Here is a 57,671-nt window from a genome sequence, read left to right on the forward strand (position 1 = left end):
GTGGGCGACACCTAAACCGCCGAGGTAGCTTGCGACCAGCGATATATAAACCCCCGCAGTGCCGCCTAATTCGCGCAATCGCCAGCGGCGGGGTTTAAAATCGACACTGAACCAATCTTTGAAATCGGCGTGCTGTTTAAGGCGCGGATTGGGGTTGACGGCGGTGGGGTGACCAACAACCTCTAACAGCGGTAGGTCTTCATCGCTGTCGGTATAGAAAAAGGCGTTGTCCAAGCTGCAATTTAGCTGGCTTGCTAATTTCTCGGCGGCCAGCCGTTTACCAAAGCCCCAGCAAACGGGCATGGTAACAGTGCCGGTAAACTGATCTTGATCAACCACATAGTGCGAGCTGGCAATATGGTCGATCTGAAGTTGTTGTGCCACTAAGCTAATCGCTTGCTCCGGTGCCGACGAGGCGATAGCAACAATGTGGCCGCGAGCGCGGTGGGCGGCTATGAGCGCCCGCGCTTCTGGGTAGATCCGCTTGTTGAGCTGGGTCTCGTAGACGTGTTCACACAAGTCGCTAAATTCCTGTACAGGACTGCCTTTTAAGAATGACGCGCCAAGCTCCATAAGGCCGTGATCATCCATCAGCCCTAGCTGATGGTTAATTATCGCAAGTACCACCCGTGCAAAATCGTGCTTGGTGATATCGCCGCGCCGCAATTGCTCGCGCAAGATAAATAGCGAGGAATAACCCGCAATTATGGTGCCGTCAAAATCAAATAGGGCCAACGTGCTTGGCCCTGGTAGTGTATTGTTGATTTCGGCTAGCAAGTCATCAGTGGTCGACACTATGGGTATCCCTCGTGTGTAGATTGCGTTGCTCATCGTTAAGCTATTGCAAATTATATGTTTTTGCGGTGCTGTGAAAACAGATATTCTTTGTTTACTTGGTGCAGGTAAAGTGTTGCGCTAGATAGGTTTCTGCTAGTTTGGTGTTTAGCTATAACCGGATTATGCTTATATTGCAATATTAATTAGTATGCAAAACGATAGCAAGCGTATTGTAAGGTTGCTAAGTCTGTGTCTATAATGACTTTAGTAGCGACGATGCTCTATGTCGTCGGTGATTAGGCCGCAAAAAGTGGTTGCATGTCGGGTGGGCGTTAATGCGCTCGCGTCAAGCTCAGATAACAGTAGAGAGGTGTATTTTGAAAGGCTTATCGGGAAAAATAGCGATTGTAACCGGTGGTGGTAGCGGTATTGGTGAAGCGATTGTGCTTCGTTTAGCGGCAGAAGGTTGTCATGTAGCTTTGTTTGATATCAATCCCGAGGCTTCGGCTGCGGTGGTTGAGAAGTCAAAAGCTGCTGGCGCGAGTGGATCTGTGGTGCCGTACATGACAGATATCACCGATCTTACCGCCGTAGAGGCCTCGGTTGCCAAGGTTGAAGACGAGTTGGGACCAATCTGGATGCTGGTTAACAATGCTGGCTGGGACAAGCCCGCGCCTTTCTTAACTACCGGCCCCGATTTGTGGCAAAAAATTATAAGCCTTAACTTGCTTGGCCCAATCAACCTGCATTCTGCAGTGTGTAAGCGCATGGCTGAGCGCAAAGGCGGCCGTGTGGTGAATGTTGCCTCGGATGCTGGCCGTGTTGGCACGAGCAACGAAGCGGTTTACTCTGCTTGTAAAGGCGGCACTATCGCGTTTACTAAGTCGATGGCCCGCGAGCTAGCCCGCAGCAACGTACTGGTTAACGCAGTGTGCCCTGGTCCCACTGATACTCCAGCCATGGCGGCAGTGGTAGGAACTGGCCCAGAAGCTGAAAAGTGGAAAGAGTCTATGGCCAAGGGCATTCCATTGCGTCGCATGGCACAGCCAGATGACTACCCCGGTATGATCGCCTTTTTAGGCAGCGACGACGCTTCCTATATGACTGGGCAGGCAATCTCGATTTCCGGCGGTTTGACCATGAGCTGACACCACTGCAGACGCCCCTGAAAAGGGGTGTTGTCGGTGAGTTATTATTTACAAGGAATACACTATGTTTGCGACTACACCTTACGAAGACATTATTTACGAAAACCGCAATGGCGCGGCGTGGATCATTATCAACCGTCCCAAGGTCTATAACGCCTTTCGCGGAAGAACCATTGAAGAGTTGATTCATGCATTTTTGACCGCTGCCAGCGACAAAACTGTTGGTGTTGTGGTGTTAACCGGCACTGGCGATAAAGCATTTTGTACCGGTGGTGATCAGTCTAATCACGATGGCGACTACGATGGCCGCGGTGTTGTTGGTTTGCCAATTGATGAGCTGCAATCAGCAATTCGTGATATTCCCAAGCCTGTTATTGCGGCGGTAAATGGCTATGCAATTGGCGGTGGTCATGTACTTGCAACCATTTGCGATCTGACCATTGCTGCAGACACCGCGCAAATGGGTCAAGTTGGACCTAAAGTGGGTTCAGTTGATGCTGGCTGGGGTACCGCTTACCTAGCGCGTATTGTTGGCGAGAAGAAAGCGCGCGAAATTTGGTATATGTGTAAGCGTTATACCGCTCAAGAAATGGCCGATATGGGCCTAGTAAACAAGGTCGTGCCGGCGGCAGAGCTAGAAGCCGAAGTGACCAGCTGGTGCGAGACCATGTTGCAGCACAGCCCAACGGCAATGGCCTTGGCGAAGCGCTCATTCAACTGCGACAGCGAGTCGATTCGCGGCACCAGTATGATGGCGTTGAACGCGGTTAAAATGTACTACGATACTGACGAATCTAAAGAAGGTGTTAACGCCTTTAATGAGAAGCGTAAGCCCGATTTTCGTAAGTTCATTTAAGCCTTGCTAATCATCGGCGGTGTGCTGTGTGTAACAGCTCGCCGTCGATTATTTGCTTAGTATTTGATCGTGTTGGACCGCATTATAATTTGATAAAACCCTGCGGTGTAGCCAAGCAAATTTGCGACGAGGATGCATTGTATGTCCCTCAGCCCAGTCGCGGAGTTTAATTCCCTTAACGCCGCTTACAGTCGTGATGTTCTACGCACTAGCCGCGCAAGCGAGCTGGCACTTTTCCTTTACGATGTGTCTGATGAAGGCCCGTCGATCCGTTTTTTGTATAATACTGGTATAGCGCCGGAGCTGGTTACTGTCTATCGGCAAAGCGTTTTTCGTGATGATCCATTGCTGCCCCACGGCGGCGCTAGCGATAAATTGTTAGGTGTTCGTGAGCTTGGCATGTCGCATTTGCCCGCTAAACAGTTTAGCGCCTCGGGCACTTACTACACCCATGCCTTACGCGGCGCTGGCTATATTGAAACCGCGGCCTTGTCGCGGCAGTTAAGTCGGCGGTTTTACTTGGTGGCGGGAATGCTATTGGGTCAAGGTGCGCGTCAGTCTCGGCATATTTATGCGGAGAGTGCCGTGGACAAAACTCAAAACTGGTTGCTAAGCGCGGCAGATCATATGATCGATAGCGGTATTCTCAGCTCGTGGCGAGAGAGTGAGTCTAGTAAATCGGCTTGCCCGCTGGCTGATATTCCGGAGCGGCATTTACTGGTGTTAACACCAAGAGAAAAAGACGTGCTTGCCGAAATGTTGCGGGGCTTTAGCAATAAACAGATAAGTGCCTGCTTGGGCTTGTCGGAGTACACGATTGAAAATCATCTGCGTCGTATCTACAAAAAATTTGCCGTTCACAGTCGTACGGCCTTGATCGCCACCCTGAGTCACTAAAACGTGGTTGTTAGTTGCTCAGGGTGGTTTGGGGTGCTTACAAGCTATCTAGCGCTTGGGTGTCGTCAATCGCGTGAGTCATGCGGCTGATAAACTCCAAGCTGGTGTCGCGGGGCTGCATATCTGGCACATCGGGATTGGGGCTGAGTACCGGTGTCCACCATGCGAGCGCGCCGAACAGGTTCTGGCGGTAGTAATTCCATGCTTCGCTAAAGGGAGTGTCGGCCCCGCCATTGGCTTTCAATTCTTTTAAGTAATGCTGAATTAAATCTTTTTCCCAAGCGCGACGGTCACCGGTGGGTAAACTGGTCGAGATCACATAGGCTAAATCGCGGCCCCAATGACCAACACACATACATTGCCAATCGCTCAGGCCCATGTGTTTATCGGCGGTGATATACCAGTTTTTAAGGTGAACATCAGAGTGAACCACGGTGTGCGGCAAGCTTTTATGCGCGTTTACACTGGCGAGGGTGGCGGGCCAAATTTGGTCGGCTTTTTTGAATAGGTTGGCTGGAATGACTTCTCTTGCTTCTTGAAAACCAATGTCGGCCTGCGGCCCAAAGCCCGCTTCGTTGGCGGTAATAGTGAAAAAATCAGACCACGTGTTGAGGTACGATAGCTCAGATTTTAACGCCTCGCTTTGATAATATTTGCCGTGGAGTTTAGCGAGAATGCTCAGCTGTTCCTTGGCTAGCTGTTCAGTAATTACAGTGGTGTGGTCACTAAACGTGACGCTGCCGGTCATGTCATCTAGCATCACGATCGAGTTAAGGGTGTCTGGATTAAAATTCGCAAAGCGCGCGGTAGGCGCTTCGATATCAAGCTGTGGCCGAACAATATTGTAAAACTTTACTTCGCCTTCAATCGCGCCATTCATGCCGAGCAGGCAGCGGCTGGGTAGGGCAAATGTGGCCTTACAGAATACGCTGCGGGGCAAGCTGTGTTGCTCTGAACTGTACTGGATTTCAATGCGCCGGCGGCTTGATGTGCCTTCGTCTTCGGGGCCAAGGGTAAAGCCTGTCACCTTTGTGCCATTGGCCTTTGCGCCAAGTACGTCGTCTAACCAGTCGGTGGTAATGTCTTCAAAGGCCATGGGTATTTCGTCGCGACTGCGAACGGGTTTACGCTCGGCGGTTTCCTTGTCAAAGGCGGCTTTTATTTGCTCGAAGTTCATTTTCATGATGAATTCACCTGATGCTTATTGTTTGAATTGACTATTTTGATGTAACTAAGGCTAACAGGCTGGGCGCCGTTCTTCGATAGACGGATTTCCGTCAATATAAAGGCTAGCGAAAGGTTCGCATGTGTAGTATATTTTGAGCCTTATATCGCTGACTGGCAATCGAGCCGCAGTGCCTGACACTCCTTGTGCCTACGAATCAGCACTTCTAACGAGTAGAGGATAGACCAAATTATGTCGGATGCCCCAATTCATTATGCTGTAGATGCCCGTGGCGTAGCGACAGTAACCCTTATTCGGCCAGAAATACACAATGCCTTCGACGACACCGTAGTGGCGGCGTTGAGCGAGGCATTTGCGACAGTAGCGCAAGATGATTCGGTAAGAGCGCTAATATTGGCGTCTACCGGTAAGAGCTTTTGTGCAGGTGGCGACCTAAATTGGATGCGGCGCATGGCGCAGTATGGTTATGAAGAGAATCTGCGCGATTCCGAATTACTGGCTGAAATGTTGCGCCGTTTAAACACCTTGCCAAAATTGACAATCGCCCGAGTACAGGGCGCTGCCTTTGGTGGTGGTGTTGGTTTGGTGAGCTGCTGTGATATTGCGGTGGCATCGCCAGCGGCGGCATTTTGCTTAAGTGAAGTAAAAGTCGGTATGATTCCGGCAACTATCAGCCCCTATGTTATTAACGCCATTGGCGAGCGCGCATCGCGTCGCTATTTCACCACCGCCGAACTTATTGATGCGGCCAAGGCTAGGGAGTTGGGCTTGGTTACCGAGTTGGTCGAGTCTGACGAGCATTTAGACGAGGGCATCGAGCGGATTTTAAAGAGCCTTCTGCGCAATGGTCCGCGAGGCGTTGGCGAAGCAAAGCGCCTCATTATCGACTACGCAAACCGCGAGATTACCCCCGAGCTAATCGCCGACAGCAGTAAACGTATTGCTGAAACCCGCGGCAGCGCTGAAGGCCAAGAGGGTTTAACCGCTTTCCTAGAAAAGCGTAAACCCAGCTGGATAGTGTAAAACCAATTGAATAGTTAAAAAATGTCATCGTTCTGGCGTATGTATGCCAAGGACGGTTTAAGCGAGTAAGCCAAGCACTGCAATTGTGGTGCACCATTTTCTACACGATCTATAGGTACTGACTATGAGTGAAAAAACCGTACTGATCGCCAACGGACAGGGTTTTTGGGGCGACAGTCTCCTAGGACCCAAACGTCTGGTGTCGGAAGGCCCGCTGGATTATCTGACGCTGGATTATTTGGCCGAAGTAACCATGAGCATTATGCAGAAGCAGCGCTTGCGCAACCCTGAACTGGGTTACGCTACCGATTTCGTATCGATGCTGAAAGAGATTCTGCCAACGTGTAAAGAAAAGGGCATTAAAGTTATTGCCAACGCCGGTGGTGTTAATCCACGGGGCTGTTTGAAGGCCATCCAAGAAGTTGTTAAAGAATTGGGCCTTACCGGCATTAAAATCGGTATTGTGGAAGGCGACGATATTCTCGACCAGATTCCCGAGCTGATGAAGTCTGGCGAAACCTTTAAAAACCTCGATACTGGCGAAGGCGTTGAGCAAGTGCTGAGCAGAATGTCGAGCGCCAACGTGTATATTGGTGCTAAGCCGATTGCTGACGCCTTGGCATTGGGCGCCGATATTGTGGTAACTGGCCGCGCTACTGACCCCTCGGTAGTACTTGCGCCGTTAATTTATGAATTTGGCTGGTCGATGGACGATTTCGACAAGCTAGCTGCTGGCACGGTTATGGGTCACATTTTAGAATGTGGCGCCCAGTGTACTGGTGGTAATTATTGCGATTGGAAATCTGTACCCGATTTTGCCCGCATTGGCTACCCAGTTGTAGAAGCCAAAGCTGACGGCACGTTTGTGGTTACTAAGCACGAAGGTACAGGTGGCTTGGTAAATATCGACACCATTTCTTCACAGTTGCTGTACGAACTAGGCGATCCAAAGGGCTACCTTGGACCAGACTGCCAGACCGACTTCACCACGATTCAGCTAGAGCAAGATGGCGAGAATCGTGTACGTGTATCTGGTATTAAGGGCAGCGCGCCAACACCGACCTACAAAGTGTCGATGTCTTATGAAAACGGCTACAAAATTGTTGGCACCCTGACTTATACCGCGCCAGATGCGGTTGCAAAAGCAGAGCTGGCAGCACAAATTTTGTTTGACCGCGTTGCGCTCTACGGCACGCCGATTCCAGAAGAAGATCGCTTTGTAGAAGTGTTTGGCACTAATGTTTGCTACAAAGGCATTGTGAAACAGAGCGAAGAGCCTGCAGAAGTATTGCTTCGGGTCGGCGCGAAGAGCCAGAACAAAGAACTGCTTAATCTGCTGGGCAGAGAAGTTGCGCCACTGATTACTAGCGGCCCAGTGGGTGTTACTGGATTTGCGGCGGGTCGTCCACGGCCAACCGAGATTGTTGGCTATTGGCCAGCCTTGATCGACAAAACCAAAGTCACCACCACCGTTACGGTAGAGGAAGTATAATCATGGCTAAAGTACAGTTGATGGATATTGCCATTGCCCGCAGCGGTGATAAAGGCGACGGTTCCAATGTGGGTATTAAAGCCCGCACCCCAGCGATTTATCAGTTTCTTAAAAAGACCCTGACCACCGAGATGGTAAAAGAGCACTTTAAAGAAATCTGCTTTGGTAAAGTGACGCGCTATGAGTTAGATAACCTCAACGCGCTAAATTTTATCCTTGAAGATTCACTTGGCGGTGGTGGCACTGAAACCTTGATTATGGACGCCCAGGGTAAAGTACATGGCCTAGCGCTCCTGTTCATGGAAATGGACGTGCCGGACGAGCTGCTGGCTTAACTCGCGCTTTTAAGCCCGGCGCAATGTCGGGCTTAATATCGATAATGGCAGATTTTATGATCTGCCATTATTTTTTTCTGCTGTAATTAATTCTGAATACCTTTTTATACAAATCGACGCCATCCAAAATATCCCCCAATTCGGTCGCTAATGTGATCTCTTTCGGCCAAAATACTTGTCTAGGTCGCTGTTTGGCTTAGCTCATAAAGCTATTTTGTATCGTTTTTGCCATCAGCAAAGCGGAGTACTAGTTTCTATTCACTTAGCGGTGAGTATAATCCTTGCTTTAAGATATATTCATAAAATAAATAAGGGGCGTTTGTGAGTAGTTTAGCAAAAGAGAAGCATATTCCAGGCGAAGCCGGAATTTGGGTGTTTGTGTTCGGCGATATGTGTATCTTCGGTTTGTTTTTTGTAACCTTTGCGTATTACCGCAGTTTTGATCTTGACTTATTTCAGCAATCACAATTGCAGCTTAATCAAAATTGGGGCGCATTAAATACGGTATTGCTGCTCACCAGCTCGTGGTTTGTGGTTATGGGTATGAGCGCCGTAAGAAAGGGCCTAAGGAGCTTGGCGCGTAAGTGTCTTTCACTCGCCTGGTTATGCGGCTTGGGTTTTGGAATTGTAAAAGTGTTTGAATACGGTGAAAAAATCGAACATGGTATTACGTTAACCACCAATGATTTTTTCATGTACTACTATATTTTTACCGGTATTCATTTTTTACATTTAATAATTGGTATGGCTGTGCTGGCCTATATGATTTTAAGATTGCGTCACAATAATCCCCTTGCAAATGACCTTGCTTTACTCGAGAGCGGGGCAACCTACTGGCACATGGTGGATCTATTGTGGATCATTCTTTTCTCTCTTCTTTATTTGATTAAATAATATGAAATCAATGTTCCTGCAATCTAATACTGCAATTTGGGCGCTGCTCGCCTTGGCCACTGTTGTCTCTTGGTTTATGGGTGGCGACGCTACTTTAAATATTCCCGCGGTAATGCTGCTGATCGCGTTTTTTAAAACGCGGCTGGTGATAATTCATTTTATGGAGGTTAAGCATGCGCCTTTGGCCCTGCGCTTGGCTGGCGAAGCTTGGGGTATTATTTGCTGCACAGCCTTGATCGTACTGTATTCAATGGCGTAGCCGCTCAAGCCCAGCCCAGTATCGCGTCACTGAACAAATGCGCAATATGATTTGGCATCAAGGAGCGAGCTCTTTGATGCCATCTAGCAACTCTTGCTAGCTCTTCAGTGTAGAGCGAATCGCGTCAAGCTTCCTCGGTAAATCAGCCGGTAAATTCCCGGCCAAAAATACGTCTGGCAATAACCCAAGTTTGAATTTCATTGGCACCTTCGTAAATCTCACCAATTTTAGAATCCCGGTAAATGGCTTCGAGCGGAAACTCCTGGCCAGTGCCCGACAGGGTTTTAACAAAGCCGTAGGCGCCACACACTTGAATTGCATCTCTAGCGATATCGCAGGCAACCCGCGAGCCGGCGAGCTTGGCCATGGCGGCCTCGGTGTCGGCAATCCCCATTTTGTCGTGCAGCAGGGCGGCTTTTTGGTAGAGGTTGCGAGCAGATTCAATTTGCATGGCGTACTCGGCAAATTTGTACTGCCAGTGTTGGAAGCGCGCCAGCTCCTGACCAAACACCTTGCGCTTGGTCATATAGTCGGTAGAAAAATCGAAGGCCCGCTGAGCCATCGCGCAGCCAATGGCACCAATGCCCATCCGGCCTTGCACCAGTGCTTTAATCGCGGTGCGCAGGCCACCGCCTACGGTGCCAACCACGCGGTCGTCTGCGGCAAAGGCGTTAACAAAGCTAACATCAGCAGTTTGCTGAACATGGTTGCCCATTTTTAGATCGGGGGCCGAAACCGTGACACCCTCTTGCTTCATGTCGACCAGCAACATAGTGAGAGCATCGCCGGTTTTGCATAAGGTGAGAATATAGTCGCCAGCGGGGGAGTTGGTGATCCAGCGTTTAACACCGTTTATGCGGTAGCCGCCATCGACTTTCTCGGCAATGGTTTCCATCGACGCCGCCGACAGGTCGGTGCTGGCACCGGGTTCAGAGGTGGCAAAGCAGCCAACGAATTCACCTTTAATCAGCATGGGCAGAAATTTGCTGCGGATCTCGTCTTGGGCGCCGTCTAAGGTTTTACCAACCAGAATGGCTTGGCCGTCGTAAAACGCCGATGCCAAGCTGGCAGAATAGTAACCCAGCTCTTCAAGGGCGGTCATTATTGCTAAGGTGGGAAATTCAAGGCCGCGGCCGCCAACATCTTTAGGGTAGGGAATCTCGTAAAGGCCCGCTTTTGCCATGGCATCAAATTGCTCGCGGGCGAAGCCCTCGGCTGATTCTGGGGTGGTGTTTAATTTATGTGCAACCGGACGAATTACGTCTTCGGCGAACTCCCGAACTTCTTGGCGTATTTTTAGGGTTTCTTCTGGCAGATAAAGGTCGTTAAAAAGTTCGTCTGAGCGGCGTCTAATCGTTGTCATTATACGTTCCCGGGTAGTAGAAAATGCATGAGTTTTATTTAGCCCATATCGCGCGCAGCGCAGCTGTTTTGCGCTATTACTGGGTGTTACGAACAAGCACGCGATTAAAGAGTATGCTTGTCGATATTAGGCTAGCTTATCAGCTAGGGGGCTGGTTCACGCCAATATTCAAGCTATTTAGGCTATGCAATTTAGGCTTGAACCAAAGCATCGTAAAGGTAGCGTGGTTTGCGCTTTAAGAGGCCAGCCTAAAGTTTGGCTTAGTTTTACTGGGCTTTGGTAGTACTGGGCATGCCAAGCGGGAGGAGGGAACGATTTAGTACTGCGGCCTTCTAAACTTTGGCGCCGGAACACGAGTTGCACCGGTAAACGTAACAATAAAATGCGGTAAATGCATGCCTTTATTAGAGATTACACGCTTGCATACTGCGGGCCAAATATCGCTAAAACAGCCTGTTTACGGGCTGTTTCATAGCTTTCGGTTGGCATTGGTTTTCTTGCTGGCCATTGGTGTGAGTTCTGCGCTTATTGCCGCGGAAACAGCGCCTAGCAACTTAAGTGATGATGAAATCACCGTTGTGAGCTATGAGCCAAGCGAGTTTAACGACCCATTAATTGGCTTTAATCGGGCAATGTTTGCCTTTAATGACTTTAGCTATCGCTACGCCCTGATCCCAATTGCCAATACCTACCGTTATATTGCCCCGCAGCCCGTACAAACCGGCGTTAGTAATGTATTTGCCAATATCAAAGCTCCAATTCATATTATTAATCACTTGCTGCAATGGCAGCCCAGTAAGGCGGGCACCACCACGGCCCGTTTTCTGATCAATACCACCATTGGCATTGTTGGTATTTTTGACCCCGCCAAGGCGTGGTTTTCGCTGCCCAAAGAGGAAACTGGATTTTCCGACACTTTGGCTCATTACGGTACCGGCTACGGCACTTACCTTGTTTTGCCGTTTCTTGGCCCAGCCGATTTACGCAGTGGCACGGGCATGGTTGCCGATTACTTGCTAAATCCGATTCCCTATCTTACTGAGCAGCCAGACACCAGCGTGATTATGGCTGCGGATGCGCTGCAGAATTTTGCGCCAACAGCGGAAAAGTATGAAACCCTGCGCGATGAAAGCGACGATCCCTATCTGTTTTTCAGAAATATGTATTTGCAGGGCTTGTTGCGTGACCAGCAATTTAAAGGCTCCGATACAAATCTGCAGCCCGACAGTCAATAACAAGGAATTTATACATGCTCGAGACCTTGTTCTCTCGTCATAAACTCATACTGTTGGTGTTCTTTGTATTAGTGGGGGTATTTGCTTGGCATAGCCGCAGCTTTGAAATTAACGCTTCGGCCGACACCCTTATTTCAGAAGACAATCGCGACTTTATTGAAAGTCAGAAAATAAACCAAAAGTTCTCCCCTGAAGAATTTCTAATTATTGCCTACAAGCCAAAACAAGGGCGTATTTTCTCGGCGCAGAACCTGCATAATATAAGCAGTATTAGTAAGGAAGTGGGGAGTCTGCCACGGGTTAAGGCGGTGCGCTCGGTAATGAATGTGCCACTGCTTTCCAAGGCGGGTAAAGCGCTGAGTGCCGAGATCGATCCCAGCGAATTTAGCCAAGAGCGGCTTCAGCTTAGTGAGCACGAGTTAGCGGATTTATTCAAAGATCATCCAATCTATGACGGCTTGCTGGTAAATCACGAGCAAACCGCCAGTGGCATACAAATTCTTTTTAAGCCAAACCCAAAGTTGCAAAACCTCGACGCCGAGATTCTCGCCATTCAAGCGAAGCGCCTAAAAGGCCCGCTCAGTGATGCAGATAAAGCAGCGTTAAAAGGCGCAAAGTCTAAGCGTGAACCGCTGGAGAGCAGCTTGCGGGAAACCCGCAACCAAGAAATAGAGCAGCTTCGCGGCATTATTAAGAAATATAGCGGCGATGCAGAGCTGTATCTGGGTGGTATGCACGCGCTGGGTTATCAGCTGATTAATATAATTCAGCACGACCTAAAGGTGTTTGGCAGTGCAATTGCCCTAGTTATTTGCTTGCTGATCTACGCGATATTTAGGCGTTTTACTTGGCTGCTTATTACCGTGCTGTGCTGCGCTAGTAATTTGTTTATTACGGTGGGTGCATTCGGCTTACTGGGCTTAAAAGCAACGGTAATTTCGTCTAATTTTATATCGCTGCAACTGATTCTTAGCTTGGCGATAGTGATCCATTTAATTGTTCAGTACCGCGAAGAAGCCGAGAATAACCCTAAATTTTCACAAAAAAAACTGGTTTTAAAGACCTTAAGAGAAAAGATTGCGCCGTGTTTTTTTGCAGGCTTTACTACCTCCCTCGGTTTTGCGTCTTTACTGCTCAGCGATATTGAGCCGGTAAGTACTTTTGGTTTAATGATGATTTTGGCAATGGCGGTGACAATCCTGTGTACGCTGTTGCTGTTTCCCGCCTTATTGCTGTTGTTTCCACGAGAGCATATTAATAAGTCTAGCCGCAGGCTTAGCTCGCCACTGCAAAAATTGCAGAAGCTATGTGTAAAACGCGCTGCTTTGATGATCGCGCTTAGCCTGATAGTGTTTGGCGTGAGTGTTGCCGGTACGCTGCGCTTAGACGTTGAAAACAGCTTTATAAATTATTTTAGTAGCGATACTGACGTTTATAAAGAACTCAGTTTTATCGATAAGGAGTTTGGCGGTTCGACCCCCTTAGATATTGTGTATACCCCGCCAGCGAGCCCCGATAAGAATTTGCTGTTGCGGGCGCGTGATATTCAAACGGTGCAAGGTATTCAGAAGGCGATTGACGAGTTTGATGCCATGGGCACCACGCTCTCGGTTGTGGATTTCACTAAACTGGCCAAGCAGTTAAACAATAACAAACCGCTTACCGAGTATGAACTCACGGCGATTTACTGGACATTAGATAAAAATATTCGCGAAGATCTACTCAGTAGCTATTTTATAGAGCCGCCGGCGCAGCTGCGCATTAGTGCCAGAATTAAAGACAGCACCAAAGACTTAGATCGCGGCGCCTTACTAGATGAGATACATAGCAAAATTCAAGCTTTGGGCGTAGCGCCAGAAAACTATCAGCTCAGCGGGCTATTCGTACTTTACCAATCCATGCTCGATCAGCTTTTTACCTCGCAAATACTTACCCTGGGCGCAGTCTTTATTGCGTTAACAATCGCCTTCCTTGTTATTTTTCGGTCGCTGCGGATTGCACTCATCGCCATCGTTCCCAATATTATTTCGGCCATCGCCGTGCTTGGGGTAATGGGCTGGGCGGCAATTCCCCTCGACTTTATGACCATGACTATAGCGGCCATTGCCATGGGGATCGCAGTGGATGACACCATTCACTATACCCATCGCTATCTTCAGGAGCTTGCCACACACTCGCCAGAGGAGGCCGTTGCCCGCAGTCATCACAGCGTTGGCTACGCCTTGATCTATACCTCGTTAATTATAGCGCTTGGCTTTGCCTTGTTGGCGTTCTCAGATTTTGTGCCGGGAGTGCTATTTGGGCTGCTAACAGGGTTGGCAATTATTATTGCACTGGTGGCTGACCTGACCTTATTGCCAGCGCTTTTGCAGAAGTTTGTGCGAAAATCTAAAAAGGACGAGTCATTAGCGTAGAGGTGAATAGCATTATGCAAAGGCTGGCGGTAATACGAGCAGGTTTTTATGGACTATATTGTAATGAATCTACGTAGTTCGCCATGGATCCCGCGGCCGAGCTAAGAAATTTATCAGCTTAGTGGTGCTTTACATGACTTGAAACAGATTATTCTGTTACAGATCAATTAAAATCGTCTCTTTCACAGCCAAGATGTTGTTTTATGCCAGCAAACACCCCGAATAGTCATAGCTACGACGCAGCGTTAGCTGCGGTTGATCGTCAGCACTTTATTCAGAATGCCCAGCATGAATTGGTGGTGGGGCGGAGCGTTCCGTCCCGTGAGCTAATCGAGCGAAGTTTAGCGCTGTGTCGCCTGCCAGCATCGCCACGCATTCTGCATCTTGGCGCGGGTGTGGGCTATGCTACGGCAGTGTTAGCGGGTATCGGCGGCCATGTGATCGCAATTGAAAAAAACTACCTGCTTGCCGATATTGCCCGTGAAAAGCTTGCAGCGCTGAGTATTCATAACGTCGATTTCCGCGTTGGTGAGGGAAGTGACGGCGCACCTAGCGATGGCCCCTTCGATCTTATTTTAGTTGCTACACCTAATATTGCTAAGCGCGAGCACTTATGGGAGCAGCTCGCGGCTGATGGGCAATTTATTTGTATGGAGCGCGGCGAGGCCTCACTCACGGTTTTGGTTAAGTATCAAAACCAAGGCAACCATAAAATAGTGCGCACCGAGCACGGTTATGTCGATCTGCCCCAGAGCGACGATCAAATTTTTGTTGAGCTAGGCTTGGTCAGCCCCGCGATATTGGCCAAAGCGCGTAAACTCGCAGACGCAAACCACACTCTGATAGTTGATGAAATAAATAAATTTCAGCATCTTGATGAACTGAAACTCTATCGTTCGATGGCAACGCAATATGGCTTGCCGCTGCGGTCGATGGAAGAACTGTCTGGTAGTGCAGACCCCACAATATTCTCGCAGTTTTCCACCGCCTTCCTCGATCATTTACAGGCGATACCGCTCTGTACAGAGGGTGTAAATTTAGTGGTGGCTTGTACGCGTCCTAACACCTCTATGCGGGAGGTTCAGCTGGTCTTTCCTGAGCTAAAAATTGAAAAGGTCTTGGTAACCCCAGTCGACTTTCGGCGCTTGTGGAGTTCTTTAAACCGCAGGTTGAAACAAAGCGGTATTGCTGGTGAAACGAAAGAGGCGAGGCCGGACGGCCAAGATAAAGATCTGCTCGACAGCGAAACCCCAGATGCACGCATGGTTGGGGTGTATGAGGCCTTGCTGCTTGATGCCGTGGCCGATCGCGCGAGCGACATTCATTTGGAAATATACCGCGACCGCGTGCGAGTGCGACTTCGTATAGATGGCGAGCTGCAGGATTTACAACATTACCAGATTAGCCGCACAGACTACCGGGGCCTCGTAAACGTAGTGAAGTTGCGCGCCGAGATGAATATTGCCGAGCGTCGCTTGCCGCAAAGTGGCCGCGCTCAAGTAAGGGTAGGCGATGCCCGCTATGATCTGCGGGTACAGGTGCAGCCGGCATTACATGGCGAACACGTAGTTATTCGCCTATTGGCCCAGAACTCACCACTTATTAGTATCGACAGTCTCGGCATGGCGCCAATGATTGCTAACCAGTACCGCCGTTTATTGAATAATCCGGCAGGCTTAGTGTTAGTGGTTGGTCCCACTGGCTCGGGGAAAAGCACCACCTTAAATGCCGGTTTACAAATACTGGCCGATGACACTAGTCGCAAAGTTATCACCATTGAAGACCCTGTGGAATATTCTATAGACGACATTCAGCAAGTGCGGGTTCGAACAGAGATCGGTTTTAGTTTTGCCGATGCCATGCGCTCGTTTGTGCGCCAAGACCCCGATGTGATTCTGGTGGGTGAAATTCGCGACCACGAGACCGCGCTCGAGGCCATAAGGGCGTCGCAAACGGGGCATATTGTGTTGTCGACCTTGCATAGTAACGACGCAATAGATGCGGTGCAGCGCTTGTTCGACCTTAATGTGCACCCCAACTCCCTTGCAAGCGAGTTGTTGGCGGTCATGGCGCAGCGCCTCGCCAAGCGTATTTGCGAGCACTGCAAGCAAGAGGCCGAGCCAGATCAACTTATTTTAAAAGAGCTATTTCCTCACGATGTTCCTAAACATTTTAGAGTGTTTTACGGCAAAGGGTGCGAGCGCTGCAACGGTACGGGCACTCATGGCCGAGTTGCGGTTATCGAATACCTGCACTTAAACGCCGAGCTTCGCGACAGTATTTCGCGGCGCATCCCCATGGGCCAATTGCGCGCTCAGGCGCTGGACTCGGGTTTGGTGACCATGCGCGACAGCGCCCTAGATCACGTGGTGCAAGGCAATATTCCACTGAGTGAACTGCCGCGTATTTTACCAGAAGAGCGCATGGCCCCTGAAAAACGCGGCGAGTGGCAGCCATAGGTTAACGAGGAGCAGTTATGGTTGAGAAGGCAATACAACGGCTCGCTGCAGAAGACGCGTACCGCGACGAGCTAACAATACTTCGTGAATGGGACACCGCGCCAGCGCCCCCTGGCTGGCTGTTATCGCCGTTTGCGGTAGAACATTTTATTCTCGGCAACGACAAACTCGGTATCGAGAGCAAATTTGTTGCGCCGCGGGAGTTGCTCACGCGGGTGATTATTTCACTGGCAACCAATCGCGGTGTAATGCTCATTGGTGAGCCCGGCACTGCAAAGTCGTTGCTGTCGGAGCTGCTGGCCTGTGCGGTATCTGGTCACTCTCAATTTACTATCCAAGGCGGGGCGGTCTCACATTACAAGCAGTTGCTGTATGGCTGGAATGAAGCGCTATTGCAACGCGATGGCCCGTCTATAGCGGCATTGATTCCCGGCCCGATCTACCGCGGTATGGCCGCAGGCCAATTGGTGCGCTTCGAAGAATTGGCGCGTTGCCCAGCGCCAGTACAAGATGCCATTTTATCGGTTCTCTCTGAACGCAAACTGCACATACCCGAGCTTAGCGATGACGCCGCAACACTTTATGCCCGCGACGGCTTTAATATTATCGCTACCTCCAACTCCCTCGATAAAGGTTTAAATGCTATGAGTGCGGCGCTAAAACGGCGCATGAATTTTGAGACCATCGCCGCCATTAGTGATCTTCAAGACGAGATCGACGTAGTACAGCGCGAGGCCAATAAATTACTACAGCGATCGGGGGTAGCCGTCACACTCGAACCTATGATTATAGAAATGCTGGTAACGGTGTTTCACGAACTGCGCAACGGCCAAACCTTAAGTGGTCGCAGCACCGACCGCTTAGCAGCGGCGGTAATGTCAACCGCCGAGGCGGTTTCTGTAGCCCACGCCATGGGCGTGTATGCGCACTATTATGGCGATGGAAAAATACGGCCCGCGGATATGATTCATTTTTTACTCGGCGCCACCTTAAAAGATAATCTTCAAGACCGTCGTCGTGTAAAACATTATTTCGACACCGAAGTTGTCAACAAACTCGGTAGCCACTGGCGAGAGCTCTACGAGCAAAGCAATATTCTTAAAGCATGATGGATGGTGAGTTGCGAGCCGAACCCCAAAAATGATAGATGTAGGGTCAATGCCTTTGTCTACCGAATGCAGAGACGGGCGCAATACCTTTTGTTGATCTTTATCCTTCAGCGATCATTTTTGGCGGTGTAAATTGATCGCGCCATTTTCCACACTTTAGAGCGATTAAATGAACATTAAATTAACCCATAATTTAAAGACGGCCAACCACCAAGAATTATTGGCGTCTTTAATCGCAAGTTCAGAAGAGTCGGTGCTTTGCTCTGGGTGGATAAAGCCTGAGGGAATATTGGCTCTAGCCCCTGCCATTGAAGAAGCAATTATAAAAAATTCAAAAATAACGATATTTTCGGACCGAGGTCACACCAAGAAAAATTCCGCTGGCATTATTGCTAACTGGCCAGCCGTGACACATCTCATGGCTGGCAAAAGGCACGGAACTCTGCATTCAAAAATTTATTACTTCCAAACTGGCAATGAATACACTGCGGTGATTGGCTCAGCTAATATTACCAACGGCGGCTTATCTGCGAGTCAAGAGCTTAGTGTCCATTTGAATGGCAAAGTTGGTGATGCTTTACAGAAAGAAATCAGGGCGCATTTGAATGAACTGCAATGCCATCTACAAACGTAGTTTTAGAGAGCGAACCCAAGGGGCAGAGTGTGAATAGTAAAGATCAAGAAGGCCTCATCTTGGACCATCGTCCCGAGAGCATTCGTAAACGTTTAGCCCTAGCTCCCAAACGGCAAAATATTTCTGATGCGGTATTGGGTGGAATTGACGGCTGTATAACGACCTTTGCGGTGGTTTCTGGCTCTGTTGGTGCAGGCTTTCCTTCTTCGGTGGCGATAATCCTCGGCTTTGCAAATTTGTTTGCTGATGGTTTTAGCATGGCGGTGAGTAATTACGAGTCAAGCAAGGCTGAACAAGAATTTATTGAGAGTGTAAGGAAGTCGGAAGCGCGGCATATTGAGCAAATTCCCGAGGGTGAACGCGAGGAAATACGGCAGATATTTAAAGCCAAAGGCTTCGACGGCGACTTGCTTGAACGCATTGTAAACACCATAACCGCCGACAAAAAAGTATGGCTCGACGTTATGCTAATGGAAGAACACGGGCTTAGTAAAACCACATCAAATCCACTGATGTCTGCTGGGGTAACCTTTGCCGCGTTTATTTCTGTGGGTGTTATTCCTTTGATGCCTTATTTGGTATCTACCTTGAATATGAATCAACAATTTACGGTGAGTGCTGTTCTTGCCGGAATAATGTTCTTTGTAATAGGTATGCTAAAAAGCCTTGCGGTAGCTAAGCCCTTAATTACCTCAGGATTGCGTACGCTCTTTACTGGTGGCGCGGCTGCGGCCGTCGCCTATTTTACCGCGCATTTTATGCGAGAAATTTTTAATATCTCTACTGGGTAAGCGTTTTACCGCTTGGGGGTGAGCAGAAGGTGTTACGCCGCGCTTGAATTACCTCATTAAAGGCAAAAAAAAGCCTGCCCCAAGGGGCAGGCAAAGTCACTTGGGTGATTTCTACATAAAGTTGTAAGCGAAGCTAATGCCGTAGGTAACAGGTTTGGCGGCATATCTAACTAGCACGTCTTGGGTTACAAACTGGTTGCTCCAGTAGTACTCGTCGGTTACGTTGCGGCCCCACACGGTGGCAGTCCAAGTACCGTCTAAGGCCTCGACACCAGCGCGAAGATCTAAGGTGGTGAACGAGTCAATACGGGTCTTGTCTGGATCGCCGAAGGTAGAGTTGGCTTCACTGTTATAAAGCAGATTCGCGCCAACAAAGCCGCCTAGGTTTTCATTGATTGGGCGCCGGTAATCAACATCGGCAACAAAGTGCATTTCGGGTGTGAAGGGCAAGTCTGAACCGCTGAAATCGCCTTGCTCGCGCACACCATTCAGGCCGTCTTCGTCTTGTCCGGTTGTTGGGTTAACAAAGGTGTACCACTCTTTAACCTCGGTATTAACGTAGGTGCCAGAGCCGCGCAGCAATAGGCCGTCAATTGGGCTGTAAGTTAATTCTATCTCAGCGCCCTGAATGGTGGACTCTGGGATGTTAACCAAGCGGTCTAGCTGGTTGTATACAGGATCTTTAACACTGCCGCGCACTTGCTTGTCGTCGTACTGGTAGTAAAAGATAGCTGAGTTCAATTGCGCTTTGCCTTCTGCAAAGCTCCACTTTAAACCGCCTTCTAATGCTTGCACAGATTCCTGAGTTACCGGTTCAAACTGCGACGTGGTTGAGGCGGGCAGAATAGGGTAACTACCGGTTTTGTAGCCCTTAGAGGCTAAGGTGTATAACAGTAGGTCTTCATTAGCGCGGTAGTTTAAACCTAGGCGCCAAGACACATTGTCTTCTTCCAAAGAGTCGGTGTAGGGCGTGCGGCTAACTTCGGCGGTTGCTGCGTCAAGGCTAACGCACTGGTTAGGTAATATAACGGTAGTGCCTGGTGCTTGACCGCGCAGCGCATCCGAAAAGAAGCCAAAAGTGGCATTTAGGCCAGGGTCATCGCTGTGGCTACAGGAAGTGAAGTCGTTGCTGCTTTCGGTATAACGCGCACCGGCAAGTACCGTGAACTTCTCGCCAAGGTCGTATTCCATGTTAGCGAATATGCCAATGTCTTTAATGTCTTGGGTAATACTGGTGGTTGAGTTGTCAATGAAGGGGCCGCCTGGCATTAAGGCAGCGTTGGTTGAGTCGAATATCAATACCGTTTCGTCACTTTTTACGTCGTTGGTGGCGTAGTTAACACCTACTAGCCATTGGCTAAGGTCGGTGTTGCCCGAAAGGCGCAATTCTTGGGTGAAACTGTCAACACTGCCCACCGAGTCAATACCCATATTGGTTAGGGTGGTGCCGTCGCGGTCCATTGAGTAATCTTCTTCATACTCGCCAATGGCCGTGATCGAAGTAAAGCGCAGCGAATCGTTAATCTCGTGATCTACCCGTAAAGTGAATTGTGAAAACTGTCGTCGCGAGACAGGTCGCGGTCTTCATCCCACTCGGCGCTGCGGGCATTGTTTTTGGCATTGGGTTGAACGAAGAAGGCGTCGATTCGGTTTTGGGTTTCTACGGTATCAGAAACAAGTGGCTCAGACGGTGAGGAATACTGCAGTTGCAGGCCTTGCAGCTGCGCGGCTTGAGTGTCGGACTTGTCGTTCCAGCCATTGACGCCGGCTAAAATTGTGGTGCGCTCGCTCACGTCAAATTGCAATTGGGCGCGGCCCTTAAACAAGTCTTCTTTGCCCAGCTCGCGATTAGAGCCAACGCTTTCTTGCCATTCATCGGCTTGGGTAGTGGCAAACGCTACTCGGCCGGCCACATTTTCACTTAAAGGGCCGCTAACATGCGCTTCGGTGTCGATGCGATTAAAGCTGCCATAGCTCAGTTTGGCGCCCGCTTCTAGCTCTTGAGTAGGCTTGGCTGCAATGTAGTTAATTGCGCCGCCGGTAGAGTTTTGGCCAAACAACAGGCCCTGAGGGCCTTTCAGTACCTCAACCCGCTCTAAGTCTAAAGTTGCGCCCTTGGTGAAGGCGCCGTAAGCGAGCGGTACTTCGTCTACATAAACACTCACCGCAGGGCTCGCGCCAAGGGTGTAGTCATTAAAACCAACGCCTCGCAGCGAAAATAGCGGCGTGCCATTCTGGCTGGCGGTAAATACTAAACCAGGGGAAACCTTGATGAGGTCGCCGGTGTCGGTAATACCTGCGTCACTTATCTGGTCGCCGGTCGCTGCTGACACAGACAAGCCCACATCATTAATAGACTGCGAGCGCTTTTGAGCGGTCACAATCACTTCCTCTAAGGCACCGGCGCCCGCTATTGACGGAGCTAATGCGATGGCTATGCCGATGCTAATGAGTTTTTTCATAACGTTACCTCTATTACTTTTATTGGGATCTTGGGTTGTTGCTGACTTATTCGTATTAATAACAGCGTAGCTGCGTTTTTTAACTTTGCCGCCAATTTGGCTTCTATGTGTCTTAATATTGACCTTTTGTTCAATAACTTTGTTGGAGACGATTCTGAACTGATATAGTTTGCATGGGTATAAGTACTATCCGCTATCTCTGTTGAGGCTTAGCTCGTTAGCGGGTTCTTTACTATTAGCAAGCGTGCATTAAATAGGTCGGTGCAAGGCCTGATTTTCTGGTGACACCGCTGCACTGCTAGCTAAGATATTGATCTTCCATTGAAAATAAACTTCTTGGGCTTGTACGTAAAATCTTGGTTATTTGTTACTAAGCGTAATGCTTGGTGTGAAAACGTGTCAATTTGTCCCTTTGCTAGCCTCGGTAAAGGGGGGGATTTAAGGCTCTGTAGCACGCTAATGCATTAAATGTTTAATTGGTGACATTGATCGTTTGGCGTAAGATGTTGTTCTTTACTAAAAGGTTTAAAAATGAATACGAATGCTTTTGCGCAGCGATTTTGCGCCGTGGGTGGTTTGATTTTTTTTGGAATACTGGCCGTAGGCTGGATATTTATTGCGCAGTTTTTCCCGCCTCACTCGCCAACGGCCGGTGCAGAGGAGATTGCTGGAATATTTAGTGAAAATAGCCTAATGATTCGCGTCGGCTTTGCGCTTGCACTGTTGTCGCTGCCTTTTTATGTGCTTTTTGGCGCGGCTATTGCGGCGCAACTGCGACGTATTGAAGGGCCGAATGAAGTGCTGGCCCAGTCGCAAGCGGCTTGTGCTGCCATTGTCGCCGCGCTGTTCATGATTGCGTTCTTTATATGGATTGGGCTTGCTTATAGACCTGATCGGCCAGCGGAATTAGTCCTTGCCTTGAGTGATATTGCGTGGCTAATTTTATTAATGACCACCTCGCCCTTTATTGTGCAGAACATTACCGTGGGTATCGCCGTACTTACGGATAAAAGCGCAGATCCGGTTTTTCCGCGTTGGTTTGGCTTTTACAATTTTTGGGTGGCGGTCCTCTTACTGCCCGCTGGGGTGATCTGTCTGTTTAAAACAGGCCCTTTTGCATGGGACGGTATACTCGGCTTTTGGCTGCCGCTGATCGACTTTAGTGTGTGGGTGGTCATCATGACCGTGCTGCTGTTTAAGGCAATTAAGAAGCAAGAGCGCGCCGTTGGGGTTTAGCGCTGATCTGCTATTTAAAAAATCAGGCGTTATTGAAAATATCTTCAACACTAGCGACTAGACCGCAGTCGTCGCTGCTGTAGCCGGGCAGCTGCGCGACGGCGGCGTGAAATTCTTCGCCGCGAATGATGTTTAAAAATTCCTGAAACTTAGGGTCGTTGAGTGCCTGCTTATGGCAGGCCATTACATAGCGCTCTTGGGCGAGGGGAATAAAGTCGAGGCCGAACTGTCTGGCCGCGGCTTCTACGCCAAAGCCGGCGTCGGCCATGTTTGCGGCTATATAAGCGGCAACGGCAGAGTGGGTAAATTCCTCTTGTTCAAAGCCCTTTATATTCGCACTTGGAATAGCTTGTTCTTTCAATAGCGCGTCCAGCAGTGATCGCGTTCCCGAGATCGCTTGGCGGTTGATAAAGCGCAGGTCAATTTCGGCTAGGTCGGCAAGCCCTGTTACACCCAGTGGATTGCCGGCTTGCAACATTAACCCTTGGCGCCGAGTAATAAATTGAATAATCCGGTGGCTGCGAGGTTTAAGGCGTTTTCGGTAGTCGCGGTAAAGTGCTGGCGCAGTGCCTATGGGCAGGTGGAAGCCGGCAATATCGCAGGCGTTACGGGCTAGGGCAGAGAGGGCATCGGCGGGGCTGCAATACTGTAAATCCAGCGGTAGCTCGCCAATGTATTTTGGTAGCAAGGCAACCGCATAACCGTGGCTGGCATGTAGGCGAAGTACCGGCTTATTGCCTTCGAGCAAATGCGCAATTTCTAAGTTTATCTCTGAGCTAAGGCTTTCTAGCTGCGGTTCTAAACGCGCCGCAACCCGTTGTTCTGCCCAAAGCAGTTTCTCGCCCAGGGGCGACAGGCGTGAACCGCGCCCCCGTTGTTTTTCGATTAGCGGCGTGCCAAAAAACTCCTCCCAGTGTTGCAGCATATTCCAAGCATGACGATAGGAAAAACCACAGGCTTCGGCAGCTTGGGTTAATTTGTTTTGCTTGTGAATGGCCCTAAGCAGGGCGAAGAGTCGTGGGTCGAGCTGCTCGCCTTGGCCATCGGTAAAAAACCACGCGGGAGAGATCTGTAAATGTTTCATAGGCAAAGTTGTGCATATTTAGTAAATATAGGCTAGCTGCTAAGCTGAACCCCAATAATAGCGTTGTAAACACAAAATATATGCAAAAAATTGCATATATGGGGTCTCGTGAAGAGGCTTATGTCGAGTAAAGCGAGAGAATAATATGAAGTCTGCTCCCCCTAGCATAGCGGCAGTTGTCGAGGGCCTTGTTGCGTCCCTAAAACATCAGCCTGGCGCCTTGCTGCCTATTCTGCATGCGGTGCAAGATGAACTCACTTATGTGCCGGACGAGGTGATTGCCATCATCGCGGATGGGCTAAATCAGACCCGCGCCGAAATCTCTGGTGTCATTAGCTTTTACCACCATTTTCGGCGCACACCACCGGGTGATCATGTACTGCAAATTTGTCGCGCAGAGGCTTGCCAGGCGCGGGGCGCAAAGCAGTTGGAGTCGCACATTAAGCAGCGCTTAAATATTGACTACCACCAAACCTCAGCAGATGGTCGCGTGAGCTTAGAGCCGGTGTACTGCTTGGGTAATTGCAGTTGCGGGCCGTCTATTCGTATTGGCGACGCTATATATGGCCGAGTGTCGCCAGCGCGCTTTGAGCAGCTGCTCGATGATATGACGACCCAAGTTGTGGAGCTGGTGTAATGACATTGCAAATTTTTGTGCCCAGCGATACTACCGCTTGCTCACTTGGTGCCGATACCATCGCCGCAGCGATTGAACTTGCTGCCGTGCAGAGTGGTGCCGATATTGAACTGATCCGCAATGGCAGTCGCGGTCTGTTTTGGCTAGAGCCAATGGTCGAGGTAGAAACCCCTGCGGGGCGAGTTGCCTACGGGCCGGTAGAGATAAGCGACGTTGATGGCTTGCTTAAGAGCGGCCTGCTCGACGGTAATTTAGACCACCCCTTATGCCAGGGTCTTACTGAAGAAATTCCCTTCTTAAAAAACCAGCAGCGACTGACGTTTGCGCGACTGGGATTGGGTGATCCATTATCAATAGAGCACTATCTTGCTCATGCCGGCTTTCGCGGTTTGCAGCACGCGCTGAGTTTAAGTCCGGCAGATAGGGTGCAGCAGGTAACGGATTCTGGTTTGCGGGGGCGGGGCGGCGCGGCGTTTCCCACCGGCATTAAATGGAAGACGGTGCTGGATGCCGAGGACGATCAAAAATACATTGTTTGCAATGCCGACGAAGGCGATTCCGGCACCTTTGCAGACCGCTTAGTGATGGAATGCGATCCCTATATACTGATTGAAGGCATGGTCATTGCGGGTTTGGCGGTGGGTGCTAATCAGGGTTATATCTATTTGCGCTCGGAGTATCCGCTGGCTCAGCGCATTATGAATGAAGCCATTGCGCGGGCCAGGGCGGCGGGTTATTTGGGTGGGAATATTTGCGGCAGTGGTCGCCAGTTTGAATTGGAAGTTCGTCTCGGTGCGGGTGCCTATATTTGTGGCGAAGAAACCGCCTTGCTCGAAAGCCTAGAGGGCAAGCGCGGCATGGTGCGCGCCAAGCCGCCACTCCCCGCCCTAAAAGGTTTGTTTGCCAAACCGACGGTGGTCAATAACGTATTGTCGCTGGCGGCGCTGCCCTTTATTTTTGATCAAGGCGCGCAGGCCTATGCGGATGTCGGCATGGGCCGCTCGCGGGGAACCTTGCCATTTCAGCTGGCGGGTAATGTGCGGCAGGGCGGTTTGGTCGAGTTAGCCTTTGGCGTGAGTCTGCGAGAATTAATGGACGATTTCGGCGGCGGTACTTTTACTGGCCGCCCGCTAAAGGCAGTGCAGGTCGGCGGGCCGCTGGGGGCTTATTTACCGGAGTCCCAATGGGACACGCCGCTGGACTACGAGGCCTTCGCTGCAATCGGCGCGGTGCTTGGTCACGGCGGCGTGGTGATGTTCGACGACACCGTGGATATGGGCGAGCAGGCCCGCTTCTCTATGGAGTTTTGTGTGGTGGAGTCCTGCGGTAAATGCACGCCCTGTCGTATTGGTTCAACACGCGGAGTTGAGGTTATCGACAAAATTCGCAGCGGTCAGCAGCCCGAGGCGAATCTCGCGCTACTCGACGAATTATGTACCACAATGATAGACGGCTCGCTCTGCGCCATGGGCGGCATGACGCCCTTCCCAGTGCAAAGCGTCATGAAATATTTTGCCGACGATCTGCGGCCACTAGCCGACAGGGAGCGCTAAGATGATCCAGTACTTTGATCCACGTAAACCGGACCCTAATAAAGATTTAGGAACCCCGCCAAGCTTATCAACCGAGCTGGTGAGTCTTGCCATCGATGGCCGTGAGATCGTAGTGCCCGAAGGCACCTCGGTACTCAGGGCCGCCGCGCTTGCCGGAATTAATATTCCTAAGTTATGTGCCTCAGATAATTTAGAGGCCTTTGGTTCCTGCCGTCTGTGCGCGGTACAAATTGAAGGCCGCAAGGGCTTTCCTGCGTCATGTACCACACCCGTTGCCGAGGGTATGCAGGTCAGCACCCAGACCGAGCCAGTGGCCAAGCTGCGCCGCAATATTATGGAATTGTATATCTCCGACCACCCGCTGGACTGTTTAACCTGTCCCGCTAACGGTGACTGTGAGCTGCAAGATATGGCGGGTGCAGTTGGTCTGCGAGAAGTGCGTTATGGCTTTGATGGCGAGAATCATCTGCACGCCGAGAAAGACGAGTCGAATCCCTATTTCAGTTTTGATCCCAGCAAGTGCATTGTCTGTTCGCGCTGTGTGCGCGCCTGTGAAGAAGTGCAGGGCACTTTCGCATTAACCATTGATGGTCGCGGTTTCGACTCCAAGGTGTCCGCTGGGGCGAATGATTCCTTTATGGACTCCGACTGTGTTTCCTGCGGCGCTTGTGTGCAGGCTTGCCCAACGTCCACCTTGATGGAAAAAAGCGTTATTGAGCAAGGTCAGCCGGAACACAGTATTGTGACCACCTGCGCCTATTGCGGCGTGGGCTGTTCCTTTAAAGCTGAAATGAAAGGCAATGAAGTAATACGCATGGTGCCCTACAAAGGCGGCGATGCAAATCACGGTCACTCCTGTGTAAAAGGCCGTTTTGCCTTTGGCTATGCCACCCATAAAGATCGGGTGCGCTCGCCAATGATTCGCGACAGCATTGATCAGCCATGGCAGGAAGTAAGCTGGGAGCAGGCGATAAGCTTTGCGGCGAAGCGGCTTAAAGACGTGCAGGCCAAATACGGTCGCGAAAGCATTGGTGGTATCACCTCTTCGCGCTGTACCAACGAAGAAACCTATCTCGTTCAAAAATTAGTGCGTGCCGCCTTTGGTAATAACAATACCGATACCTGTGCGCGGGTCTGTCATTCGCCCACCGGCTACGGTCTTAAAACCACCCTTGGCGAATCTGCTGGCACCCAGACTTTTGACTCGGTAATGAAGGCCGATTGCATAGTGGTGATTGGCGCCAACCCAACCGATGCGCATCCGGTGTTTGCCTCGCAATTGCGGCGGCGTCTGCGTCAAGGTGCAGAGCTGATCGTGATTGATCCCCGCAAAATTGATCTGCTAAAAACACCGCATATGGGCAAGGGCATGCATTTGCCGCTGCGGCCAGGCACCAATGTCACCATCATTAACGCCTTAGCGCATGTGGTCGTTACGGAAGGGCTAGAAGACAAAAATTTCGTATCGACCCGCTGTGACGAAAAAGCCTATCAAGCCTGGCGTAAATTTATTAGCGAGCCACGTCATTCCCCCGAAGTGTTAGAAGAGATCACTGGCGTTGCCGCTGAAGATGTGCGCAAAGCTGCTCGCGCCTACGCCACGGCAGGTAACGGCGCTATCTATTATGGCCTTGGTGTTACCGAACACAGCCAAGGGTCGACCATGGTAATGGGCATTGCTAATTTAGCGATGGCTACCGGTAATATCGGCCGCGAAGGTGTGGGTGTAAACCCGCTGCGGGGCCAGAACAATGTGCAAGGCTCCTGCGATATGGGTTCATTCCCCCACGAACTGCCGGGCTATCAGCATGTGTCCGACGTAGTAGCGCGCTCGCGTTTTGAATCGGCGTGGGGCGTGGTGCTCGACGACGAGCCGGGTCTGCGTATTCCCAATATGTTTGACGCTGCCATTGCCGGCAGTTTCAAAGCGCTTTACGTACAGGGCGAGGACATCGCCCAGTCAGACCCCAACACCCAGCATGTGGAATCGGCACTGCGGGCCTTAGACTGCTTAATCGTTCAAGATATCTTCCTCAATGAAACCGCAAAATTTGCCCACGTTCTTTTGCCGGGTTCTACCTTCTTAGAAAAAAATGGCACTTTCACCAATGCCGAGCGCCGTATTAACCGCGTGCGCAAAGTTATGCCCGCCATTGCCGGTAAAGAAGACTGGGAAGTGACCGTGGATTTGGCCAACGAGCTGGGCTACCCCATGAACTACCAGCACCCAAGCGAAATTATGGATGAGATTGCCCAGCTCACGCCAAGCTTTAATGGCGTTAGCTACGCTAAATTAGAAGAGCAGGGCAGTATTCAGTGGCCCTGTAATGCCGATCACCCAGACGGTACGCCCACCATGCACGAGGTCGACTTCCCGATTGGTAAAGGCCAGTTTGCGATTACCGAATACGTGGCGACCTCGGAAAAAACTAATCGCCGCTTCCCGCTGTTATTAACCACCGGCCGAATTTTGTCGCAATACAATGTGGGCGCGCAAACGCGGCGCACCGCTAACCAGCAATGGCACGATGAAGATGTACTTGAAGTGCATCCTCACGACGCCGAGCTGCGCGGTATTCACGATGGCGACTGGCTGGGTATTTCCAGCCGCGCTGGTCAAACAGTGTTGCGGGCAAGGGTAAGTGAGCGCATGTTGCCGGGGGTGGTGTACACCACCTTCCATCATCCGGGTAGTGGCGCCAATGTTATTACCACCGATAATTCCGATTGGGCGACTAACTGCCCAGAATACAAAGTCACGGCGGTGCAGGTAGAAAAAGTCAGTCAGCCCTCGGAATGGCAGCGGCAGTTCAAAGCCTTTGATGAGCGCCAGCGCAAACTGTATCGCAAGCCTAAGGGAGCGCCAGAACATGTTGGCCGTTAAGCTCGTGGAAGATAGCAGTAAGCCAGTAGGCAGTGCGCGGGCAGCGGTCGATGTGCGTCGCGCCAACCAGCGCAAGACCGCGCCGCTGGACGATCATATCGCCATGGAAGTGCCGGTGGCGATGGTCTACAACGGCATCTCTCACGCGGTGATGATGGCGACCCCCGCTGACCTAAAAGACTTTGCGCTGGGCTTTAGTCTTAGCGAAGGTATTCTCACCGACACCCAGCAATTATTTGATTGCGACGTTAAAACTGTTGCGCACGGCCTGTCGGTTGAAATGCGCATCGCTAATTCCTGTTTGGCAGCACTCAAGCAGCGGCGGCGCAACCTCACCGGCCGCACTGGCTGTGGTTTATGCGGTACAGAATCTTTAGAAAGCGCGATTCGCCCAGTGCGCAATGTTACTGCGCCAGTGGTGTCTGATGACGCTGTGCAGCGCGCCCTTAAAATGTTTCCCCAGCACCAAGCCTTACAAGCGCAAACCGGCGCAAGTCACGGCGTGGCTTGGTGTGACTTGGCAGGCAATATTGTAAAAGTGCGAGAAGACGTTGGCCGACACAATGCGCTGGATAAATTAATCGGTGTGCTGTTGCAGACTCATACCGATTTAAGCCAAGGCTTTGTGTTGGTGTCTAGTCGGGCAAGTTATGAAATGGTTCACAAGAGTTGCGCGGTAGGTATTGGCGCCTTGGTGGCGGTGTCAGCACCCACCTCACTTGCAATTGAACAAGCCGCAGCAGCGGGCCAATTACTGATTGGCTTCGCCCGCGAAGGCCGCCACGTTATTTATAATAATCCTTGGGAGTAACTGGGCGAGATGAGCAGCGCGCACAGCAAAAGTGTTGATAATTTAATTCGTATGGCAAATGACATTGCCGAAAATTTGCGTCATGGCGCCAGCGACGATGCAATTGCTGCCGAACAAGTCGCGAATCATATTCGGCGGTTTTGGGCGCGGGCAATGAAGTTAGAAATAAAAGAATATCTGAAATCTGGTGGAGCGGATTTGAACAAAATAGCATCCACTGCCATCGGTTTTATTTAATGGTAGTGGATGTATGCACGGCGCCCTTTTATACGGTGCCTTTTTACACGGCGCCTTTTTGCACGACACCTTAAAGCGTTCTTTCTACGCGGATGGTGGCGGTGGTAAGGTATCAAAATGATATTCAGTGCCGGGCTTAACTGGCGCCGAACCCACTTTGCATAATTCCCATTCATCGCCACCATTACGCAGTTTCTGCAGCAATAGCTCGGGGTCGAAATCGAGACCAATGGGGTTTTTCTCAAATTCCTCTGAAGAAAACCACCCTATGCAGCCTTCCATTGTAGGAAAATTGTCAACTTGAAGTTCTATTTCATTGCCATCGGGATCGCGGAAATACATGGAGGTCGTCGGGCCATGATTAATACACCAAAATGGCTCAACACCTTTGTCTTTGAGTTGTTCCCAGTGGCTCAGCAGTTCATCGAGATTTTTATAAGTGAACGCAGCGTGGTCAAACCCAGTGTATTTTTTGTCGGGCGAAGGTAAATGGGCGGTATTTAGAAATGCGATGCGATGATGTTCCTCGTCGTAGGTTAGAAATGAAATCATTGGTGACTCAAAAGAGCCTCTAAGATTCAAAACGGTTCGGTACCACTCGATCATTTCATCGTATTTTTTAGCTCGAATAACAATGTGAGCCAATTTTTGCGGCACTATTGTTTGGCTGGCTGTGAGGGTATTTGGCATTGTGTTCACCTATTTTATTCTGAGTAGGATATAAATGAAATTTGACACAAATTTACCACGTGGTCAATATTGAGGTTTACGGCTCTTTGGCAACGATATTTTCAATTGCGCCAAGCTGATCGATTTCAACTCGGACAATATCACCCTCTTTTAGGTAATTTGCTGGACTCATCAGTGCGCCTACGCCAGCGGGTGTGCCGGTGAAAATTACATCGCCAGGTTCTAATGTCATCGCTTGGCTCAGGTGTGCAATTTGCGCAGCGCAATCGAACATTAGGTATTTGGTGTTGGATTCTTGGCGCTTTTCGCCATTTACATAACAGCGGATACCTAAATTAGTTTCGTCGACGGCGTCGGCGGTGACGATATACGGGCCAATGGGCGCGTGGCTGTCGAAGGATTTACCAATCATGAATTGACCGGTTCGCAGCTGCCAGTCACGTACGCTTACATCGTTGCCAATACAAAAGCCAAAGATCGCGGATCGCGCTTCTGATTCAGAAATATTTTTACAGCGTTTACCGATAATAAAAACCATCTCCGCTTCGTAATCTAGCTTATCGGAAGCGCGCGGCAATTGAATCGCGTCGAAGGGTCCATTGATCGAGGTGACGGCCTTTGAAAACCAGACTTGGTGCTCGGGGCGCTCGATGCCACCGGTAGCGGCCTCGACGGCATGGTCTGCGTAGTTAAGGCCAATGCCAAAAATTTTACCTGGCCGGCTTACTGGTGCCTCCAGTTTAATTTCGTCTAAGCGGTAATCTATAGGGACTTCCAAATCTTTAATTATGTCTTTGACGCTTTCCCATTGATTAATGAGCGATATCATATCTGCGGGAAGGCTGGGAAGGTGGTGATATAAATCTATTATTCCACCGTCGACTATTTTTGCAATACGACGTGTATTTTCGTGGGTAAACTGCGCTAATTTCATTTTAAGTCCATTTTTAGTAGGTCGAAAAATTATTTTGATGCAATGATTTTATAAGTTTTTTGAAAAAAATTTTGTAAATCAATCAATGTTTCGCTTAGGCATTCTGCTAGCCGGGGATAAACCGCAAGGGCTAATGATGCCCTTAGTGGGCTTCCTGGCTTTTAGTTGTGATAGTCCTTGGGAGCTTCTGCACAATGTGGTGATACTCCGGCGGAGCCTTTACTGCTTTTGTAATAGTGCAGTACATATTTTTCTGGCTATCTATTGTTGTGCTTTGTCGCCGAGCGAATTAATGCCAAGGATCGCATAAGCTTACCGATTGGTCAATTGCGTTGGGGTTTAGGGCTTACTTTGCATCCCTTAATCCCTTTGCGCAGGTATTATTTGCCCTTATAACGGTGAGTTTGGGTTATAAGAGGCGGATAAGGTTTGCCTGCAATGGATAAAATTGGTGGCTCGTAAATTCTTTATTTACCAAACGGTAAAACACTGCTTTAATATCACTATTCTAATAATAGATGGTGGAGAAGCATTTTAATGAATACGAATGTAATAATTGCAGGCGCCGGTCCGGTTGGAATGACACTGGCGCTCGAGTTAGCGAGGTACGGTGTTAAATCGATTTTGCTAGAGCGAAATGAGACGACAACGCGACATCCCAAGATGGATTTAACCAATGGCCGCAGCATGGAGCTTTATGCGCGGCTTGGTGTTGTTGAGGCGCTCAGGGATGTTGGGGTGCCTAGAGAAAATTCATTTGATATCAGCTGGATTACTCGTCTCGCAGGCTATGAGCTGTTCCGGTATCGCTATCCGTCATCTACCGAATTTGAAGCAAACTCTCGTGCAATTAACGACGGTAGCTTTCCCGCTGAAGCGCCGCTGCGAGTAAGCCAAATTGATATAGAGCCAGTTTTGAAACGCTTTGTGGACGAGAGTCCGCTTATAGATGTGCGGTTTGGCGTTGCTTTTGAGGAGATCGTAGAAGAATCCTCAGGTTCGATTTCTGTCCTTGTAAAGAATCAGCGTAGTGGTGAGACTGACGTTCTCAGTGGGATGTTCTTAGCGGGTTGCGATGGCGGTGGTAGCCGCGTTCGTCGTAAATTAGGCATTGAACTCGATGGCGAAGAAGCGGTGGCTGGTGCGTTTATGGTCCACTTTCGATCCACCGATACCGAACTGCTCCAGCGCTGGGGTGGTACTTGGCATTACCAGAACGGTGCGGGAACCTTAATAGCGCAAAATGATAAAGATACATGGACGCTGCAAGCGTGGCTACCACCGGGTGAGGATGGCTTGGAGTGGAAGGCCGAAGACGTCTTGGAAAACTGGGTTGGTCAAAAATTTAACTATGAAATTTTGCAGGCAAATCCGTGGGCTGCTCACTTTGTAGTGGCGAAACAATATTACAAAGGGCGGGCTATTTTGGCGGGTGACTCTGCACATCAGTTTATTCCTACAGGCGGGTATGGCATGAACTCGGGTATTGCCGACGCCATTGGTTTGGCGTGGGTGCTCACTGCAAATGTGCAAGGTTGGGGCGACATGAGTCTGGTAGATGCTTACGAGGCTGAGCGACGTCCGACGGCGTGGTGGCATCTTGAGGCATCGCGGCGGCATTTCTTGGTGCGGCAAGCGTTTACGATGGCATATATGGCTGCGGGCGATATTGACTCGGATACCGAAGTGGCCTCGAGTAATCGATCAGCCTTGGCAGAGAAGTGCCGTATGCTGGGCAATGCTGAAAATGAAAGCTATGGGGTTGAATTAGGCTACCGCTACGATTCCGATATTATTTTGGGCGAAGCAGGTAATGAAGAAATAGACCCTCTGGTATATACGCCTAGCACGGAACCAGGGCGGAGATTACCGCACGTATATTTGGAAAATGGCCAGTCGATTTATTCGCTACTTGGAAACAACTTTAACTTGCTGGTATGCGAAGACAGTATTGATGTTTCTTCGCGGTCACTACTTGATGAAGCATTGGCTTCGACCTTGGCTCCGCCTTGTGAGATTGTCGTGATCAATAATGCAAATGCAAAGAAGGTGTTGGCTTCAAAATATGTGCTCGTGCGGCCAGACCTGCATATCGCTTGGCGATCTGATCAAATCACAAGCGAGTTTGCGAGTGTATTATTAAAAGCGATTGGCAAAGCAGCTTGAGTACTTGGCTTTGGCCAGTAAGAACGGAAATTGCTCGGCGATTGAATGATAGCAAACCTATCAGGCAGATTTAACGCATAGTGCGCTAGTTGGTTGCACCCCTGACGGCTAGCTCTAAAGTTGGGGTGATACTAAGGCCTTTAAGGTAGAAGCTTTTATTTATATAGATAAGCAGAGGCATCTTAGTAGTCTGGTATTTACGTAAGTGAGTACTAATCGCAGCCTAGGTCATTTTTAATTGTGAATGGGAGAATTAAAATAATGAGTGAAACATTGCAAACATCAGTATTAATTGTCGGTGGTGCCGGTGCGGGATTGGCGTCGTCTATTTTTTTGACCGAATTGGGAATTGATACACATCTTATTGAGCGGCGAGAAACAACGTCTCCGGCGCCAAAGGCCCATTACTTAAATTTGCGCTCAATGGAAATATTTCGCTCGCTGGGCTTAGCCGACGAAATATACGAGCGCAGTACCCCGGCAGAGAATATGGCTACCGTAGGCTGGTATACGTCCCTTGCCGGAGATGGCGAGTTAGACGGCAAAACCATTCATATTATGGATGCATTTGGCGGTGGCGCTTTAGCCGAGCACTATGGTGAGTCGAGTCCCTGCCGCACTGCAAACTTTGCTCAGCTCCATGTTGAACCTTTTTTATATGCCCATGCAGAGAAAAGAATTTCGAAGCGAGAAGTCGCATCTTCTTTGCATTTTGGTCATGAGTTAGTGTCATTTTTTGAAAATGAATTGGGGGTATTAGCCACCATTAGAAATACTGCCAACGATGAAACGTATACCGTGCAGGCAAAGTATATGCTTGCCTGTGACGGAGGACGATTTGTTGGTCCTAGTTTGAATATCCCTATGCAGGGTATCGAGCGCTTAATAGACATGAAAACAGCGTATTTTCGCGCTGATTTGTCGTCATTCATAGACGATGATAGCCCAATGATTCGATGGTTCTCTAATCCGGAAAGTGGCGGTGCGTGGGGTAGTGGGGTGATGGTCGCACTGGGGCCTAAAGATTTTGGGCGAAACTCTCAAGAATGGCTGATGCATTTCGCCTTTAATCCCGACCAGATCGAAAATGTAGAGCACGAAGAATTAGCCGAGCAAATTAAATCGTTGCTGAGAGTGACTGCTGAAACTAAAGTCGAAATCATCAAGACCAATGAGTGGCAAGTTAAGGGCGTTCTTGCAGACCGCTTTCGTCAAGGCTCGGTATTCCTGTTGGGTGACGCGGCTCATTGCCACCCACCTACCACGGGCTTGGGTTTGAATTCTGCAATCCAAGATGCACACAATATGGCATGGAAGTTAGCCGCGGTGATCAAAGGCGAAGCTAGCGATTCCTTACTCGATACCTACGAGTCTGAGCGACGTCAAGTAACCGGAAAAAATGTACGATGGGCGCTGTATACATTTCAAAATCACCTGTTAATAGATGGCGGAATAGGGCTTATTCCTGGTGCGCCGGTAGAAATGAATACTCAAGCTTATCGCAATCTTTTTGAAGATTCAGAAATCGGTGACACGCTTCGTCATCGCGCAAAGCTTGTTATTGATACCCAAACCGCAGAATTTCAGGCCATTAATATGGAGATTGGTTTTAAGTATCAACTGGGTGCATTGCATAAGGATGGGCACGAATCTACAGAGCGTGAAATGTTCGAGCGTCGCTACTACCCCTGTACCGACCCAGGTGCGAGATTTCCGCATTTTTGGCTTAATAACAACGGTAAAAACCTATCATCCTTAGATCTGATTACTATCGATAGTTTTACTCTGTTTGTTGAAAAAAATGTGGAGCAGTGGTCTGCGTTAGTCGGCCGAAGCCCCCTTGCTAATAAATGCCACGTGGTGGCAATAGGTGCTGGGGCCGCTCAAATGAAACCGCTGAACGATGATTGGAATCAATTCAAATACATTGGAGATAACGGTGCAGTGCTTGTTCGTCCCGATGGGCACGTAATGTGGCGATCAAAAGATGCTTCCGGTATGGCACGTTTTATTGATGAGCTTAGTGGATTTTTTAAATCATAAAGTAAAATAATTTTTAAGTTATTTTAGCGTTGCGCAGGCGTGGCGATTTTGTCGCCTCGCTTGTTAGTGAGCGTGCTTTTAAATGAGTCGGCGAATTTACGCAGCTGTGTTGCGGCCGTATTTCGGGTTGATAGTTTTCTTTGGGTACAGTGTTAAATGGTATTGACCGACTGGTAAGGCTGTGAGAGATTGTCCTTGGCGACTAAAGTTGTTCATTTGGGCTTGTAAGCAGAATTGGCCGAACAATGTGATATATGACGTCAGTAGTAAGCCTGTGAAGGTGCGGTCACGTCAGGCCGTTGGAATTGCGAGTGAAATATAAAAATAAATTTACATTCTAGGGTAACTCTAAAAATCAAGCTTTATCGAATCGTGAGCGGCTTGGACTTCTGATTTTCAGTTCAGCCTATTTGAATAGTTATAATAAGAGGTAAGTGCTGTGGCGAATTTTTTAAATAACGCATGGTATGTGGCATTTTGGATCAGCGAGCTCGACGATAAGCCGCTAAAGAAGAAAATCCTTGGTAGGAATGTGCTTTTTTACAGAGATAGTAACGGCGCCGCGATTGGTCTGAGTAACGAGTGCCCACATCGATTTGCACCATTACACAAAGGTCGAATAGAAGGGGATACTATTGAATGCCCTTATCATGGCCTGCGCTTTGATAGAACTGGATTATGTGTATACAACCCTTATTCAGATGACTGCGATGGACTTCCCGCTAACGCGGTGCTACGTGCATTTCCTGTTGTTGAAAAATACCGTTTCATTTGGGTATGGATGGGCGATCCGCAGTTAGCGAACGAAGCAGAAATTCCCGATTATAGCTTTCTGGATAATACAGCAGCGTTTACTGCTACGGCAGAGGCAACGCTAACTATGCCGGTAAATTATGAGTTAATACTCGACAACTTAATGGATCTTAGCCACGGTCAATTTCTTCACGCTACAACCTTAGGCAATAGCGCTATGGCTGCGGGTAGTACTACGGCCAGGAAAGTAGGGAATATTGTTTATTCTGAGCGCCTAAATCCCGCTGGTGAAGTTCCGCTTCTTTTTGCGCCGGCCCAGCTTGTCGACGCGGGAGCCTTAGTCGATTTTTGGAATGATATGTGGTGGGCGCCTGGTAGTTGCTACTATTTGGAAGTGGGTATTACACCAGCTGGCCGACCTAGAGAGGAGGGGGTGCTAATAAAAAGTGCGCAAATTTTGACCCCCGTTGATGAGCGAAATACAGAATATCGACACATACTCTACCGTGACTTTTTAAAAGAAAATGATGCGGTCACTATTGCGATGGAGGCCCTGGTGAGCAAGGCATTTTCAGAAGAAGATGAGCCTATGCTTATAGAGGTGCAGGATGGTATGGCAGGTAAAGATTTTTGGGAACTACGTCCCGCAATTCTAAAAGGCGACCGCGCTGCCATTATGGTGCGAAGAACCATGCAGAAATTAATTGAGGACGAACTGAATTCATCTTTAAGCTAAAGCTTTACTGAAGGTATGCGGCGCGGATAAGCACTTTTGCTATTGTTAGCTAATGTCGCGCTGCATCGATATATTTCGGTTTTATCCAATCGCGGAATATGTTTGCTTAAAATAATAATTGGCTGAGTTGGATTTTCTATTGATTGACGAGATATAAAAATAATATTAATAGGGATGAGAATAATGAAAACAAAATTTGCGATGGCAGTCTCTGTGATTGGAATTTGTAACCTTGCGCAAGCGCAAAGTGTAGAAAGTGCCGGAGCTGATGACGCTAAGGCTAAACGCACAAATAGATTTCTCGAAGTAGTTGTGGTTACCGCCCAAAAGCGCACAGAAAATGCACAAGATGTGCCAATTGCTATTGCAGCATTTTCTGAAGAGAAATTGGACGCATTTGGTATTCAAAGTACGGCAGATCTACCGAGTATTACACCGGGTTTAACCATCACCGGTTCCGCTGGCTTCAATCTAATTTATTTACGAGGTATCGGTACCAGTGCTTTTATTCCCTCATTTGACCCATCCGTCGCTACCTATGTCGACGGCATTTACATACCTAGCCAACAGGCTACGTTAACCGACTTAGGAGGCGTAGAGCGGGTTGAGGTGCTAAAAGGGCCGCAGGGAACATTGTTTGGAAGAAATTCAACGGGTGGTGCTATTAGCGTTTTTACAAAGTCGCCAGGGGTTGATCCGGAAATGAGTATCGGAGTTGAGCGCGGGAGTTTCGACGCAAAGAAAGCTAAGTTTTACGCCAGCTACCCCATATTAGATTCGCTAGCGGTATCTCTTGCCGGCATTTACTCCACCGTAGATTCATACTATGACGTTAAAAAGGATCCCGAAAGTCTCACTGGGCAGCCTAATTTCGATAAGCTTGATGCCGAGGTCACCCGCGGTGGCCGATTTAGTGTGAAATGGTTTCCTGTTGATAGTTTGGATGTGACTTTAACCGGATATTATATTGAGCAGCGAGGCAGTATCGCCTTTGTAGAACCGAATGTTAAGCCTGCGCCGATCACCGGCGTTGTTATAAACCCACCGGGCGATTATGAATGGTATGGGAATACTGAGCCGGTGTCGCATAGTCGCACGGCGGCGGTTTACTCGAATATTAATTGGCAAACCCCGTTATTTGATGTGAAAGTGCTTGGCGCTTACCAGAAACTCAATAGCTACGATAATGTTTACGACTTTGATGGTTCTAGTTTGAATCTAGCCATTTTCAATGGCGCTGGTGAACCAAGCGATTTGAAGTCTGCTGAGATACAGTTTATCTCTAATGACGAGGGCCTAACTCCGTCATGGTTGCGGTGGGTTGGTGGTTTGTATTACCTAACGCAAGAAGCGGGCTTTGATCCCTTCTATGCAACAGTGGGGAATGGCGTTGGTTTGGAACAGGCCCTGCAGCCGGTTGTAGAAACACTGCAACCTATTTTGAATAATGTGGGATTAGATTTTTCAGATTTAGCCGCTGGCGACGTAATATCGCTGGGCGCACAAGGAATGCTAGAGACGAATAGTTACTCGGTATTTGCGCAAGGTACGGCCGACATAACAAGCTGGCTATCGATTACTGCCGGTGCTCGGTATCAGGAAGAAGATCGCTTTCTTACCAAGCAGAATACGCTTACCTATCTACCTGGTGTGAAGGAGCCGATTCCAACATTGCAGTTTAATCAGCCCAAAGTAAAGCAGACAAATGTTTCGCCCAAGCTTACCTTTGAGTTTAGGCCACTAGATGGCCTGTTGTTGTACGCCACCTGGGCGAAGGGCTTTAAAAGTGGCAGCTATAATGTAGTTACCTTGTATACGGTGCCTGGTTACGTTGAACCTGAAGAGGTTACTTCGGTAGAAATTGGCGGCAAGATTTCTATAATAGATGGTCTTGCACTTAACTTTGCAGTTTTTAATAACGAGATAAAAGATTTGCAGGAAACAAAATTATCATTGCTGTCTGGTGGCGCAATCTCTGCAGAGAATGCCGGAGCCGCGCGAACAAGGGGCGCTGAGTTTGATTTTACATGGGTGCCATTATTGGACTGGAATCCTGGTCTCGTTGTTAACGCGGGTGCAACGTATTTAGAAGCTAATTATACGGATTATCAAAATGCTAGTGGCTTCGATGAAGATACCGGTTTGCCCTTCGGTTCTGGTGCTCCTGAGCCGAGCCGTGACTTTAGTGGCAACAAGATTGCGAGAACGCCAGATCTGTCGGCTAATTTTAGCTTAAGCCAGACCTTTGATATTCCTGGCGGCCCATTAGAGTTATCTGGTGATATGTATTACAACTCCGGCTTCTTCTTTTCACAGCAAAACTCAAAAGCGACTGAGCAGGAAAGCTACATGCTATTTAATGCGCGTGTGAGTTATTTATATGAAGACTTAGGCTTACGTATATCGGCGTTTGGTAAAAACCTGAGCGAGGAAAAGTACGCTGAGACTAGTTTGACCGTCGATTTCGGTACTTTTGAACGCCTTGCGCCGCCGAGAACCTATGGTCTAAGACTTTCTTACGATTATTAATTGATCGTAAACCTATTGGTGGCGGATATACGAAGAGGTGGTATATGACAATTAAAATTAAACGCACTTTAGCGATATTAGCATTGGCTATGTCGTCATCTATTATTCAATCTCAAGAGATACCTGTCGTTAGTGGCCTTTTGGTTGGCGGCAATATGGTGGGTTTGCCAATGCTGGGGGGCGGGATGGCGCTGCTGTCTGGTTCTGGCGAGCGGCTTTTAAACGGCGATCCACTGCAAATTGTAAGTGGTTTAGGCAATTTAGGCGTCTCAGCCTTAAACCCCGATGTTGCTTTAGGCCTCTTCAATGGCACGGCGCTGCCACTCATTGGCGTTGTTTCGCCGACGCTGACGGTGGTAATGGCCAATCCGGTGGATGCTATTGATGTGCTACTAAACAAAGGCGGGTTACTGGCGCCTGGTACGGCTTCACTGCCAACAATTCCGCTCCTTACAGCGCCACTTTTAGGCTCCGCCGGCTTACCCACTTTATAGCGATGGTATTTTAGCGGGCCCAAGGCAGGGATGCGGTATTAAAAAGTGCATTGGCGGCCCGCTTAGAATGGCTCGCCTAGCGGTTTTTAAAATTAAGTGCTGGGGGGGAACCGCGCAAAATGGACTAATACTGGAAGCATTGGCAAATCTTTGCCGCATGTTCTGTCAGTATTAGTAAGTGCTTGTTAATAGCGCCGAGAATTTTTGCTAGGCCGCGGAATAGCAATATTTCTCGGAGTTCAGCATTTCTTCCATTGAGGGTAAATCTCGCACATCTGGGTCGAGATTATTGGCTTTAAACCACGTTCGCTCCCGCGCCGACTGGATATGGTTGTAATCCAAAATGCTACTTAGCATTGCTGTTTTAAATGCGCTACTACCATCTTTGTAAGCGGCGGCAATAAGTTTATCAACGGCCTTGCCTAAGGCTATGGTGAGCTCGTTTATGGCGTTTACGGTGAGCGGCAGCATGTCGGGTTGCGCGGCGATCAATGAGCGAGTTTGCACGGCAGCTATTTGGCTTTCGCCGCCGCCTTCTGCTAATTGGCTGAGCTTGCTTGCCAGTGCCAACATATTGTCGAAGGAGCCTTTCTCGTAGAGGTAGGCAAAATCCCATTGCTGATCGAGCATTTTTAAATGCCCTAGCATTAGTGCGGCTTGCTCGGCGGCGAAACTATTGTCGGCGGGAATAGCCGGTATAATAACGGTTTCGAGTGCCTTGCTAAGATTGCGTATTCTGTTTGAAATATCAGGCAGCATTTGGCAGTTCCTCTTTGAGTAGCATTTCGATCTGGTCTAAAAATACCGCGCCGGCAGAACCTAGCCAAGTTATGAGCAAGTCTTGGTGATTGTTTGCGCGTTGGCCAGCAATAATGGCGCTGGATAAATCCATGATTGCGCATTTCCACGCATTGAGCACTTCGTAGTAACGCAACACATCGGGCTTGATTTTACGACCTGACAAGCGCTGATACTCAGAAATGAAGTGGTCCCTTTCCATTAATCCGCACACCAGAAACTGGCCTTGGGCATTCCAGGTGCCAAACAGTTTTTGAAGTATCCACGCGAGATCTTCGTGAAAATCACCAAAGTGCGCTAATTCCCAGTCGAGGATGGTGGTGATTTGGCCAGATGGCTCCTCGAACATAAAATTGCCAACGCGATAGTCGCAGTGAACTAGGCAGGGCTCTTCACAAACGGGGGCGTTTTCGCGAAGCCAGTGTTCAGTTAAGGTCACCATGGGCACCGGTTCAACGCAGTCTTGCTGCCATGTTCTAGCCCATAAATTAACTTGGTATAGCGCCGCTTCGGTGCTGTTCTTTTTGGGAATAACGTAATTTGGCAGCGCGGCATCGGCCCAGCCCTGCCAGGAGTGTAGCTTTACCAGAATATCCAGAAACTGCGGTGCAATAAGTTCGGCGTAATGGCCGTAGCTAGAGCCTATGCCGGAAACACTCTGGCCTTCTAAGCTCGTTGGCTTGGTAACGCCAGACACAAAGCCGGTAATCAAGCCGGGGTTGCCCAAGGAGTCGCCTTCGGCGTCAACTGTTAAAATTTCGGGTACGGGAAAGCTGCCAGCCAGTGCTTGCAGCAGCTCGGCTTCGCGCAAACGACAGGTTTCTACAATGCCCTCTAGTGGGTCCATGCGCAGTACATAGCCTTGAGGCTCTGCTAGGCCGCTGTGTTGCAGTTGAAATAGAAACTGTTCCTTGGAGGCGCCGCCGGTCATGCGCTTAACGCCGCTAATAGTAATATCGTTCAAACCATCGGCAATAAATAGCCGTGTTAAACTTTGTTCAATCTCTTTGGCGGTCTTGGGTGTGTAGGGCCCCAATTTACTGCGCTGCAGTTTGCGCTCCAGTATGTAGGCCATGCGCGGTTCAATAAGCGCGGAATTCATGTCGCTTATGCTTGTTGTGTTTGCATTCATAATGGTCCTGCCTGCGGTGTTAAAACGGGTTTTTATTGATGTTTTAATGGCCTAATTAGTTGCCGTTGCCCTGCCAAGGAAAACTAAAGCCGCCTTCGCCCATGCCGTAGCCTTTGGTGCCGTCGGCCATGGTGTACTCCATCATTTGCTCTACGAACATGAAGGAGTCGTAGGGAAACTGCCAACGGAATAGGGGGACGCCGGTAAATTCGTAGAGCTTGCCGGTCTCATCCCAAACCTTCCAGTGCACGTGTTTAAAGCCAATGTCGTCGTCTTCGTAGGTAATGGTTTCTTCCACTTTTTCGAGTGTTAGCCAGCGCTCGCCGTCGTGGAGTATTTTTTGGTAGCTGTCGCCGTGGGTGGTAATGCCGTGCACGGCAACACAGCTCACGCCGTTGTCAAAAATGGGCCAGGCTAGGCGATAGTGAATTAAGCCTGTCCAGTTTCGTGGGCCTACACTCAGGTCGCGAAAACCCTTGTCGTCAATGTGAATAGTCTCGCCAGTGCGAAGGTGAATGTCGCCCACCACGCGGCAAAAGCCTTCGGGGTGAACATAGGTGAGCTCCTTGGCAATGGCATCGTCGTCACCACATTTACTAAGCGCAATGCTGTCGCCCATTGGATGAATTAAATCCCATTCCAATTCGGCGTTGAAATCATCGGTCTCAATTTTAACGATGGCGGTTTGTAGCGACTTGGTTGCGCGCATGGTAATACCGGCTACCGTAATACCTGGGTCTAGGCGCTGATCCGTATAGGGCAGGTTCATATTAACTCGGGTAAACAGCGGTTTTCCGTCTTTAAAAAATATGGCAAAACAGTTTATTTCGCCAACGTTTTCTAAAATACCAATGCGGAAGAAACCGCCGGTCTTTTGCTCTCTGTCGTAGAAGTTGAAATAGTAGCTCTGGTTCCATTTGTAAATATCGGGGTTGGGTATGTAGCGCTCAATGTTTTCTGAGAGATATTCAATAGTGTATTTAGCCATTATTCGCCTCCTAGCGATTGTTCAATATAGAAATGGGTAAAAAGGGCGGCACCAGATGGTTTGTGTGCCGCCAAGGGATGATTATGAAAGACTGATAATCTTAGCGCTTAATAGGTGTAGCCAACGGTCAGGCCAATGGTTCTAGAGCGGCCAGTAAAGCGCGCCGAGGTGTCGGACGAGGCGATAACGTTCGTGGTGTAATATTCGTCGAGGATATTTTTACCCCACAAGGTAACGCGCCAGTTGCCGTCGTCTGAGCGGTAGCCCATGCGTGCATTGACCACGCTGTACGCTTCCATTTCATTAAATTTCTCGGTGATGGCCTTGGCGCCATCGTCGCGTTGGTCTTGGCTATAGCTTAAGCGGTTGCCACCAAAAGCAGCGTCAGACTCAGACTGGCCATTGATGTTTACCCCAGCGTAAACATCGGCGCCGCCACTCAGTGCAATGGTGTATTCCGCGTCGAGCATATAGGTCAGTTCAGGTGTAAAGGGAATCGGGTCGCCAGAGAAATCGGCTTCGCCGGTAGCCAGCACCAAGGCGCCGTTGCCATCGCGCACTGCTTCGCTGGTGAAACTAACACCTTGGTAATCCTTAACTTCAGACTTTAAATACGTGAACGCGGCAGTTAAGCGCAGGCCGTCGGTGACTTGGGCGGTCACGTCTGCCTCTAAACCGTAAATCTCGGTCTTGGGTACATTGTCGAGGGTGTCGAGAAAGCCAAAGATTGGGTCTAAGATTTTGGTGCGCAGCTGCTTGTCTTTGTAGTCGTAGTAAAATACAGCGCTATTTAGCTGTATGGAGTTACCCGCCAGCGAGCTTTTAATACCCACTTCGTAGGCCTGCACCGACTCTTGGGTAACGGGGTCTAGCTGGAAGAAGTTAGCCGCCGCGAGTGCAGGGTAGCTTCCTGATTTATAGCCCTTGGAAATGTTGGCGTAAATTAAGGTGTCGTCGTCCAGACCATAATCGGCTCCTAGGCGCCACGACACATTGTCTTCGCTTAACTCATTTACGTATGGGTCGCCAGGCACGCTATTGTCGTTGAGGGTATAGCAACCATTGATGCCAATTGGGATAAAGGCTTCAGTGCCTAGGGCGTTGCCCAAAATATTAAACAAGGTCGCAGTGTTGGCGCCGTCACCGGCGTCGATGGCGCCAGGGGTATTCGGCGCGGCGTAGTTACAGCTATTAACCTTAATGGTTGAGTCGGTATAGCGAGCCCCCACTTTAACGGTGAGATCGTCGCTTAGGCTGTAGTCGAGGTTGCCGAACATGGCATAAGTAGAAATTTCCTGTGCTAGGGAAATGCCACTGGTATTGATATAGGCGTTTTGATCGGTGTAGTTGGTAGAGTCAATGTAGTTTAGGGTCTGGTCTTCAGCGGTATTGCTTTCTTCTAGATTGGCGCCAATAACCCATTTGGTGGTGGCGTTGACGGAGGACAAGCGAATTTCACTAATCCAAGTGTCGATTTCGCCATAGCTCGGGCCTAAGTCGAATAACACGAGCGGCAGGCCGTCACCGTCGGTAGATTGCTTTTGCTCAAAATCTTGGTAGGTAGACAAGGCAGTTAAGGTCATCTCGTCGTTCAGATCCCAGTCGCCACGTGCAACCAGTTGGTAGTAGTCGCGCTCAGACGAGGGGTCGATATACGGCGACCAATCAGCGGCTTCGGTATCTTCGGCGGTGAATTGCTGCGCGGCAATCGCGGCTAATGTGCCTGGTGGGTTGCCCGTCGCACTGTCTACTTTGATCGCGGGGTTATAAGCGACATATTGCTGGGCTTGTGGGTCGCTATTGTCTTGCCACGCGTTAATGTTGAAGAGGTAGGCAGAGCGATCAGTTGGTGTGAACTCTAATACTAAGCGGCCTGCGAAGTAGTCTTGTGCGCCGTTTTTGTCATTGCGCGAGGCACTTTTTTGCCATTCATCGGCTTGCAGCGACGTTATCGCTAAGCGTGCGCCAAGGGTGTCGGTCAGGGGCCCGCTCACATAGCCGTTGAGTTCTTTGCGAGCGTAGTTGCCTATCGACACATCGCCGCCGGCTTCAAACTCTTGGCCGGGCTTGGCGGTAATAAAGTTGATGGCGCCGCCAGTTGAGTTTTGCCCAAATAGAATGCCTTGGGGGCCTTTTAATACTTCTACCCGCTCTAGGTCGTAGGCGGCGTGACTAGCCAAGACCGGAAAAGGCATTGGCGCTTCATCTATGTATAAGCTCGTGGCAGGGTAGGCGCCCAAGCTTTGCTCGTTAAAGCCAATACCACGTAAAGTGAATATTGGCGTGTTTGACGTGCTTGACGAAAACACTAGGCCTGGTACCACCGAAGAAATCTCTTCAAGGGAGCTTAGTTTCTGCTCGGCCATTTGATCGCCACTAACGGAGGAAATAGACAGGCCTACGTCATTGATATTTTCTGCACGTTTATTGGCGGTAACAATCACCTCCTCGAGCGCCGGTGCAGCATAACTGTTTGCAGAAAGCATTGCCGCACTGGCAATGGCAATAACTAAGGGGTGTTTCTTATAATGCTTACTCATGTGCTGACCTCAGGGTGACGCAGTTCGATGATTGTTGAAATGGCATCGATAATCTCGGCTTAAAGAGATACTGCTGGTAATTGTTCGCTCGCTATCTATTAGAGTTATTTCGACGTATATTAAGTGCTTCCCTTGTTGCCAATTTTTTACTTATTGGCAGGGGCAGAACCTAATCTGGTCTGAGCACACAGTAACAAGAGATATGGGCTACGCGCATTGACGGAAATCCGTTATATTTACGTTAGCGAACGAATATGGAAAATAGTACTATTAGTAAGTGCATGATTTTTATGGAAATTTATTTCCGGTTTGGCGGGTAGGCATAAGTACGTATTACCGTCTATGCTAAGTCATATACTCTTCGATACATAAAGAAGGTCTTATGCAATGAATAACAATAATTTTGAAATGAGTAATCACAGCCATAGCCAAAAGGTGTTAAATCGCTCTAAGGCAGATGGCATATCGCTGTTTATTTTTGACAAGCGTCAAGAAGACGACAAGGCGATTAGCTTTATCTATCAGCGCCACACCCAAGCAGAAGCGATGGACGATTACCGCCTGCGCTTATATAAGGTTGATTCTTTTTTACAAAAATCAGTAGAACCCAATGCCGTGCAAGGCATGGCCATTGGCGTAAAAACCAAAGAAAGTAATTTTCCGAGTACGCTCCCTAGCCCAGCAGATCCCAGTGGTATTTATTGGCGTGGCCTTGGCGCCTACGGGTATCGGCAAACCGCTTGCATGATTCATCCCTTGAGTAAAAATCTTCACTTGGTTATTGGTATGCAGATGCTGCAGGAGCGCAAAAATCTTTGCGTAGAACAGGCGCTGTCGGCGATGGAAGATTGGATGTCTGACAGCAGTGACCACATCTTAGAAAATTCGATTAATATTTTACGAAATGAATGCATTACCGAATCACCACTGCATCAATTAGAAAATATCGCCAAAGGCATTAGTCCCAGAGAGCAGCAAGTCGTTTTTGAAATAGTGCAGGGCAAAAGCAATAAAGAAATTGCGAAGACTCTATGCCTATCTAATTACACAATTGAAAATCATCTGCGGCGTATATACCAAAAATTTGGGGTAAAAAGCCGAACCGAACTCATTGCGGCCTTGAATTGTGGCCGTATTAAATCGCTCTTGCATGCTGGGGAACACTGAAAAAATTCGCGTATTTTTATAAAAGTCTGTTATGGATAAATTAAATTTTTAACGCAGTTTTTTAATTGTTGCTGTTCGCTAAAATTTTTTATAAAAACAAGCGTCCAATCAAGGTCGATACCGCAGTTTCTGTTTTTAAAATACGCGGGCCAAGACTAAAGCTCTGCATGCCAGCCGCCATGAGTTTTTCGCACTCAAAGGGGATAAATCCGCCTTCTGGGCCAATGGCAAGTACGCAGTTCTGTTTAACGGCCTGCGGCGGGCTTTGATCTGCATAGGGGTGCGCTAGCAAACCTATTTTGTTTTCTAACAGGCTCGGCAATTCGTCTTCTACAAAAGGTTTAAAGCGGGTCGCTCGGCGAAGGCTTGGCAATACCGTATCGCCAGCCTGCTCTAATCCTTCTAGCATGGCTTTGTACAGAGCTTTGTCGCCGACCAACGGGCTCTGCCAATAGCTTTTTTCGACGCGAAAACTATTCAGCAAGATGATTTCTGCTGCGCCCAATTCGGTCGCGGCGCGAATAATTCGTCTTGCCATTTTTGGCCGAGGTAGGGCAAGGAGTAGCGTTAGTGGCAGTTTTGGCGGCGATGGGGTGTGCAGTTCAAATTCAAGGCTAACCCCACTGTCACTCATTGTAGTGATGGTGGCGCTGCCGGTGAGGCCGTTTAGTAAACCGACTTTGAGGGTGTCGCCAGTTGCCGCGCGCAGCACAGTGCGAATATGTGCTGCGCGGGCATCGTTTAGCGTTACGTGATTGGAATCGGCGCCTAAGTCCTCAGGCTGCAGTAGCAGCAGATTCATTAAGCGGGTTCAGCCCACAGATCGTAATCGTCAGAGTCGATGATGTTCACCACCAAGGCATCGCCGGGTTTTACGTCGGTGAAACCGTCTAGGTAAACTTTGCCGTCGATTTCGGGGGCGTCTGCTAGGCTGCGGCCAATGGCGCCTTCTTCATCAACGGTGTCGATGAGAATTTCCTGCTGAGTGCCAATTTTGGCGCGCAGGCGCTCGGCAGAAATTTCCTGAGCGACCACCATAAACCGCTGCCAGCGATCTTTTTTAACGTCATCGGGAACGTGGTCTTGCAGATCATTAGCGGTGGCGCCTTCAACCGGCGAGTACTCAAAACAACCCACCCGATCGAGCTGGGCTTCTTGCAGCCAGTCGAGCAGAATCTGGAAGTCTTCCTCGGTCTCGCCGGGAAAGCCGACAATAAAGGTTGAGCGAATCACCAAGTCCGGACAGATTTCACGCCATTTTTTTATGCGATCAAGGGTCTTTTCCTGATGCGCTGGGCGTTTCATGGCTTTTAGCACTTTGGGGCTGGCGTGTTGAAAGGGAATATCTAAGTAGGGCAGAATTTTGCCCTCGGCCATCAGCGGAATGACATTGTCGACATGGGGGTAGGGGTAAACATAGTGCAGCCTCACCCACACGCCCATTTCACCCAGTGCCTCGCACAGTTCTAACATGCGGGTTTTAATGGGCCGGCCATTCCAAAAATCGAGCTTGTACTTGGTGTCTAGGCCGTAGGCGCTGGTGTCTTGGGAAACCACCAAAATCTCGCGCACGCCGGCATCAACCAAGCGCTTTGCTTCTTCAAGCACGCTGCCAATAGGGCGGCTGACCAGATCGCCACGCATCGACGGAATAATGCAGAAGCTGCAGCGGTGGTTACAGCCTTCGGAGATTTTTAAATAGGCGTAGTGGCGAGGTGTAAGCTTAATACCTTGGGGCGGCACTAAATCGACAAAGGGGTCGTGGTTTAGTACCGGCGGCGCCCATTCATGCACCGCGCCGACCACTTCTTCGTAGGCCGCCGGGCCGCTAACCGCCAATACATTTGGGTGTACGGCGCGAATTTTGGCGTCGTCGCCCATGCAGCCGGTCACAATAACCTTGCCGTTTGCTTTTAGGGCTTCGCCAATGGCATCTAGCGACTCTTGCTTGGCGCTGTCGATAAAACCACAGGTATTGACCACCACCACGTCGGCGTCATCATAGCTGGGTACAATATCGTAGCCCTCCATGCGCAGTTGGGTGAGAATACGCTCGGAGTCTACCAGCGCTTTGGGGCAGCCTAAACTCACGAAACCGACTTTGGGATTGGTCATAGAAACCTCTGAAATGCTTTAAGCGGCGCATTTTACCGGAATGGGGGGCTGGCGCCTATGTTTCTGTGATTAGTGGCGCGGAATCGTGGCTGGAGTTCCCGTCCGACGTCAGACGTCTGATGTCGGACGGGAACTCTGCAATAGCACCACAGTCAATCTTACACAGCACGGAGCACCCACATGACACCAGCGATCAACCTCGCCAAAAAGCATAAAATCGCTCATACCGTACATGAGTATAGTCACGATCCTGCTAGCCATTCCTATGGCCTTGAGGCAGTTGAGAAACTAGGTTTGAATGCGGCGCAGGTGTTTAAGACCTTGGTGGTGGCCCAAGAACCCAAGGGCTTGGCGGTTGCGGTGGTGCCGGTAGCGGGACAGTTAAATTTAAAGGCCATGGCGAAAGCATTAAAGGTGAAGAAGGTTGCGATGGCGGCGCCGGCAGATGTAGCGCGCTCCAGCGGCTATGTGCTGGGCGGGGTGAGCCCGCTGGGGCAGAAACGGCTATTGCCGACGGTGATAGACGCGTCAGCAGCGGGTTTTGCAAGCATTTACGTAAGTGCAGGGCGGCGGGGCTTGGAAATTGAGTTGGCCGCCCAGGATTTATTGGCCTTGACGGGCGGGCTGCTGGCGCCAATAGCGCAATGGGATTAATTACTTAATAGGGAAGAAATATGAATAACAAAAGTGCGGTGATTTTAGGGCTGGCGCTGGTGTTGGGTTTGTCTGCCCTCGGTTTGTTGATGGGCAAGGCCGCGGTGAATTACCGGCAGCTTGAGCGCAGCGTGGCGGTTAAAGGTTTGTCTGAGCGGGAATACCCCGCTGATGTGGTGATTTGGCCGATTCTGTTTACCGAAGCCAGTAACGACCTGCCCAAATTGTATACCTTACTGGATCAGCGCATTGCGACGATTCAGGGCTTTTTACTGGAAAAGGGCTTTAAAGCCGAGGAAGTGACTATATCGGCCCCAGCAATCACCGATAAATCAGCCCAGCAATACGGTGGCAACGGCGGCGTAGAATTCCGTTATACCGCAGAGCAAACCGTTACCGTGTATTCCGAGGATATTGAACGTGTGCGCGAAGTTAGTAAGCAGTTGTCGGTGCTAGGCAAGCAGGGCATTGCCTTTACCGGCAATAATTATCAGGCGCAAACTGAATATTTGTTTACCCGCTTAAACGAGGTTAAACCGGCGATGATCGAAGAGGCAACCCGCGAAGCGCGGGCGGTGGCCGAGAAATTCGCCGCCGACTCAGACAGCGTGCTAGGTAAAATAAAACGCGCTTCGCAGGGTCAGTTCACTATTGGCGATCGCGATAAAAACAATCCCCACATTAAAAAAGTGCGGGTGGTTTCTACGGTAGAATACTATTTGTCTGATTGAGAAAAGTGTCAGACTTGCAGGCTGCTAAGGCCGCAGTAATGCCTGATTGGCAGGCCATTCTGGCGCAGTGCGCTAAGTAATTCGCGGCTATCGTCTTTATTTAAGAAGTCGCCAATACTCACGGATTCGCCGCAATGGCTAATACTGATTTGCAGCGGATCCCAAGGGTGGGGAAGTACGGTGACTAATACGAAACTGGTTTGTCTTGGCCACTGCCAGTGATGCTCGCAGTGCTGATGGCCAACATCAATGCTCAGATTTTGCGGGTCGAGGCTGACAATGTGCTGAATTTGCAGTTTGCGGAATACCTTGCCTAATACCAGCCACAGCAAGAGCACTTCCAAGCCCATAAACGGCAGCAGCAGCCATGCGCCGTTGGCGGCAAAGCACAGGCCGAGTACGCCATTAAATAGCATCACGGTTTGAATGATACGACGGTTTTCAGACCAGTCTGCCGAGCAATTGGGGCGCAGGATAATTTCTGAACCCTGTTCTTTATTGCGGACATCAATCATAGCGAAGTCTCCCTTGCTACCCAGAGTCTAGCAGCAGATTTACGAAAAGCCGCAAATCTTAGAACTCGCCACGGTAATCTACATAGAATCAGGCCTTGCGATAGACCATTAGGGCATTGTGAGTGGGGTCGCCAGCTTGATAAAGGCGGCGGCCGTCACCCACAAAACCAGAATTACTCAGCCAAGTGTCTAAAAAGCTCAAACTGTAAAAGTGGCGTAATTCCTTAGCGTTGTATTCCCAACTTTCTTCGGTGCCCATATTGAATACGTCGTGGGCAAGGCCGACCACGGCACGCATTTTGGTGTTGCGGGCGTCGTGGTCGCGAATCACCATATAGGCACCGGGCTTCATCGTGTCGCGAATCGAGCTTAAAAACTCCTCGCGCAGCGGAATGGGGCAGTGGTGTAGGCCGATAAACACGGTAACTAAATCTAGGGAATTATTGGCGATGTGTTTGCCAATATCTGGGCGGTAATCTGCCAAGGGAATATAAGGGCCGGCTTGGTATATTTGGTTGCGGTCAATCATGTCACTCAAAGAATAGCTTGGCGCCTTCTCTGCTACAAAATAGCGCTCGCCAACAATATTGAACTCTTCTTCTAGCGGGTCGACATACCGCCCTGTTGAACCAATCTCTAAATAGCCCTCGTAGCGGCGATCATTATCTAGTAATTGTAGGGTTTGCGCTGCCATAGTGGCTTTTTGTTTGTTTAAAGCGGGTAGGGCAAATGTTAATTCACCGAGAAACGGCTTAATATCTGTCAACTTGCTTTGCAAATGCCGATAGACATTTTGGTCGGTATTATAAACTTCTGCTGCTTCTTGAATTAATTGTTGCAGTTGCTGTTCTGGGTATAGATGAAAGACATTAACTAAGAACGTAAAAAACTCCTCGCGGAGTAGCGGGTTGCGATAGATATAGGCAAAGTTACCCGCGTCAGTATTATTGGTGGCCGGCGTTGGCGCAAGTGGCGCAGGAACGGGCGCTTGCTCTTGGCTAAGGGTGGGATTGGCGACAATGGCGCCAAGTAGCGCCAAATATTGCACAAATTGGCGTCGCGATATGGGGTTTATCATTTTTTTATTCATTACGCTCAACTCATGATCAAATTTGGAGTTTAGGCCTTGTACAAGCTAAAAAGCCCCCGATTCAATAGCGTTAACCCAGTTCGAATACTTTGGCGGGTATTCCGTGTTCTGGCAAGCATTCTTGTTCTGCTGGTTGTGGTTTTGGCGGTGGGCACCACGGTAACCGTGTTGCGCAGTGGCGATGATGGCTTTGTGCCACCGGTATTGCCGCTGACCGTTAACGACGTGAGTAAATTGAATGCGGTGCGGGTTGGGCAGGTGCTACGCCCAGAATCGATTGCAGATATTCAGGCGGCGCTGAGCGCCACTAGCGGCCGCGTATCTATTGGCGGTGGCCGGTTTAGCCAAGGTGGGCAAACGGCTTATCCCGACAGCTTGCATATTGATATGCGCAGTTTTAATAAAGTGCTGGCGATTGATGAAGATCGCAAGACCGTAACCGTGCAGCCAGGTATTCGCTGGCGCGATCTACAAGCGGCGATAGACCCGCATAATCTGTCTATTAAAATTATGCAGACCTACGCCAACTTTACCGTTGGCGGCTCCTTGAGCGTGAACGTTCACGGCCGCTATATTGGCGAAGGCCCACTGGTGGGCTCGGTGTTGGGATTAAAATTACTGCTGGCCGACGGCAATGTAGTAGACGCCTCGCCTAATACCAACGCCGATATTTTTTACGGTGCCATTGGCGGCTACGGCGGCTTAGGGGTGATTGTTGAGGCCACCTTGCAGCTAGAAGATAATATTGCCGTTGAGCGCAAAGTGCGGGTGATGCCAATAGAGGACTACGCAACGCACTTTCGCGACAATGTGCGCGACAACAGCGATGTGGTTTTTCACAACGCCGACATTTACCCCCCGCACTACAATCGCCTGCGGGATGTGAGTTGGCTCACTACCAACAAAACGCCAACCGTCGCCGAGCGCTTAATTCCAGAAGGCAAAGACTATTACTGGCAGGTTAAAGCGGCCGAGTTTGTTGCCGCCTCGGATTTTGGTAAATGGACCCGCGAACATATTATTGACCCTATTTGGTATTACCCCGAGCGGGTTGAGTGGCGAAACTATGAAGCCAGTTATGATGTGGCCGAATTGGAGCCTGCGGACCGTTCAGAATACAGCTACGGCCTGCGCGAATACTTTGTACCAGTAGAACGCTTCGACGAATTTCAGGTGCAGATGCGGGATATTTTTCAGCGTAATAAAGCCAATATCATTAACGTAAGTGTGCGCCACGCCAAGGCCGATCCTAATACCTTGCTTAATTGGGCGAAAACCGAGGTGTTTGCCTTTGTGGTCTACTACCGTCAAGGCACCGATGCCGCCGCGAAAGAAGCGGTAAAGGTGTGGAGCACCGAAATGATCGACGCCGCCATTGCGCTGGGCGGTGCCTATTACTTGCCGTATCAATTACAGGCGAGTCCTGAACAATTTGCTGCAGCCTACCCCAAGGCGCAGGAGTACTTCGGGCTAAAGTACCGCCTCGACCCAAATAACCGCTTTGTTAATTTACTCTGGGAAAAATACTACCCCTTAAACCGTGATTTACTCGCGCAAACCAAGGCTAACTTGGGCGATTACTACCGAGGTGAAGAACAAACCTTCCTCACCATTCCCGAATGGTATTTGGTGTTTCAACCCAAAGAATACGCCGACTATTTAGCCGAGGGGCGCGACCCAAGTACTTTTCCTTTTTATGAAAGCATCGAAGAGTACTGGGCACTCTACGACCGCGCCATTGCGATCAGCCGTCAGAATTACCCCGCCAATACCGAGTACCGCACCATGCTGCGGGTAATTGGCATTAGCACAACAGTGGAATATTTAGCCAAAGGCGCTTACGAAGCCAGTATTGGCCGCCTCACGCGCTGGAGCGCCAATGGTGAAGACACCCCAGAAGACAAAATCATCCAACAAGCCCACCGCGCTTACAGCAAGCTGATTTACGACGAGCCATGGTATGAATTCGATTTTGCTGGCTGGCGCGATCGCCTCTGGGCGGAAACCAGTTTGTGGGGAGACCACCCCCTGCGTAAATGGGAGCGAAAATTATTTTTCTGCGCTGAGTTTGGTTTGAAATCACTTTACGCCAAAGCCATTAAATACGCCGCGCAAGCTACTTATGGCGAAACCGATAAACGCATTTACCTCACCGCCCAGCGTGTTATTGGCAATAGCATTCGCCTGCCCAAAGAGCCGGACGGCGTTGAAATGCTTGCGGGGGGTGGTGACGACTTCTTAATGTCGCTGCCACGCTGGGGCGGTTTTACCAAAACCATGCCACGCTTTGCCTCCGACGAGTGGGCGATTAGTGATATTTCTGGCAATCACCAAATCGTTGTCTCGCTGCTTGGCGGTGCGGGCGTCGATGTGTCGGCGCTCGCCGGCAGTGAACTATTCAGATCTGTATTAGTTTCCGATGAAGAGCGCGAGCGAATTTTTGTGCTAGTTGGCGTAGCCGACTTAACGCATTTCTTAGAAGAGATTGCCAGCGCTGAACAAAGTCAGTCGCTAGAGCTGGAACATATATTTGATTATTAAGTTCGTTGAAATTAAATGCGGCCCCTCACTCTATTGGTGCGGTGCGGTGCGGTGCGGTGCGGTGTGGGGTATCGGTATCGCGCTATTTTAGGAGTGCGAGGCCAAGTCTAAAAAAATTAGCGTCGGTAAAAACCATTACCTTGGCGGTCGCTATCATCGTCATCCAAGCACAGAATGGCGGCAAATAAGATTCTATCGTTCGATAAGACCTTGCCGATGGTCTGGCACATACGCCCGCTGCGCACGTCGCGATAGGGTTGTGATGCCACTTGGTTTTTATGTTGCAATTCTTTGGCCGCCAAGGCTTGATAGAAATAGGGGCGCATAGACCAGTTTGAGCCCCTGTTGCTATCGTCTACCTGCCAGATGCACTGGTCTTCGGCGTGGTGAGATAGCTCATAATTTGGCGAAATTTGTATGCCGTTATGGCGGCATACAAATACCCTCGCAAAGCCATGGGGTGCTTGGTGCAAGCTATTATAATTGAGCTCGGTATCTTTAAGAGCCGATTGCACAGACAAAAAATAATGCTCCATTTCTTGCATATACTGCATTAACTGCTTTTCTCGATTGAGATTGCGTTTAACAAAGCCTTCTAGTAATAGCCGAATAATTTCTTTGGGTGAGTCGGGGTCGATAAACTCAGGCAGGGCTGGCCAAAAAAAATAGCCTTGCACATAGCGCGCGCCGCACTCCAGCGCAAAGTAAAATTCTTGCTCGGTTTCCACGCCCTCACACAATAATTCACTGCCAGTACGCCGTGCTAAATGAGCAATGCTTTGCACCACTTCTTGGGATATACCCCCAGCCATTGCCCGTTTAAAAAGATTCATATCCAGCTTAATAATGTCGGGCTCAAGGGCGATAATACGGTCTAAATGTGACGATCCAGCGCCAAAGTCGTCGATGGCAATGCGCATTCCCTCTGCACGATAACGCGCCAGCAATTTCTGCATATTGTCGTTGTTGCCAGCGCCTTCAACAAACTCAATCAGTATGCGGCTAGGATCCACTCCCCATTTGTGGGTCATGGCAATGGTGGGCACGGGTGTATCGTCACCAATGTGGTCCATCCATTCGGGGGATAAATTTAAAGACAGAAACACGTCGTGCTGACTTTTGGCAAAATACGCCAAAGCCTGCTCGCGCACGCTGCGGTCGATGGTAAGTAGCTCGCGCCGATCAAAATCTGGGTCACTAAATAGCGCACCAATAGACGCTACTCGATCATTTTTATCCCGCGTCCTTGCAAGCGCTTCATAACCCATTATCGCCATGCGGTTGATGTCGATAATGGGTTGAAAATACGGGAAATACTGCACTTGCACCATCATCTAAGTAATTGTAAGAACTAACAAATTAACTAAGTCACAGCATTTATACAAGCGCCGACCATGAATAATATTGGCCCGCGACTTGGTTTTGCGAAAATTGTGAATAGGCTACCGGCTTGCTGGTAGGTCGTTGGATGTTAGCCATCACTTATTACGCTAAGTAAAATATTGATCTGATTTTGGGATCCCAGCTTGTGTTGAATTTTGTTAGCTCATAACAGCTCTTAACAGCCACACGTTATAGCCCACAAATGAAATCAGCAAAATGCCGCCTTTAAGTCGATTAAGCTGGCCGGTTTTGCGCAAACCAAAGGTCATCACCAACAAGCCGATGGTCATTAGCATCATGGCGGCCCAGTCGCGGCTAATTATGTCGGCGGGAAATGAGCTCATGGGATTTATAACGCCAGCAATGCCGATTACCGCTAACAGATTGAACATATTGGAACCCACCACATTGCCAATGGCGATGTCGTGCTCACCGCGCCGAACCGCAATGATCGACGCCGCTAGTTCGGGGAGTGAGGTGCCAAAGGCAACAATGGTCAGGCCAATAATTAAATCACTTACGCCGAGTGCATGGGCTACGGTAACTGCACCCCACACCAAAATTCGGGAACTGATGATCAGTGCGACTAAGCCCATCACCAACCAAAACAGCGCTTTACGTATTGGCATCGCTTGCGCGATTAGCAACTCATCCGTTTCCGTTTCTAAGTGGTCGCCTCGGGTGCGCAGCGCCACAAATATTGTCCAGCTAACAAGCCCAATAAACCCTGCCAGCAATAGCAGTGATTCAAAGCGAGTAAGCGCGCCATCCCATAATATAAAGCCGACTAAGCCACCAATGAGTGTCAGTAGCGGCAGTTCTTTGCGCACGATATTTGAGTGAACGCTGATCGGCGATATTAATGCGGTAATACCGAGGATCAGGCCAATGTTAACTATGTTTGACCCAATCGCATTGCCCAGCGCGAGGTCTGGGTTGCCGTCTAGCGACGCTATTGCCGAAACCACCATCTCGGGTGCCGATGTACCAAAGCCGACAATCACCATGCCAATCAATAAGCTCGGCATACCCAGATGTTTCGCGGTCGCGGCAGCGCCTTCAACAAAGCGGTCCGCGCTCCAAATTAACAGCACGAATCCACCAAGAATGGCCATTAGCGCAAGTGTCATGTTTTTGTACTACCTATGAATGAACTACGGTTAAGTTGATGAGGCTTTGTCGTGACGTATGTAGTTAAAAGCCATAATGCAGGCAAACAGTCACACGGACGTAATCCGTGTGACTTAATCCACTTTAAGGCATAAGCGCTAAGGATTCCCTCACTTCTTCGGCACTTGGCCTGAGTTGTTTCAGGCCTTTTTGCTCGCGCCATACACCCAGAAAATACAGGATCGGCGAGGCAATGAAGATTGACGAGCTTGTGCCAACAATAATGCCGAATAGCATGGGCTTGGCAAAGCTCGACACTGCATCGCCGCCGGCCACGGCCATTGGCAGTATCGCCAATATCGTGGTTGCCGATGTAAAGAGTGTGCGCGTCAATGTTGAGGAGATACTTTCGTTAAGTACGTGTAGCAGCGGCGCATTAGGATCGGCGCGCAGGCCCTCGCGCACGCGGTCAAACACAACCACTTTGTCGTTAATGGAATAGCCAATAAGCGCGAGCAGCGCCGCGACGGCGGTTAAGTTGAACTCCAGTCCAGTTAAGGCAAAAAAGCCAATGGTTTTGGTAATGTCTAAACCAATGGTGGCGATGGCCGCCGTGGCGAAATGCGACTCGTATCGAATCCACAAATACACTAGCATGCCAGCGGCGGCCAATAACACGGCAAGTATGGAGGCGTCGGCAAAGCCGCCGCTGATTTTGGGGCCAACCATATCTACGCGGGGAAAGGTCGCCGCAGGGTCTTCACTGAGGATGGCGGCTTTCAGTGA

At 49.5% G+C, this 57,671-nt stretch carries 48 protein-coding genes (2 of these 48 cut by a window edge); 29 read left to right on the forward strand and 19 right to left on the reverse strand.

Annotation, left to right across the window (positions count from 1 at the left end):
- Window positions 1–795: the 5' portion of an HAD-IB family hydrolase gene (locus P1U47_RS00490; RefSeq protein WP_301026546.1), read on the reverse strand. The gene continues 747 nt to the left of window position 1, outside the view; only the first 795 of its 1,542 coding nucleotides appear in the window; the start codon lies at window positions 793–795; the stop codon falls past the left edge of the window.
- Between the two features lie 359 nt (window positions 796–1,154).
- On the opposite strand from P1U47_RS00490, the gene P1U47_RS00495 reads away from it, so the two are divergent.
- The 3 genes from P1U47_RS00495 to P1U47_RS00505 all read left to right on the forward strand — a co-directional run bounded on the left by P1U47_RS00495 (window position 1,155) and on the right by P1U47_RS00505 (window position 3,678).
- Window positions 1,155–1,925, forward strand: coding sequence for an SDR family NAD(P)-dependent oxidoreductase (locus P1U47_RS00495; RefSeq protein ID WP_301026547.1), 771 nt, complete (start codon window positions 1,155–1,157; stop codon window positions 1,923–1,925).
- Window positions 1,926–1,989: 64 nt separating this feature from the next.
- Window positions 1,990–2,781: an enoyl-CoA hydratase-related protein gene (locus P1U47_RS00500; RefSeq protein ID WP_301026548.1), complete on the forward strand. Its 792-nt coding sequence runs from the start codon at window positions 1,990–1,992 to the stop codon at window positions 2,779–2,781.
- 141 nt (window positions 2,782–2,922) lie between these two features.
- A complete protein-coding gene (locus P1U47_RS00505; protein WP_301026549.1) occupies window positions 2,923–3,678 on the forward strand; it encodes a LuxR family transcriptional regulator in 756 nt (251 codons plus the stop codon).
- A gap of 37 nt (window positions 3,679–3,715) precedes the next feature.
- On the opposite strand, the gene P1U47_RS00510 is transcribed toward P1U47_RS00505, so the two are convergent.
- Window positions 3,716–4,861 carry a phosphotransferase gene (locus P1U47_RS00510; RefSeq protein ID WP_301026550.1) on the reverse strand — a complete coding sequence of 382 codons (1,146 nt, stop codon included), beginning with the start codon at window positions 4,859–4,861 and terminating at the stop codon, window positions 3,716–3,718.
- Window positions 4,862–5,095: 234 nt separating this feature from the next.
- Here P1U47_RS00510 and P1U47_RS00515 point away from each other — a divergent pair, with 234 nt between their 5' ends.
- The 5 genes from P1U47_RS00515 to P1U47_RS00535 all read left to right on the forward strand — a co-directional run bounded on the left by P1U47_RS00515 (window position 5,096) and on the right by P1U47_RS00535 (window position 8,867).
- Window positions 5,096–5,887: an enoyl-CoA hydratase/isomerase family protein gene (locus tag P1U47_RS00515; protein WP_301026551.1), complete on the forward strand. Its 792-nt coding sequence runs from the start codon at window positions 5,096–5,098 to the stop codon at window positions 5,885–5,887.
- Window positions 5,888–6,011: 124 nt separating this feature from the next.
- A complete protein-coding gene (locus P1U47_RS00520) occupies window positions 6,012–7,379 on the forward strand; it encodes an acyclic terpene utilization AtuA family protein (RefSeq protein ID WP_301026552.1) in 1,368 nt (455 codons plus the stop codon).
- A gap of 2 nt (window positions 7,380–7,381) precedes the next feature.
- Window positions 7,382–7,714, forward strand: coding sequence for a hypothetical protein (locus P1U47_RS00525; protein WP_301026553.1), 333 nt, complete (start codon window positions 7,382–7,384; stop codon window positions 7,712–7,714).
- A 321-nt stretch (window positions 7,715–8,035) separates the two neighbouring features.
- Window positions 8,036–8,608, forward strand: coding sequence for a cytochrome c oxidase subunit 3 (locus P1U47_RS00530; RefSeq protein WP_301026554.1), 573 nt, complete (start codon window positions 8,036–8,038; stop codon window positions 8,606–8,608).
- A 1-nt stretch (window position 8,609) separates the two neighbouring features.
- Window positions 8,610–8,867, forward strand: coding sequence for a cytochrome C oxidase subunit IV family protein (locus tag P1U47_RS00535; protein WP_301026555.1), 258 nt, complete (start codon window positions 8,610–8,612; stop codon window positions 8,865–8,867).
- Between the two features lie 142 nt (window positions 8,868–9,009).
- Here P1U47_RS00535 and P1U47_RS00540 read toward each other — a convergent pair whose 3' ends face one another.
- Window positions 9,010–10,230: an acyl-CoA dehydrogenase family protein gene (locus tag P1U47_RS00540; protein ID WP_301026556.1), complete on the reverse strand. Its 1,221-nt coding sequence runs from the start codon at window positions 10,228–10,230 to the stop codon at window positions 9,010–9,012.
- A gap of 395 nt (window positions 10,231–10,625) precedes the next feature.
- Between P1U47_RS00540 and P1U47_RS00545 the strand changes: the two genes are divergently transcribed.
- The 6 genes from P1U47_RS00545 to P1U47_RS00570 all read left to right on the forward strand — a co-directional run bounded on the left by P1U47_RS00545 (window position 10,626) and on the right by P1U47_RS00570 (window position 18,872).
- Entirely contained in the window at window positions 10,626–11,465 is an 840-nt protein-coding gene (locus tag P1U47_RS00545; protein WP_301026557.1) for a VacJ family lipoprotein, read from the forward strand.
- A 14-nt stretch (window positions 11,466–11,479) separates the two neighbouring features.
- Window positions 11,480–13,879: an efflux RND transporter permease subunit gene (locus P1U47_RS00550; RefSeq protein WP_301026558.1), complete on the forward strand. Its 2,400-nt coding sequence runs from the start codon at window positions 11,480–11,482 to the stop codon at window positions 13,877–13,879.
- Window positions 13,880–14,082: 203 nt separating this feature from the next.
- The gene (locus tag P1U47_RS00555) at window positions 14,083–16,338 is read left to right on the forward strand and encodes an ATPase, T2SS/T4P/T4SS family (protein ID WP_301026559.1); all 2,256 of its coding nucleotides are present in this window, start codon (window positions 14,083–14,085) and stop codon (window positions 16,336–16,338) included.
- 17 nt (window positions 16,339–16,355) lie between these two features.
- Entirely contained in the window at window positions 16,356–17,447 is a 1,092-nt protein-coding gene (locus P1U47_RS00560) for an AAA family ATPase (protein WP_301026560.1), read from the forward strand.
- A gap of 169 nt (window positions 17,448–17,616) precedes the next feature.
- Window positions 17,617–18,081 carry a phospholipase D family protein gene (locus P1U47_RS00565; RefSeq protein WP_301026561.1) on the forward strand — a complete coding sequence of 155 codons (465 nt, stop codon included), beginning with the start codon at window positions 17,617–17,619 and terminating at the stop codon, window positions 18,079–18,081.
- A gap of 29 nt (window positions 18,082–18,110) precedes the next feature.
- A complete protein-coding gene (locus P1U47_RS00570; RefSeq protein ID WP_301026562.1) occupies window positions 18,111–18,872 on the forward strand; it encodes a VIT1/CCC1 transporter family protein in 762 nt (253 codons plus the stop codon).
- Between the two features lie 111 nt (window positions 18,873–18,983).
- Here the strand turns inward: P1U47_RS00570 and P1U47_RS00575 are convergent, their stop codons facing one another.
- On the reverse strand, window positions 18,984–20,396 hold the full coding sequence (locus P1U47_RS00575; RefSeq protein ID WP_366943102.1) for a TonB-dependent receptor: 1,413 nt from the start codon (window positions 20,394–20,396) through the stop codon (window positions 18,984–18,986).
- A gap of 8 nt (window positions 20,397–20,404) precedes the next feature.
- Entirely contained in the window at window positions 20,405–21,334 is a 930-nt protein-coding gene (locus P1U47_RS00580) for a TonB-dependent receptor plug domain-containing protein (protein ID WP_301026563.1), read from the reverse strand.
- 531 nt (window positions 21,335–21,865) lie between these two features.
- Here P1U47_RS00580 and P1U47_RS00585 point away from each other — a divergent pair.
- Window positions 21,866–22,570 carry a hypothetical protein gene (locus P1U47_RS00585; protein ID WP_301026564.1) on the forward strand — a complete coding sequence of 235 codons (705 nt, stop codon included), beginning with the start codon at window positions 21,866–21,868 and terminating at the stop codon, window positions 22,568–22,570.
- 22 nt (window positions 22,571–22,592) lie between these two features.
- Here the strand turns inward: P1U47_RS00585 and P1U47_RS00590 are convergent, their stop codons facing one another.
- Window positions 22,593–23,654 (reverse strand): substrate-binding domain-containing protein, encoded by a 1,062-nt coding sequence (locus tag P1U47_RS00590; protein ID WP_301026565.1) that lies wholly within the window; start codon window positions 23,652–23,654, stop codon window positions 22,593–22,595.
- A 145-nt stretch (window positions 23,655–23,799) separates the two neighbouring features.
- Between P1U47_RS00590 and P1U47_RS00595 the strand changes: the two genes are divergently transcribed.
- The 5 genes from P1U47_RS00595 to P1U47_RS00615 are packed head-to-tail and all read left to right on the forward strand — an operon-like array spanning window position 23,800 to window position 29,776.
- The gene (locus P1U47_RS00595; RefSeq protein WP_301026566.1) at window positions 23,800–24,291 is read left to right on the forward strand and encodes a formate dehydrogenase subunit gamma; all 492 of its coding nucleotides are present in this window, start codon (window positions 23,800–23,802) and stop codon (window positions 24,289–24,291) included.
- Complete coding sequence (locus P1U47_RS00600; RefSeq protein WP_301026567.1) at window positions 24,291–25,844, forward strand: NADH-quinone oxidoreductase subunit NuoF; 1,554 nt, start codon at window positions 24,291–24,293, stop codon at window positions 25,842–25,844. Before P1U47_RS00595 ends, P1U47_RS00600 begins: the two co-directional genes overlap by 1 nt.
- A 1-nt stretch (window position 25,845) precedes the next feature.
- Window positions 25,846–28,728, forward strand: a complete 2,883-nt coding sequence (gene fdhF, locus P1U47_RS00605) for a formate dehydrogenase subunit alpha (protein WP_301026568.1) — start codon at window positions 25,846–25,848, stop codon at window positions 28,726–28,728.
- Window positions 28,715–29,539 (forward strand): formate dehydrogenase accessory sulfurtransferase FdhD, encoded by an 825-nt coding sequence (gene fdhD / locus P1U47_RS00610; protein WP_301026569.1) that lies wholly within the window; start codon window positions 28,715–28,717, stop codon window positions 29,537–29,539. The genes fdhF and fdhD overlap by 14 nt, the downstream gene beginning before the upstream one ends.
- 9 nt (window positions 29,540–29,548) lie before the next feature.
- Entirely contained in the window at window positions 29,549–29,776 is a 228-nt protein-coding gene (locus P1U47_RS00615) for a formate dehydrogenase subunit delta (RefSeq protein WP_301026570.1), read from the forward strand.
- A gap of 84 nt (window positions 29,777–29,860) precedes the next feature.
- Here P1U47_RS00615 and P1U47_RS00620 read toward each other — a convergent pair whose 3' ends face one another.
- Window positions 29,861–30,466 (reverse strand): VOC family protein, encoded by a 606-nt coding sequence (locus tag P1U47_RS00620; RefSeq protein WP_301026571.1) that lies wholly within the window; start codon window positions 30,464–30,466, stop codon window positions 29,861–29,863.
- 76 nt (window positions 30,467–30,542) lie between these two features.
- The gene (locus P1U47_RS00625) at window positions 30,543–31,400 is read right to left on the reverse strand and encodes a fumarylacetoacetate hydrolase family protein (RefSeq protein ID WP_301026572.1); all 858 of its coding nucleotides are present in this window, start codon (window positions 31,398–31,400) and stop codon (window positions 30,543–30,545) included.
- A 537-nt stretch (window positions 31,401–31,937) separates the two neighbouring features.
- On the opposite strand from P1U47_RS00625, the gene P1U47_RS00630 reads away from it, so the two are divergent.
- The 5 genes from P1U47_RS00630 (at window position 31,938) to P1U47_RS00650 (ending at window position 40,121) form a co-directional block, all read left to right on the forward strand.
- The gene (locus tag P1U47_RS00630; RefSeq protein WP_301026573.1) at window positions 31,938–33,566 is read left to right on the forward strand and encodes an FAD-dependent monooxygenase; all 1,629 of its coding nucleotides are present in this window, start codon (window positions 31,938–31,940) and stop codon (window positions 33,564–33,566) included.
- 261 nt (window positions 33,567–33,827) lie between these two features.
- Window positions 33,828–35,609, forward strand: coding sequence for an FAD-dependent monooxygenase (locus P1U47_RS00635; RefSeq protein ID WP_301026575.1), 1,782 nt, complete (start codon window positions 33,828–33,830; stop codon window positions 35,607–35,609).
- A gap of 439 nt (window positions 35,610–36,048) precedes the next feature.
- Entirely contained in the window at window positions 36,049–37,098 is a 1,050-nt protein-coding gene (locus P1U47_RS00640) for an aromatic ring-hydroxylating dioxygenase subunit alpha (protein WP_301026576.1), read from the forward strand.
- A 183-nt stretch (window positions 37,099–37,281) separates the two neighbouring features.
- A complete protein-coding gene (locus tag P1U47_RS00645) occupies window positions 37,282–39,627 on the forward strand; it encodes a TonB-dependent receptor (protein ID WP_301026577.1) in 2,346 nt (781 codons plus the stop codon).
- 44 nt (window positions 39,628–39,671) lie between these two features.
- Window positions 39,672–40,121, forward strand: coding sequence for a hypothetical protein (locus P1U47_RS00650; protein WP_301026578.1), 450 nt, complete (start codon window positions 39,672–39,674; stop codon window positions 40,119–40,121).
- A gap of 207 nt (window positions 40,122–40,328) precedes the next feature.
- Here the strand turns inward: P1U47_RS00650 and P1U47_RS00655 are convergent, their stop codons facing one another.
- The 4 genes from P1U47_RS00655 to P1U47_RS00670 all read right to left on the reverse strand — a co-directional run bounded on the left by P1U47_RS00655 (window position 40,329) and on the right by P1U47_RS00670 (window position 45,579).
- Window positions 40,329–40,880 (reverse strand): hypothetical protein, encoded by a 552-nt coding sequence (locus P1U47_RS00655; RefSeq protein WP_301026579.1) that lies wholly within the window; start codon window positions 40,878–40,880, stop codon window positions 40,329–40,331.
- Window positions 40,870–42,051, reverse strand: a complete 1,182-nt coding sequence (locus P1U47_RS00660) for a phosphotransferase family protein (protein WP_301026580.1) — start codon at window positions 42,049–42,051, stop codon at window positions 40,870–40,872. Before P1U47_RS00660 ends, P1U47_RS00655 begins: the two co-directional genes overlap by 11 nt.
- Before the next feature lie 55 nt (window positions 42,052–42,106).
- The gene (locus P1U47_RS00665) at window positions 42,107–43,039 is read right to left on the reverse strand and encodes a hypothetical protein (protein ID WP_301026581.1); all 933 of its coding nucleotides are present in this window, start codon (window positions 43,037–43,039) and stop codon (window positions 42,107–42,109) included.
- 107 nt (window positions 43,040–43,146) lie between these two features.
- Window positions 43,147–45,579 carry a TonB-dependent receptor gene (locus P1U47_RS00670; protein WP_301026582.1) on the reverse strand — a complete coding sequence of 811 codons (2,433 nt, stop codon included), beginning with the start codon at window positions 45,577–45,579 and terminating at the stop codon, window positions 43,147–43,149.
- A gap of 387 nt (window positions 45,580–45,966) precedes the next feature.
- On the opposite strand from P1U47_RS00670, the gene P1U47_RS00675 reads away from it, so the two are divergent.
- Window positions 45,967–46,746: a helix-turn-helix transcriptional regulator gene (locus P1U47_RS00675; protein WP_301026583.1), complete on the forward strand. Its 780-nt coding sequence runs from the start codon at window positions 45,967–45,969 to the stop codon at window positions 46,744–46,746.
- Window positions 46,747–46,834: 88 nt separating this feature from the next.
- On the opposite strand, the gene P1U47_RS00680 is transcribed toward P1U47_RS00675, so the two are convergent.
- On the reverse strand, window positions 46,835–47,548 hold the full coding sequence (locus tag P1U47_RS00680; RefSeq protein WP_301026584.1) for a 16S rRNA (uracil(1498)-N(3))-methyltransferase: 714 nt from the start codon (window positions 47,546–47,548) through the stop codon (window positions 46,835–46,837).
- Window positions 47,548–48,861, reverse strand: a complete 1,314-nt coding sequence (gene rimO, locus P1U47_RS00685; RefSeq protein WP_301026585.1) for a 30S ribosomal protein S12 methylthiotransferase RimO — start codon at window positions 48,859–48,861, stop codon at window positions 47,548–47,550. Before rimO ends, P1U47_RS00680 begins: the two co-directional genes overlap by 1 nt.
- A 180-nt stretch (window positions 48,862–49,041) precedes the next feature.
- Here rimO and ybaK point away from each other — a divergent pair, with 180 nt between their 5' ends.
- Window positions 49,042–49,515 (forward strand): Cys-tRNA(Pro) deacylase, encoded by a 474-nt coding sequence (ybaK, locus tag P1U47_RS00690; protein WP_301026586.1) that lies wholly within the window; start codon window positions 49,042–49,044, stop codon window positions 49,513–49,515.
- A 20-nt stretch (window positions 49,516–49,535) separates the two neighbouring features.
- On the forward strand, window positions 49,536–50,246 hold the full coding sequence (locus P1U47_RS00695; protein WP_301026587.1) for an SIMPL domain-containing protein: 711 nt from the start codon (window positions 49,536–49,538) through the stop codon (window positions 50,244–50,246).
- 8 nt (window positions 50,247–50,254) lie between these two features.
- Here P1U47_RS00695 and P1U47_RS00700 read toward each other — a convergent pair whose 3' ends face one another.
- Both P1U47_RS00700 and P1U47_RS00705 read right to left on the reverse strand, forming a co-directional pair.
- Entirely contained in the window at window positions 50,255–50,761 is a 507-nt protein-coding gene (locus tag P1U47_RS00700; protein WP_301026588.1) for a DUF2244 domain-containing protein, read from the reverse strand.
- An 88-nt stretch (window positions 50,762–50,849) separates the two neighbouring features.
- Complete coding sequence (locus tag P1U47_RS00705; RefSeq protein WP_301026589.1) at window positions 50,850–51,851, reverse strand: class I SAM-dependent methyltransferase; 1,002 nt, start codon at window positions 51,849–51,851, stop codon at window positions 50,850–50,852.
- Between the two features lie 36 nt (window positions 51,852–51,887).
- Here P1U47_RS00705 and P1U47_RS00710 point away from each other — a divergent pair, with 36 nt between their 5' ends.
- Window positions 51,888–54,392, forward strand: coding sequence for an FAD-binding oxidoreductase (locus tag P1U47_RS00710; RefSeq protein ID WP_301026590.1), 2,505 nt, complete (start codon window positions 51,888–51,890; stop codon window positions 54,390–54,392).
- A 116-nt stretch (window positions 54,393–54,508) separates the two neighbouring features.
- Here the strand turns inward: P1U47_RS00710 and P1U47_RS00715 are convergent, their stop codons facing one another.
- The 3 genes from P1U47_RS00715 to secD form a co-directional block, all read right to left on the reverse strand.
- Complete coding sequence (locus P1U47_RS00715; RefSeq protein WP_301026591.1) at window positions 54,509–55,726, reverse strand: EAL domain-containing protein; 1,218 nt, start codon at window positions 55,724–55,726, stop codon at window positions 54,509–54,511.
- Window positions 55,727–55,933: 207 nt separating this feature from the next.
- Window positions 55,934–56,905, reverse strand: coding sequence for a calcium/sodium antiporter (locus P1U47_RS00720; protein WP_301026592.1), 972 nt, complete (start codon window positions 56,903–56,905; stop codon window positions 55,934–55,936).
- A 124-nt stretch (window positions 56,906–57,029) separates the two neighbouring features.
- Window positions 57,030–57,671, reverse strand: the end of a protein-coding gene (gene secD, locus P1U47_RS00725; RefSeq protein ID WP_301026593.1) for a protein translocase subunit SecD. Its footprint extends 1,875 nt past the window's final position; only the last 642 of its 2,517 coding nucleotides appear in the window; the start codon falls outside the window, past its right edge; the stop codon is at window positions 57,030–57,032.

It is taken from the genome of Zhongshania sp., assembly GCF_029212375.1.
Lineage (GTDB): Bacteria > Pseudomonadota > Gammaproteobacteria > Pseudomonadales > Spongiibacteraceae > Spongiibacter.

Excerpts from the sequence above, each read along its gene's own strand:
- P1U47_RS00500 (WP_301026548.1), top strand. The coding sequence starts at position 1,990 with ATGTTTGCGACTACACCTTACGAAGACATTATTTACGAAAACCGCAAT.
- P1U47_RS00505 (WP_301026549.1), top strand. The coding sequence starts at position 2,923 with ATGTCCCTCAGCCCAGTCGCGGAGTTTAATTCCCTTAACGCCGCTTAC.
- P1U47_RS00510 (WP_301026550.1), bottom strand. The coding sequence starts at position 4,861 with ATGAAAATGAACTTCGAGCAAATAAAAGCCGCCTTTGACAAGGAAACC.
- P1U47_RS00515 (WP_301026551.1), top strand. The coding sequence starts at position 5,096 with ATGTCGGATGCCCCAATTCATTATGCTGTAGATGCCCGTGGCGTAGCG.
- P1U47_RS00520 (WP_301026552.1), top strand. The coding sequence starts at position 6,012 with ATGAGTGAAAAAACCGTACTGATCGCCAACGGACAGGGTTTTTGGGGC.
- P1U47_RS00525 (WP_301026553.1), top strand. The coding sequence starts at position 7,382 with ATGGCTAAAGTACAGTTGATGGATATTGCCATTGCCCGCAGCGGTGAT.
- P1U47_RS00535 (WP_301026555.1), top strand. The coding sequence starts at position 8,610 with ATGAAATCAATGTTCCTGCAATCTAATACTGCAATTTGGGCGCTGCTC.
- P1U47_RS00540 (WP_301026556.1), bottom strand. The coding sequence starts at position 10,230 with ATGACAACGATTAGACGCCGCTCAGACGAACTTTTTAACGACCTTTAT.
- P1U47_RS00545 (WP_301026557.1), top strand. The coding sequence starts at position 10,626 with ATGCCTTTATTAGAGATTACACGCTTGCATACTGCGGGCCAAATATCG.
- P1U47_RS00550 (WP_301026558.1), top strand. The coding sequence starts at position 11,480 with ATGCTCGAGACCTTGTTCTCTCGTCATAAACTCATACTGTTGGTGTTC.
- P1U47_RS00555 (WP_301026559.1), top strand. The coding sequence starts at position 14,083 with ATGCCAGCAAACACCCCGAATAGTCATAGCTACGACGCAGCGTTAGCT.
- P1U47_RS00560 (WP_301026560.1), top strand. The coding sequence starts at position 16,356 with ATGGTTGAGAAGGCAATACAACGGCTCGCTGCAGAAGACGCGTACCGC.
- P1U47_RS00565 (WP_301026561.1), top strand. The coding sequence starts at position 17,617 with ATGAACATTAAATTAACCCATAATTTAAAGACGGCCAACCACCAAGAA.
- P1U47_RS00580 (WP_301026563.1), bottom strand. The coding sequence starts at position 21,334 with ATGAAAAAACTCATTAGCATCGGCATAGCCATCGCATTAGCTCCGTCA.
- P1U47_RS00585 (WP_301026564.1), top strand. The coding sequence starts at position 21,866 with ATGAATACGAATGCTTTTGCGCAGCGATTTTGCGCCGTGGGTGGTTTG.
- P1U47_RS00590 (WP_301026565.1), bottom strand. The coding sequence starts at position 23,654 with ATGAAACATTTACAGATCTCTCCCGCGTGGTTTTTTACCGATGGCCAA.
- P1U47_RS00595 (WP_301026566.1), top strand. The coding sequence starts at position 23,800 with ATGAAGTCTGCTCCCCCTAGCATAGCGGCAGTTGTCGAGGGCCTTGTT.
- P1U47_RS00600 (WP_301026567.1), top strand. The coding sequence starts at position 24,291 with ATGACATTGCAAATTTTTGTGCCCAGCGATACTACCGCTTGCTCACTT.
- fdhF (WP_301026568.1), top strand. The coding sequence starts at position 25,846 with ATGATCCAGTACTTTGATCCACGTAAACCGGACCCTAATAAAGATTTA.
- fdhD (WP_301026569.1), top strand. The coding sequence starts at position 28,715 with ATGTTGGCCGTTAAGCTCGTGGAAGATAGCAGTAAGCCAGTAGGCAGT.
- P1U47_RS00615 (WP_301026570.1), top strand. The coding sequence starts at position 29,549 with ATGAGCAGCGCGCACAGCAAAAGTGTTGATAATTTAATTCGTATGGCA.
- P1U47_RS00620 (WP_301026571.1), bottom strand. The coding sequence starts at position 30,466 with ATGCCAAATACCCTCACAGCCAGCCAAACAATAGTGCCGCAAAAATTG.
- P1U47_RS00625 (WP_301026572.1), bottom strand. The coding sequence starts at position 31,400 with ATGAAATTAGCGCAGTTTACCCACGAAAATACACGTCGTATTGCAAAA.
- P1U47_RS00630 (WP_301026573.1), top strand. The coding sequence starts at position 31,938 with ATGAATACGAATGTAATAATTGCAGGCGCCGGTCCGGTTGGAATGACA.
- P1U47_RS00635 (WP_301026575.1), top strand. The coding sequence starts at position 33,828 with ATGAGTGAAACATTGCAAACATCAGTATTAATTGTCGGTGGTGCCGGT.
- P1U47_RS00645 (WP_301026577.1), top strand. The coding sequence starts at position 37,282 with ATGAAAACAAAATTTGCGATGGCAGTCTCTGTGATTGGAATTTGTAAC.
- P1U47_RS00650 (WP_301026578.1), top strand. The coding sequence starts at position 39,672 with ATGACAATTAAAATTAAACGCACTTTAGCGATATTAGCATTGGCTATG.
- P1U47_RS00655 (WP_301026579.1), bottom strand. The coding sequence starts at position 40,880 with ATGCTGCCTGATATTTCAAACAGAATACGCAATCTTAGCAAGGCACTC.
- P1U47_RS00660 (WP_301026580.1), bottom strand. The coding sequence starts at position 42,051 with ATGAATGCAAACACAACAAGCATAAGCGACATGAATTCCGCGCTTATT.
- P1U47_RS00665 (WP_301026581.1), bottom strand. The coding sequence starts at position 43,039 with ATGGCTAAATACACTATTGAATATCTCTCAGAAAACATTGAGCGCTAC.
- P1U47_RS00670 (WP_301026582.1), bottom strand. The coding sequence starts at position 45,579 with ATGAGTAAGCATTATAAGAAACACCCCTTAGTTATTGCCATTGCCAGT.
- P1U47_RS00675 (WP_301026583.1), top strand. The coding sequence starts at position 45,967 with ATGAATAACAATAATTTTGAAATGAGTAATCACAGCCATAGCCAAAAG.
- P1U47_RS00680 (WP_301026584.1), bottom strand. The coding sequence starts at position 47,548 with ATGAATCTGCTGCTACTGCAGCCTGAGGACTTAGGCGCCGATTCCAAT.
- rimO (WP_301026585.1), bottom strand. The coding sequence starts at position 48,861 with ATGACCAATCCCAAAGTCGGTTTCGTGAGTTTAGGCTGCCCCAAAGCG.
- ybaK (WP_301026586.1), top strand. The coding sequence starts at position 49,042 with ATGACACCAGCGATCAACCTCGCCAAAAAGCATAAAATCGCTCATACC.
- P1U47_RS00695 (WP_301026587.1), top strand. The coding sequence starts at position 49,536 with ATGAATAACAAAAGTGCGGTGATTTTAGGGCTGGCGCTGGTGTTGGGT.
- P1U47_RS00700 (WP_301026588.1), bottom strand. The coding sequence starts at position 50,761 with ATGATTGATGTCCGCAATAAAGAACAGGGTTCAGAAATTATCCTGCGC.
- P1U47_RS00705 (WP_301026589.1), bottom strand. The coding sequence starts at position 51,851 with ATGAATAAAAAAATGATAAACCCCATATCGCGACGCCAATTTGTGCAA.
- P1U47_RS00715 (WP_301026591.1), bottom strand. The coding sequence starts at position 55,726 with ATGATGGTGCAAGTGCAGTATTTCCCGTATTTTCAACCCATTATCGAC.
- P1U47_RS00720 (WP_301026592.1), bottom strand. The coding sequence starts at position 56,905 with ATGACACTTGCGCTAATGGCCATTCTTGGTGGATTCGTGCTGTTAATT.